Source organism: Myxococcales bacterium (assembly GCA_016703425.1).
Classification (GTDB): Bacteria; Myxococcota_A; Polyangia; order Polyangiales; family Polyangiaceae; genus JADJCA01.
In genome coordinates this window covers 173,015-230,437 of sequence record JADJCA010000012.1, presented here as the reverse complement: position 1 = coordinate 230,437, position 57,423 = coordinate 173,015, and the positions used below count along the sequence as shown (strand labels likewise).

The following is a 57,423-nucleotide window of genomic DNA, read 5'->3' as shown; positions in this document are numbered from 1 at the left end:
CGGGGTCGACGACGCCCCTCGGCGACTCGAGCACAACACGCGTGGCGTCACGCATCGACGCCATCTGCAAGTTGCCGCTCTTTCAACATCTCTCGTACCGCGAGCAGGTTGCTGTGCTCGCGCTCGCCAAGTCGCGCGTCTACGAGCCAGCGGCGACCGTCATCGCGCAGGGTGAGGCGGGCAGCGAGATGTTCGTCATCATCGAGGGATCCGTTATGGTCGAACGCGACGGTGCGAAGCTCGCCGAGCTGGGCGCCGGCGGACACTTCGGCGAAATGGCGCTTGTCGACGACGCCCGTCGCTCGGCAACGGTGACAGCGCTAACGCGCACAGACGTTCTTTCCATCGGGGAGGCCGAGCTCTCGGCGCTGATGCGCGTCGAGCCCGTGGTGGGCGTGAAGATCTTGTGGAACTTCGCCCAAGTTCTTTCGCGACGTTTGCGAACCGCGAGCGCGGAGATCGCGGAGCTGCAAATGAACCAGGTGCCGGGGCCGACAACGCTCGCTGTGCCATTCGGCGACTGAGCAGGCGGCGCGCCGCCCTCCCCCGCGCTACCTTTGCTGCGTGGACGGCGCCGCGCTCCTCGTGTCGATGCTCGTAGGCCTCGTGGGCTTCGCGATCTTCGTCTATGGCAAGCGCCAGTCGCGGCTCCCGCACCTCTTGGCCGGGGTCGTCATGATGCTCTACCCCTACTTCGTCGACAGCGCGGCCTTCTCCGCAGGCATCGCCGTGGCCGTCGGTGGCGCGCTTTTCGCGGCCGTGCGCTTGGGTGCGTAGACGGCGCCGGCCCTAAGGGGCGACGACGGAAGCTCCGGCTGCGCCCCCTCGTGGACACCCGCACGCCGCACGGCTAAAGGCTGGGACGCCGCCATGCCTACCGAGACGCCTACCGAGACGCCTACCGAGATGTCACCCGAGCCTCGCAAAGAGCACTCCGCCGAAGGCGCCCTCATCGACGCCCGCCGCGCAAAAGCGACCCGCACCCGCGAGCGGGGCGAAAACCCGTTTGCCAACGACGTCGTCGCCAAGGGCAGCGCCAAGACCCTCGACATCGAGGGGGTGCGCAAGGCCGCCGTGAGCGCGATGACCGACGGTCGCTACGCCGAGGAGCTCGTCAAGAAGGCCACCGCGGGCACGCTCTTTCACGTGCGAGGCCGCATCGTGGCGCTCCGCTCGACGGGCGGCCTCTCGTTTTTAAGGTTGCGCGACCGCACCGGCGAGCTGCAGCTGCTCATCAGCGAGTCGAAGCTTGGCGCCGACTACGCTCGCCTTGCGGATCTGGACGTCGGCGACATCGTCGAAGCCGAAGGCGAGCTGACGGCATCCAAGCGCGGCGAGCTCTCCATCGAGCCGTCGCGCGTGCGCCTCCTCACCAAGGCCTACCGGCCGCTCCCCGAGAAGTGGCACGGCCTGACGGACGTCGAGACGCGCTACCGCCAGCGGTACGTCGACCTCATCGCCAACCCCGATGTGGCGGCCGTGTTCCGCGCGCGCAGCCTCATCGTTCGCGCAACGCGCCGCGTCCTCGACGACGCCGGGTTCCTCGAAGTCGAAACGCCGACGATGCACACGCTCATCGGCGGCGCCGCGGCGCGACCGTTTCTCACGCACCACAACGCCCTCGACATGCGCCTCTTCATGCGCATCGCGCCGGAGCTCTACCTGAAGCGCCTCGTGGTCGGCGGACTCGAGCGCGTCTACGAGATCGGCCGCTGCTACCGCAACGAGGGCCTCTCGACGCGTCACAACCCAGAGTTCACGATGCTCGAGTTCTACCAGGCGTACGCCACGTACGAAGACCTGATGAACTTCACCGAGGTGCTCATTCGCGCCGTTGACGCTGACCTCGCGGGAGCGATGCCCGAGGCGCACGCGCGTTGGCTTGAGGCTCGCCCCTTCACGTTTGCCGAGCCCTTCGCGCGCGTTCCCATGAGCGTCGCCGTCAAGGATGGCGCGCACAAGACCGAGATCCCCGCCTGGCGCGACGCAACGGCGGGCAACGATGCAGGCATGGGTCTCGTCGCGCTCCTGACGACGGCCGGCGACTTCGGCGCCAGCATGAAGGAGTGGTCGAAGGCGAGCGCGCGCGCGAAGGCCATCGACTGGGGCAACTTCCGCAAGGGCTTCATGAAGTGCGAAAACGACGGCGAGCGGCTCTTCGCTTGTTACGAGTACCTCGTGGAGCCGTTCTTGGGCGACGACTACCGCAGCAAGGACGGGACCAAGTCGCTGCCGGTCTTCGTCAAGGACTACCCCTTCGAGACCTCTCCCCTCGCCCGGCGCAACGACGCCCGTCCCGATCTCGTCGATCGCTTCGAGCTCTTCGTCCACGGCCGAGAGCTCTGCAACGCCTTCAGTGAGCTGAACGACCCCGACGACCAGGCCGAGCGCTTCCGCGAGCAGGTGCGGAAAAAGGAAGGCGGCCACGAAGAGACGATGGACTACGACGAGGACTACGTCCGCGCGCTCGAACACGGCATGGCGCCGGCCGCCGGCTTCGGCATGGGCATGGACCGCTTGACGATGATGCTGACGGGCGCGGCCTCGATCCGTGACGTCATCTTGTTCCCGCTCCTTCGGCCCGAGCAAGCCGCGGAGCCGGCGCGGTGAAAGGCCAAGAGACACGCGACGCCGCCACCGTCGACGAGGGTCCCTGGCAAAAGGGCGAGCCGCAACCGTGGAACATGGGCGAGGCCATCGGCGTGGCGTGGCTCGCCTTCCGCGAGCGGCCCTGGTTCTTCCTCTTCCTCACCTTCGCGGCGCTCCTGCCCTTCATGGCCGGCTTGACCATGGCGACGGTGGCCGCGGTGCGCACCACGCTATCCATCCGCGGCGAGTTTGCGCGCCTCACGACGACGACGCCGATGGCTCGCTCCGTGTCCGCGGTACTCGCCGACTCGACCTTCCGCATCAGCGCGGCCGTCGTGCTCCTCGCTATCCTCACGTTTCCCGTCGTCCGCGGCGGGTACCTGGCCATCTTCTCGGCAGCCGTCCGCGGTGAACCGATCCGCGGGGCGGACTTCCAGCGCGCTCTCGCGCCGCGCGTCGCCTTCTCGCTGCTCGCGCTGGCGCTCCTCCAGCTCCTGACCTTCGTCGTCACGCTGCCGATGCTCGCGGTACCGGCGGCCGGCTTTGCCCTCGCGCCGTTCTACGTCGTCGACGCAAGCATGACCCCCTTCCAGGCCATGGGCGCCAGCTGGCGCGCGACGCGCGGACAGCGCTTCGCCGTTTGGCTGTACCTTGCAGGCTTTGTCGTTGCCCTCGTGATCGGCCTCTTGCTCGGCGGCGTGGGGCTCTTCGTCACGTTGCCGCTCTACGGCATGGGCCTCGCCTACGCGTCGACGCGTCTCTCGGCGCGGACGCGGCGCCCTCTCTTCAGCCCCGATTGGGGTTCGCGCTACCTCCGGAGCTTCCTGCGCTTGGCCTTCGTGGCGCTACCGTGCTCCTCGGCGTTGGCCTCGTGGTCTCGGCCTTGGCGGCCGTCTTGCCAGGCATCTTGGATCTCCTGGAGCGACGCGGCTTCTCGGCCTTCGTCGGCGCGCGCCACGTCCGGTCGCAGAAGAGCGGCTTTCTCACGATCATCAGCGTGCTGTCGATCTTCGGCGTCGCCCTCAGCTCCTGCTCTTTGTCGAGCGTGTCGAGCATCATGGGCGGCTTCAGCGCCGACCTGAAACGCAAGATCTTGGGCAACAACGCTCACATCGTCATCGACACCGAGAGCCGCGCCGCCTTCGAGGGCTGGGAGGCGGTCGTGCAGGGCGCACGCGCAGTGCCGGGCGTCAGCGGTGCAACGCCGGTCGTTCAGGGCGAGGTTATGGTGCAGAGCGCATCGAACCTCGCCGGCGTCATCGTGCGCGGCGTCGACCCCGAGAGCATCGGCAACGTCATCGATCTCAAAGCCAACATCGAGGTCGGCCGCTTCGAGTACCTCTCAGACCCCGACAAGCTTCGGCGCCTGCCCGCCGACGAGGTGGTCGGCGTCGGCAAGAACGGCGAGCGCTTCTTGAAGGGCAAAGACATCCTTCCACTGCCCGACGACCTCGATCCAAGCGTGCGCGAGGCGATGTCCCTCAAGCCGCTCTTCCCAAGCGTCGTCATCGGCCGCGAGCTCGCCAAGACGCTCCACGTGTACGTCGGCGACGAGGTCACGCTGGTCTCCCCGCTCGGCGACCTAGGCCCGATGGGCGTCTTGCCGCGCATGAAGAAGTTCCGCGTCGCGGCGATCTTCTACAGCGGGATGTACGAATACGACGCCTCGCATGTCTACGTGACGCTCGACGTCGCGCAGCAGTACTTTGACCTACCGGGGAAGGTTCACTTCGTGGACCTCCGCTCGAAGGACGTTCAAGCGACCGATCAAGTGACCCCGCTGGTTCGCGCGCAAGTCGCGCGGGGGGACCTTCGCGTCCGCGATTGGCGCGAGATCAACCGCAACCTCTTCTCCGCGCTCAAGCTGGAGCGCTTCGCGATGTTCTTGATCTTGTCGATCGCCATCATGGTGGCGAGCTTCTGCATCGTGTGCACGCTCCTCTTGATGGTCACCGAGAAGGGCAAGGAGATCGCGATTCTCAAAGCCATGGGCGCGAGCGACACAGCCATTTTGCGCACCTTCATGGGCGAAGGCATGATCATCGGCGCCATCGGCACGGCCTTCGGCGTGACCATGGCCATGGCGCTGTGCCTGGGCCTCAGCTGGTTCGGGCTCCCCTTGAACCCCGAGGTCTACTACATCGACAAGCTGCCGGTGAACGTGGAGCTGCAGGACTTCCTGCTTGTCGCGCTCGCGGCCCTGACCATCTGCACGCTCTCCACGATCTACCCGGCGAAGGCCGCTTCACGCATCCGGCCCGTCGACGGCCTACGCTACGAGTAGCGCCAGTTCACGCACCGCCGCCACTTCGTGCTAGAGGTCTTCTGCCTTGGCCGAGCCCCTCGTCGTCGCCGCGAACGTAAAGAAGTCGTTCCACCACATGGGACGGACGCTCGACGTGCTTCGGGGCATCGACATCACCATCGGCGCCGGCGAGATGGTCGGTGTCGTGGGGCAGTCGGGTGCGGGGAAGTCTACGTTCCTCCATTGCATGGGCACACGACATCCCCTCGAGCGGTTCCATTCGCATCGACGGTGAAGAGATCACCTCGCTCTCGAGTACGCGGCTCGCAGACCTCAGGAACCGGACCATCGGCTTCGTCTTCCAGTTTCACCACCTCCTGCCCGAGTTCAACGCCCTCGAGAACGTCATGATGCCGGGCCTGATCCAAGGGCGGCCGCGCAAGGACCTCGAGGTGCGCGCATCGGCGCTCCTCGAAGAGGTGGGGCTCCGCGAACGAGCCTTGCACCGCCCCGGTGAGCTTTCCGGCGGCGAGCAGCAACGCGTCGCGTTGGCGCGAGCCCTCGTCCTCGAGCCAAAGCTCATCCTAGCCGACGAACCGACCGGCAACCTCGACTCAGGGACGAGCCAACAGATTCACGAGCTCTTCTTCCGCATCAACGAGCAGCGCGGCACGACGATCATCGTCGTTACCCACAACATGTCGCTCGCCGAGTCGATGCCTCGGGTCGTCACCCTCAAAGACGGCCGCGTCGAGAAGGACGAAGGCCGCGGCGAAGGCTCGCGCGCGCGCAAGTCCGAGTCGCCGGCGGCTTAGCTCGCCGCGACACCGCACCGTTCTACTTCGCCGCTTCGCCGGAGCCGAGCCGCGCGAGGCTCGACAGCGCCTCGCCCCGCGCTTGGTCGCGCGCGGCTGCTTCGCCAAGCGGCGTGAAGGACGCGTCGGCCTCGAGCCGGTACGAAGCCACGTACGCTTGCGGATAGGCGCGCGTCCATTCGTCCGGTGCCATCAACGAGAAGTAGTGCTCGCCCGAATCCCTTCGGTAGAGGTGGTAGACGCCGCCGGGCTTCTTCTCGAAGTTGCACTTCACGCGGTGAAGCTCGGCGTCGCGCTTCGCGGCCGCCAGCACCGCCTCGGCTTCGTCGCGGAGCGCACGCATTTGTCGGGCGATGAGCTCAAGCTTGCCAGTGGCCATGGTGGCAATCGTCTGGTCGGCGCGCTCGATCTCCTCGGCCACGTTGACGAGCGAGAAGGAGGGCGCCATGCGACTCACGGCATAGGGCGCGGCGTGCGACGGGCCAGTCCACGTGCCTAGCGGGGCGACGTTGTCGCGGGGAGGCGGCTCGCTCATTGGGAGCTTTTTGCCACGGGTCGTCGCCTTGGTCGACCCCCATTCCTTTTCGAAGACGCTCGATTCGCGCTAGAAGGTCGCGTGCGGCTTGCCCTCGGCTTGGTGCTCTTGATTGGCTGCGCGAAGACCAGCGGCGGCGCGCCGGACGCGCCCGCGGCACCGCCGGCCCCCGCGAGCGCCCCCGTCGCCCCCGTCGCCCGCGTTGCCCCGGAAGGCGCCCCCGCGAGCCGCACGCCCTCCCCCCTTCGAGGAGGCGACGCGGCGGCCGACGCCGATGATGCAGACACGGGGCCACCTCGCGCCCCCGTTGGGATGCTCTTGGTCCCCGCCGGCTCCTTCGCCATGGGCGCCGACGCGGGCGGCGAAGCCGACGAGCGCCCAAAGCACCGCGTCACGCTCGAGGCCTTCTACTTGGACGAGACCGAGGTCACGAACGCGGCCTACGCGGAGTGCGTCCACGCCAAGGCCTGCGCGCCGCCCGACCCGCGAGCCGCCGCGAAGAACCACGCGGGCCCCGAGGCCTCGTTTCGTCGCCCTGCGCAGCCCGTCGTCGGCGTGAGCTGGGATGACGCTTCAGCGTATTGCCGATTCCGAGACAAGCGCCTGCCGCGGGAAGCCGAGTGGGAGCGCGCCGCGCGCGGCGACGACGAACGACGCTTTCCTTGGGGCGACGACGCGCCGACGCGGGCCCACGCGACGTTCGGACGCGCGCTCGGGAGCGGCGCCACGGACGATGTTGGCGCTCATCCTTTGGGGCGAGGACCGTTCGGCCACCAGGATCTCGCCGGCAACGTCTGGGAGTGGACAGAGGACGAATACGATCCCGTCGCCTACACACGAAGCGGCAAAGACCGCGGCGAGCCGGGCGACTGCAAGGCGATCCTGGCCAGCCAGGACGAGCTCCGCAGAGGTGGCAAACAGGGCTTCACCGGGTCGAACCCGATCCCGACGACGTGCGAGCGCGTCTTGCGCGGCGGAGCGTTCAACTACGACGGACCGGGCCTGCGCGTCACCAACCGCGTGCATCACCCGGGCGGCTTCCGGCTCGTGATGGCAGGCTTTCGTTGCGCGCGGTCGCCGTAGGTGGAGTCGCGAGTCACTCCTTGTCGAAGAGGCCCGCCACCATGTCGACGAGCATCCACGCAGCCGCGTCGGCGGCTTCGACGTTGGCCTCGATGACCGGGAGCGCGGTCTCGAGCCCGACATCCGCGAGATCGATCGACGAAGCGGCGCGCGCGCGCGTCGGGGACGTGTCGGTCGATGCGGCCGCGGCGGCGGCGAGGCCCGCGCCGACGCCGCCGAGGCCCTTGAGGGTACCCGGCCGCTCGCCCTTCATCACGTGGAGGATCTCATCGCGGTCGAACCAGATGCCGTGGGCGCTGCAGCGGTCGACGTCAATCCCGCGAAAGGTCTCGCGCGTCGTGGGGCGGCGACACGTCGGGCACGCCACGGGCGCAGCCGTCGCGACGCGTGTCGCTGCGGACTCACTGGCCGCCGTCGCCGCCGCCACCACTCCCTGACCGAGCGGCCCTACGATTCGAGCCGCGAAGATGCCGCCGCAGCGACCGCACGAGAAGACCCAATCGATGCCGGTCTTTCGAAGCGGCTGACTGCAACGGGGGGCAAGGCTTTCCATCAGGAGAGCCAAGTTACGCGACGGCTGGTGCGGCGCGCAAATGTGGCTCGTGCGGCCCCCGAGCGATTCGGGCCTTAGCCGTCGCTGTCGACGCACGCCTTGCGGCCGCTGGGAAACGTGGTGCAACAAGTCCAGTACGAGCCCGCCTCGAAGCACGCCCAGCCGTGCTCGAAGAAGAAGCGCATCTTGGGGTCGACGTGCCCGCTTTCGGCGCTGTCCACGAGCGCCGGGTCGACGGCGGAGTCCTGGCTCTCTTCGGTTGATGCCGCGCCATCGGAGGCGCTGCATCCGATGCTGACGCTGGCGATGGAGACGAGGGCGGCGAATGCGACGCAAGCGGGTTTGCTGATCATGGGGTCCCCTTGCGCAACGCCCGTGCCCTCGCGCCGGCGGCGTCCGACGGCGCTTTGTACCAAGTCGATTCGCGGGCGTGCGCGGGCGGGGCGTGCGCGCGCGCACCGGGAGGGACCTCGTGTGCTCCGCCACGGGAGCGGCCCGTGCGGCGGCGGAGGCCTCTGACCCCCACCCCCTCCCGAAACGGCGGTGCTTCGTGTGCAAATCCGTTCGTCGAAGTCCCCGGGAGCCTTGCACCCCGTGTGCGTTCGAGACCGCGGCGACGAGAACTTTCACGCATTTACGCTCCGGCCCGGCGCTTGCTGAAGGGATGGTCATGTTCCTCCTACCCGCCGCCCCGAGTTTCGCCGACTCTCTCTCGACCCTCGAAGGCTCAGAATTCAGCGAGCGCGCGCCGCTGCGGGCTGTGCCCGCCGTGAAGGTCCAGCTTGACGGTCGACGCCTCCGCGTTGACCTGCTCGGGCCCGTGACGGAGGACGACCTCTTCGGCGAGGCGGCCCACGCCCTTCGCCTCGACGCGCTCGCCAGCGGCTCCACGAGGGACCGGCTCGCGGCGCGGCTCGCGGAGCTCTCGCTCTCGAGCGTGGTGGTCACGCAAGCCTCGCTCTCGCCTCACGAAGCCGGCGCCCTCATGGCCTTGGTGCTCGCGGCCACGCCCCACGCGACGGTGCTCTTGTCCGGCGGCGGCCAGACGGAGCGCGCTCCCGAGTCGCGGCCGCGCGACTCGGCGGTGGTTCCCGCCGGCAGCCACTTCGACCTTGCCCAGTGCGACGCAGGTCCGCTACGCGTCGGCCGCGCGGGCGCCTGGTTCGAGAGCGGCGGCCGCCGCATCGACCTCACGAACCGGCCCACTCTCGGTCGAATTCTCGAAGCGCTCGCGCTGCGAGCTGGCACCACGGTGACGTCGACCGAGCTCATGGACGCCGGATGGCCAGGCGAGCGGATCCTGCGCGCTGCGGGCCTCGCGCGGGTTCGCGTAGCGATGTCGACCTTGCGTGCCCTCGGTCTTCGTCCGCACCTTCGGTCGAATCGCTCAGGTCACGCCCTCGCGGGCTCCGTCGCTCTCGAGAGCTGAAGTCGCTACTGCGCGACGCACCGATCAACGCACGCGAAGGACCCGGCGCCCGCTTCGGCGGAGTAGCCGGGTCCGCCGCTTTTGCACCCCGACACATCACGGCAAACGAAGCACTCGCCTCCCGCGGCATCGACGCGAATGCCCTTGCAGTCCCCGTCGACCTTGCAAGCACGGCTGCAGACCGGCTCGATGCACTGACCCGACACGCCGTTCTTGGAGGCCAAGCACGTGTAGCCTTCACGGCACTGGATCGCGTTGTCGCAAGGGAGGCCCGGCTCCTTGGAAGCCTCCGGCGAACACCCGGTGACGAGCTTGGTCGCCAACGCCATCAGCGACAGAAGGGTGAAGGCCTTCACCAGCGCACGACGACGGTCCGCGGCGTGATGTGCGGCTCGCACTTGTCGACGGACACCTCAATGGGAAGAGACTCGCTGCCGTTCGGGGTCGTGGGGCGGAGCGTGACGTGTGGGACGATCTGCTCGGGCCGAAGGGCGCGCACGATGTCCGTCGGGCAAACGAGGCGAACGTCGACCTCGGCCGGCTGAACCTTCGCCTTGGGATTGCCAACGACCGCGACTGGGAGCTTCACGAACGAGCGCTCGACGACCTCGCGGGCGATCTCCGTCGTGACCTGAACGCTCTGCGAGGACGTATCCATCAAGACGCGCCCGCGCGGCCGATCAAGCGCGAGCTGCCGCGTGTACGTTCCCTCGACGAGACCGGCGACCTCGAAGGGATCGGCGCGCACGTGTTGCAGGACCATGATCTCGCTCTTGGGACCCCGCACGCGGACCCGAACCGGCTCGGCGACGGGCACGTTCTTGACCACGAACCCCTGAGCCGGCGAGCCGACGACGCTGACTTGCACGGGCAAGTCGCGAACGACCACGTCCTCCCAGTTGAGGTCGATGGTCGGTGGGTCAATCTGCTCGACGCGCACGTTGGGCGGCACGTGAACCATCGCTGGTTCGAGGCGGACGCGACGCTCCGAGCTCGAACGGAGCACGACCTGGATGTTGCCAACGTCGTCGGCACGAAGCTCATCGAGCGCGGAGCGAGGTCCCCGCAGCGTAAGACGCAAGGTCTCCGGCACGGGGCTGACGAGGACACGGTTGCCACTGTCCTGCGGCATGACGAGGAGCAAATTGACGGAGATCGATCGCTGCGCGTCTTGCGTACCGTGGAACGACGAATAGAGCAGCAGCGCGAGCGCGAACGACAAGAACTTCAAATAGAGGTTCTCCGTCAGGGCCGAGCGAACGTCGAGTCCAATGGCCATCGGCTTACTCGTCACCCTCGTGGGCTACTGGCGTCGGCTCGGCCTTGGCGGGCGTCGCCAACTTGACCGCCGCTTCCGGGATGGCTCTGCGCGGCTCTGGTTCGGGGGTCACGAGCTTCGCCTGCTCGATGGGCTTGGCGGGCGCGAGCGGCTTCGACATGGGGGGCGCGTCGGGGCGATCGGAGCGCTCGTCGTCACGGCGGCTCGGCGCCGGCGGCACCGAGCTCAACCGCGGCAGCGCCGATGGGCGAGGAATGAAGTCGGCGGCCGGCGTCTCCATTCGGGGCGTGGGCGGCGGGATCGAGATGCGGTAGCTGCCCGTCTTGTCGCCTTTTCGCGACGCGGGGCTCTTGTCCTTCTTCTTCTTGCGCTGACCGAAGAGCCCGAGGAGTGCTTGCCGCAGCGACGCGCCGTCGAGGTTGGACACGATGTTGCCACTGAAGCAGAGGCCGATCGTGCCGCGCTCTTCCGATACGATGACAACGACGGCGTCGGTCTCTTCCGTGATCCCGAGCGCAGCGCGGTGCCGCGAGCCGAGCGACTTGTCGACGATCTTGGTGTCGGGCATCGGAAAGAACACGCCCGCCTTGGCGATGCGGAGGTTGCGGATAACGACCGCACCGTCGTGGAGCTTGTTGACGCTCTCCGGAACGAAGATGCCCACCAGGAGCTCACGGCGCACCTGCGCGTCGACGTCGGTGCCCTGACTCACGACGAACTCGTCGAGGTTCGCCTCCTGCTCGAAGCAGATGAGCGCCCCCATGCGATGGCGCGCGAGCTCGGTGGCGGCCGCCACGATCTCGTCGATGACGCGAGACTCCTGCTGCCGAGACATGCCGGCGAAAAACGCGCGCGCGCCGACGCGCATGAGGCCGCGACGAATGTCGTTCTGGAAAACAACGACGATGATCAGAATGGCCGACGAGAGCAGCGACGAAAGGACGTTGTAGAGCGTGAGCAAGCCGGCCCACTTGGCGCCCACGTAGATGAGGAAGATGACGCCAAGGCCCGTCCCCATCTGCATGGCCCGTGTGCCCCGGAGGACGAGCAGCGCGCGGTAGATGACGTAGGTGACCACCAAGAGGTCCAGCACGTCGATGCCGAGCTGCGTCCATGGTCGCGGCGCAAAGAGGTGACGGAGGCCCTCGGGGATCACGAGAGCTCCCTTCCGGTAAGAGAGCGCGCCGTCGCTGTCGAATCGTTCGGCACCTGCAGCGTCGCGAGTCGGCGCCCGAGATCGAGCGCTTGACGCGTCGCGCGGACGTCGTGGACACGAAGGAGCGTGGCGCCCTTCGCGACGGCGGCGAGCGCTGCTGCGACCGACGCGCCGACGCGCTCGAGCGGAGCGGCACCCTTGTCGGCGAGCGTTAGAAAAGACTTGCGACTCGCCCCTACGAGGACGGGGTGCCCAGCGCCGCGGACCAGCTCGTCCACGCGAGCCAAGAGCGTCGCCGAGTGCACGGCGTTCTTGGCGAAGCCGAGGCCCGGGTCGAAGACGATGCCGCGCGCGTCGACGCCGAGGCTCGTGGCTACGGAAGCGGCGGCTCGCCACTCGGTCAGCACATCGGCGACGACGTCCCCGTAGGCGTCGTTGGGCACGCCCCCGAAGCCACGCATGTCTTCTTGTTTGCCGCGCGCGTGCATGAGCACGTAGGCCGCGCCGGTGCGGGCGACCACGCTGGCGAGGTCGTGATCGCGAAGGCAGGAGACGTCGTTGACCACGTGGGCGCCGGCGGCGAGACAAGCCTCGGCCACGGCGGGGCTCTGCGTGTCGATGGAGACAACGGCCGACCGCGCGCACGCGTAGCGAACGGCAGGAAGAACGCGCCGCAGCTGCTCGTCGTCGGAAACGGTAGCCGCGCCAGGACGAGTCGACTCGCCGCCGATGTCGATCACGTCGGCGCCCTCCGCCACGAGGCGATCGATGACGGCGCAAGCGTCAGCCTCGGCGAAAGCCGCGCCGCCGTCGCTGAAGGAGTCAGGCGTGACGTTGCACACGCCCATCAGGAGCGCACCTCGCGTGGAGGTGGCGCCGCGCAGCGCTGCAAGAAACACGTCCCGTTTCGACAAGAAAAGGACCCCCAAGAGCGACAAAACCGTCCGCGGGCCTCAACCGAGCGAGCCCGGCGCGTCACCCAACCGCGTGCTCCCGACGTGATGCGACGGGAGGTCTTGGAGCAGGGCCACGTGCCGAAAGAGGCACCATTAGTTTGGGTAGCAACCAACATGCCGCCGGGCAAGATGGAACTGGGGAAAAACGTGCGCCGTGGGGCGGTTTCGCTGCGTCGGCGACTTCGCGCTTCGCGTCCTGTGACGGTCCGGTAGAAAGCTCGATCCGCGGCGGTGACGAGCGGTATAACGTCCGTCCCCCTCGAGTCATGCCCGAGTCGCTCCTCAAAGCGTTCTTCCTCGGCGAGGTGCCGGACGCGCTGCTGTTTCCCTACCCGGAGCTCGCGCCGCAAGAGGCCGCGCGGGTGCATTCGCTCATCGAGAGCACCCGGAAGTACTTCAAAAGCCAGGTCGACTCGGCCGCCATCGACCGGCAAGCCCACATCCCTCCGGAGGTCTTGAGGGGCCTCGGTGACCTCGGCCTCTTTGGGTTGTTGGTGCCCAAGGCCTACGGGGGCTCGGGGCTCACGCTCAGCGGGTTCGCCCGCGTCATTGAGGAGCTCTCCGGATTGGACGCCTCGGTGGCCGTCGTGGTGGGGGCGCACCAATCGATCGGTCTGATGGGCCTTCTGACCTCCGGCACGGAGGCGCAAAAGGCAGCCTTCCTACCGGCCCTGGCGCGCGGCGAGAAAATCGCCGCGTTTGCGCTGAGCGAGCTCGGCGCCGGAAGTGACGCCGCGAGCATTCGCACGCGCGCCGAGCGCGTCCCCGGCGGTTACCGCATCACCGGCACCAAGGCGTGGACCACGAACGGCAGCGTCGCCGACGTGCTCGTCGTTTTTGCACGCACCGGCCCCGAGCACGACGGCAAGCGGCCGCGCATCATCGCGCTGATCGTCGAGCGCGGGGCCGGCGGTGTCACCGTCGGGGAAGACGCCCCTAAGCTCGGGATCCGCGGCGTCTCGACGCCGGCGCTTGCCTTCGACGGCACCTTCGTTCCCGACGCCAACGTCCTCGGCGACCCCACGCGCGGCTTCAAAGTCGCGATGGAGGTGCTCAACGTCGGGCGCATCACGCTCGCCGCCGGCTGCGTGGGCGCCGCCAAACACGCCATCAAGCTTGCCGTCGCGCGAGCCGGCGAGCGGCGCGCCTTCGGGCGATCCATCGGCGAGTTTGGGCTCATCAAAGACAAAATCGCCACGATGATGGCCGACACGTTCGCGCTCGAGAGCGCGACCTACCTGACGGCGCACCTCGTCGATGCGGGCGTCAAGGACGTGGGCATCGAGGCCGCCGCGTGCAAGATCATGGGCTCCGAGACGCTCTGGCGCGTCGTCGGCGAGACGCTCCAGGTCGCCGCAGGCATCGGCTACATGCAGGAGCACGCCTACGAGCGCATGCTGCGCGACTCGCGCATCCAACTCGTCTTGCAGGGCACCAGTGAGATCCTTCGCTCGTACATCGCTCTTTCGGGCCTTGAAGGGCCACGAGACCAGCTTCAAGGTATGAAGCGCGCGCTCAAGGCGCCGGTGCGCGGCATCGGCGCCCTCAGCGACTTCGCCTTCAAGCGAGCTCGTGACGCCCTCGGCCGGGAGCGCTTGGGCAAGGCGCACCCCGTCTTGGCACGGGAGGCGGCCCTCATCGACGGCTACGTCCTCGAGCTGTCGCGGGCCGCGGAGCGAGCGCTGCTCAAGCATGGCAAACACATCGCTGAGATGCAGTTCACGCAGCGGCGCCTCTCGGAGATGGCCATGGACCTCTACGCGCTCACCGCCGTCGTGGCTCGCACCTCGCGCGTCATCGAGCGGCGCGGCGTAGAGGGCTCGCGCCGGGAGCGTGATCTCACGAGCATCTTCGCGACGACCGTCGAGCGACGTCTGGCCCTCAACGTCGCGGCCTTCGCCATGAACGACGACGAGCTCCGCAAGTCCGTGGCGAGTCGCGCCTACGACGACGGCGGCTACGCCTTGGACATTCTGTAGAGCGTCAAAGCTGAGCCGCTGGCGTCGTCACGCCGAACTCGACTCGAAGCGGCGCGAGGCATCCATCGAGCTTATGCCGACGCCCAGCGCGGCCATCGACGAGACGCCAACGCCAGCGGCGAGGCCATCGGCGCCGCGACCGGGCGCCGGCAAGCCAGCGGCGCGCAGCGCGAAGGCCTCGGCGCTCTCGCGGCGGAGGCGCGCCGTCGCGGCAGCCATCGCGCGCTGCACGAGAGGGAGCTCGCCATGGCCCTCACCGAGCGGCTCTACGCCCTCGGGCGTCCAACGCACGAGCTCTTGCGCGACGAGCGGCGACGGGTCTTTCACCAAGGTCTCGAGGGCCGGCGAATGGGCGCTGGGAACGAAGGCGCCGCCAAGCTGCCAGCCGACGGCCGCGCGAACCACGGCGCCGCGCGGCAACTCGCGGATGAACCAGTCGCCGAGCGGGGCGTTGACGGGAAAATCCCGCACCTCGACGCGGGGGCCGTCCCACGTGGCCACGACGACCAGCGCACGCAGCGTGATGTGGCCGCCGGGGCGCGTCTTTTGGAGGTGCGCGCGGGTGGACTCGCGCATCTCCCAGTAGACAAACATGGTGGTCGGGTCGACGGGAATGGCTACGCACTCGTCGACGTCATAACGATGCGGGAGCGGCTCGTCGTCGAGCAAGAACGGCTTGTTCGGGTCGCTTTCGGCGACGTCGACGCGAAGGCCCTGCGACGCACCCTCCGATGTGCCCTCCGACGCACCGAGAGCCGGCTCATCTTGCTCTGGCGGCAAGATCGGCGGAGGAAGGTCCTTTCCCTCGAGCGAGGTGAGCAGCGAGCGCGCGGCGGCGTGCTCCGGCTCGCCTTCGAGCACGCGACGGAGCGTATCCATCGCGCGGTCCTTGTGCCCCTGCGCCGCATAGATTTCAGCGAGCGTCACCGTGGGAACGGCCGCCGTGGACGCAGGCGGAGGCGCGTAGGCCTTCGGCGTCGCGCGAACCATCTCCGCCGCGTCGGGCAAGTGGAGCCCGCGCTCGATGACACGCGCCAAAAGATCGCGGGCGCGCCCGAACAGCCCCCTCGCGGCTCGCGTGCGCGGGTCCGTCGGATTTCCCTGACGCAGGAGCAACTCGTCGACGAGCTCGGGCCTGGTGAGGACGCGCGCTCGGGGCACGCCGGAAGCCTCCGCGTGCCGTATCAGGGTGTCCCGGTCCAGCGCCTCGAGCTCGTCTCGATTCATGGCGGCATCTTCGCGGTCCGCTTGTCCGGCCGCAAGCGGAAGGGCACTTTGCACGCGAGCGGCCGTGGGACGGCCCCCCCGGCTGCACTTCGTGTACGCGTGGGCCGCCCCCGCGGATCCGGTAAAGCGCCATTGCGGCAAAATGTCCCGTCCGGGGGGCCGGAACGGGGCCTGCTCTCGACGGGCCATGCACGAAGCGTCGCTCTCGCCCCGGCCGCTCCGCTGGGCTGCGCCGATCTCCGCCTGGGCCGCCTTGGTCACGTTGGTGGCCTCGCTGACCGGCTGCGGTTCGATGCTCGGATACGACGACGTGGCGTTTGCGAATGGCAGCGGCGAAGGGGGCGACGCCGGCGCGACGCTCCCCGAGAGCGTCCCCCAAGCGGCGACCGTCACGGCCACCGGGGCGCCGGACGGCGGGCCTGCGGCTTGCGCGCCCTCATGCGTGGACCGCACCTGCGGCGGCTCCGACGGATGCGGGGGCAAGTGCACCGGCTGCCCTGCCAGCGGCCTCACCTGCGATCCGGCTTCGTGGACCTGCAAGAACCCCGCGTGCACCGGCAGCTGCACCGGCAAGAGCTGCGGCGACTCCGATGGCTGCGGCGGCGTCTGCACCGCGTGCTCCGGCGGCAAGGTGTGCAACACGGCGTCGAAGCAGTGCGTGGCGTCCTGCAGCGCGAGCTGCGTCGGCAAGGGTTGCGGCGACTCCGACGGATGCGGCGGCACCTGCGCCCAGTGTCCCGCGGGGCAAACGTGCAACGTCTCTGCGAAGGCGTGCCAGTCGGTTTGCGTGCCGAACTGCAGCGGCAAGAGCTGCGGCGAGGCCGACGGCTGCGGCGGCAAATGCACCGCGTGCCCCGCCGCGGGACAGGGCTGCGATACGACGACGGGAACGTGCGCCGCTTGCACCAAGAGCTGCGGCGCTCATGGGAGTTGCGTCTTTGCATGGGAGGGCGGCCAGCACTGCCAGTGCGAGCCCGGCTACTACGAGACCTACGGGGGCTGCGTGCCCGTGACCGGCAGCGCCTGCGACGGGGTCACCTGCGGCGGCCACGGCACGTGCTTCTCCGGGCAGCCATTCTTCGGCGCCGAATGCCACTGCGAAGGCAACTACGTTCAGTACGGCAGAGACTGCGCGCCGCTCGACAAGATCCGCTGCATCGACCGGGACCGCTCGCTGAAGGACAAGGGCGCGGTCCGCTGCAGCGCCGACGACACGGGCTACGAAGTGTGCCGTGATGGCGACGGCAACGGCACCGTCGAGTGGGTCGCGAGCGGCGCCGCGAGCTGCACCGCCGGCGCAAGCTGCTCGGCGTGCCTCGGCAAGAAGTGCGACAACGGCGATGGCACCGGCGGACAAGCGTGCCCGACGGGCACGGTCTGCATGGGCAAGGTGCACGAGCTCGACGTTTACCAATGCATCGCCGGCTGCGATTGCACCAACTGCGGCACCTGCGACCCGGGCCAGTTCAACGGCTACCAGCGCTCTTGCGGCTCGAGCGCCAACGACTTCAACAGCGCCACGGTCGCTTGCAAGTCACCCTGCCCCCACGCCAACGAAGGCTGCCTGCCCTACGGCCAGTTCAGCTTCTGCTTTCCCAGTGAGGGGTGCGCGAGCGCGAGCCCTCACTGAGGTGAGGGCGCCAGCGCCTAGCTCGCGTCTGCTCGCTCACTCGCCTGCGGCATGAGGCCGCGCAAGACCTCCAGGAGGCCCGTGCGGCCCGCGAGCGTCCGATGCGCGGTGTCGAAGCGGATGCGCCCCTGGGCCATGCCCTGGGTCATCTCCTGGTACAGGGTCGCGATCTCCTTGGGCATGCCGTAGCCGGCGAGGGTGTCGGCCATGGCGGCGAGAGGCGCTTCGGCGACCTGGATCGTTCGCCCTGTCAGTGTAGAGAGCGCCGCGGCCGCGTCGTTCATGGAGAACGGGGAGCCGAGGTTGGTGACCCCCCTCGCGCGTTCAACGAGGAGCGTGGCCGCCAGCTCTCCGATGTCCTTGGTGGCGACCATCGCAATCGGGAAGGACGCAGGGAGAAAGCTCGGCAGGACATCTTGCGCGAGCGCGCCGAGCGAAGCGCCGAGGTTCTCCATGAAGTAGGCCGCCCTGAGCGACGCGAGCGAGAGGCCTGGCACCCGACCGAGCTCTTCCTCCGCCTCGTGCAAGCCGACGATGGGTCCCGTGCCGCCCTCGAGCTCGGCGCCCACAGACGACAAGAGCACGGCGTGCGGGAGGTTGGCGTCCGCCACGGCCGCCGCCATGGCCTTCACGGTATCGCGCTGGTAGCCGCGAAAAGAGGCCGCCGCGAGGTTCGGCGGCAAGAGCAGATACGCCGAGTCGGCGCCGCGGAGCGCCGCCGCAAGGGCCGCGCGATCACCAAGGTCAGCGACCGCCACCTCCGCGCCGCGCGCGGCGAAGCTCGCCCCCTTCTTCGCGTCGCGCACCACGACGCGAACCTTTTCGCCCCGCGCGAGGAGGCGGTCAGCGGTGACGTTGCCTGTGTTTCCCGTAACGCCTGTAACGACGATCATGACGTTCCCTTTCACGAATGAGCGCCCGCCGAGCGAACCCGCCTGGGCTGCGGCGTCGAGCACGGGGACTCTGAGGCCGTTCTATTCATCCATCCAATGCATTATTGTCATGACAAACATGCACCAGCCGCATCTCTCGGGCGTCGACCTAAATCTCCTGCTGGTGCTGGGCGCGCTCCTCGACGACGCTCACGTTACGCGCGCCGGCCGCCGGCTCGGTCTATCCCAGTCCGCGACGAGCCACGCGCTGGCTCGGCTGCGCGATCGACTCGCCGATCCTCTCTTCGTACGGTCCGGTCGCCGACTCCTGCCGACGCCCCGTGCCGAGGCACTTCGTGAGCCGCTACGCGACGCGCTAGAGCGGCTCGGTCAGGTGCTCGCGCCACCGGCGACCATCGACGCGAAGACGTTGCGACGAACGTTCACCATAAGCGCCGCCGACTACACGCAGCTCGTCCTGCTCCCAGGGCTCACGCGCCTGTTGGCCGAAGAAGCGCCGGCGGTAGACCTTTGGGTCCGTGAGGGTGGCCAGGACGCGATTCGGGGCCGGCTCCTTGGCGGCGAGACCGACGTCGCCATCACCCCGGACGCGACGCCGCCGCCGGGCATTCGTTCCGAGCGCCTCTTTCGTGAGCGCTTCGTGGTCATCGTTCGCAAAGGTCACCCGCTGGTGAAGAAGACGTTGCCCCTCGCGCTCTACGCGTCGTTACCCCACGCGTTTATCGCTCCCGGCGGTACGCGGGGCGGCGTCGTCGACGAAGCGCTCGCCGAAAGAGGCCTCACGCGTCGCGTGGCCGTGGCGGTGCCGAACTTCCTCGTCGTGCCGCACCTCGTCGCATCGTCAGACCTCATCGCGACGGTCGGCGCGCGCGTGGCGGAGCGAGCCGCGACGCACTTGCCACTTCGGGTCCTTGCGCCGCCGCTCAAGGTTCGCGACTTCGAGATGCGCCTCTTGTGGCATCAGCGCTACGACCGAGACGGCGCCCACGAGCTCTTGCGTTCGCTCGTCCGACGCGCCGCAGCGGACCTCTAGTGTGGTGAATCAGAAGTTCATCGGCAGAATTGCGTGGCCCATGCGCTGCGAGGGACGTGCAATTCTGCGGTCTTGCCACTGCTCTGCTCGCTCCACTGTCCATCTCGACGCGATGGCGAATCTTCGATTCGCCACACTCGTTCGCCACACTCGGAGGCGCGAGCTAGCCGGGCCGAGGCCGCTCGAAGAGCGTCCGCGCCAGAGCGACGTCGCGTGCAATCTGCGCCTTGAGCGCGTCGAGGCCGTCGAAGCGCATCTCGTCTCGTAGCCGCTCCAGGATCTCGATGCGCAGGCGCCGGCCGTAGAGGTCGCCTTCGAAATCGAGGACGTGCACCTCGAGGCTCTCGCGGAGGCCGTCGGCGACGGTCGGTCTCACGCCGCGATTGAACACGCCGAAGCCGAGCACGCTCGCCTCTTCCGCGAGGGAGCCTTCTTGGCTCTCGATGCCGAGGACGCGCACGGCGTACACGCCCCGCGGCGGCACGATCTCGACGGCTCCCGCGATGTTGGCCGTCGGAAAGCCGAGCGAGCGTCCGCGCTGCGCGCCCGTGACGACGAGGCCCGCGAAGGAGTGAGGGCGCCCGAGCAGCTCGTGAATCGTGCGCGTGTCTCCGCCGATGGCCGCTTGCCGCGCGCGGGAGCTCGAGAAGCGGCCGAGCGCGTCTTCTGCGAGGGGGTGCGCCACCGCTTCGAAGCCCATCGCTTCGCCGAACCTGCGCAACATGTCGAGGTCGCCGGCGCGCGCGTGACCGAAACGAAAGTTCTGACCCACGACGACGACTCTCGCGCCGAGCGTTTGGACCAAGAGGCCTTCGGCGAACTCGCGCGGGCTCGTCTGCGCAAACGCGTGATCGAACTCACGCACGGCCACGCGGTCAGCCTCCGCGAGCAGGAGGGCACCGCGGCGCGGCATGGCCGTGAGGCAGGGAGGCGGCTCGCGTCCGAGCGCGACGGCGGGATGCGGATCGAAGGTGAGGACCACCGTCGCAAGGCCCTGCGCGGAAGCGAGCCGGCGAGCTTCTGCCAAGACCGATTGATGACCGCGATGGACGCCGTCGAAGTTGCCGATGACCACGACGGATCGCTCAGGCCATGGGTCGGGCTGGGCCGCCGGCGCGGGCGGGCCGACGATGCGGCGCGCTCGAAGGGCAAAACGTCCGTCCGTGGGGGCTGCGGGAGCCATCGCTGGCACTCTTACCATTTATGCCGGCGACCTCGATCTCGACGCGAGATCGGTCTATCTTCCGCGGCCATGTTCGCCCTCGTGAAAAGGCTCTCCATCACCGCGCTGATGACCCTCCTGGCCACGCTCTTGTTCGCGGGCTCGGCCCGCGCGGCCGGCAGCGCCCGCCTCAAGAACAACGAGGTCACCGAGAACGGTGGCGCGTGGCGCATCCACGTGACCGTCGAGCTCCCCAAGGCGCCGTCCTTGGCTCACGTGCCTATGAAGTTCATCTTCTCGAAGACCATGGTCTACGAGCGCGCGCAGATCGACGGCAGCAAGGACCCGGTCATCAACCGCGTGGCGCTCAAGAACCAGCCGCCGCAGATCGAGAGCATGGAGGTGAGCTTCACCAACGCCATGGGCAAGATCTGGAAGGGCACGAGCTTCGATTTCTCGCTGCCGCGCGATCGCGGCTACGAAGCCGGCGAATACGAGCTCCAGCTGCGCACATCCGACGGCACCGAGATCGGCGGCAAGATGCGGGTCATCCTGAAGGGCGACAACCCCGTCGTCGATCGTCGAAGCATCACCTTCGACGCCAAGAAGAAGGGCATCGAGAAGGTCAACGACGGCGAGACCGGCAAACCGAAGAAGGAAGAGAACGACTCGAAGTTCGAGATGCAGTCGCAAGAGGTCACGCCGGTTGGAACGGCGGCGCCCTTCGTCTCGAAGGACGCGTATGAGAAGACGCCGGAGGAGACCATCAAGGAGCGCCCGAAGGGATGCGGCTGCGATGTGCCCGGCGGCGCCTCGGTGCCCGGCCTCTTGCAAAGCGCGGGCGCCGTCATGGCGTTGTTCGCCTTCGCGCGACGTCGTCGAGGCCGCGCCGAGTGACCCCGGCGCAGGCCCTCGAGGAAGCGAAGCGAGGGGACCTAAGGCCGGTCTACCTCGTGTTCGGTGACGAGCGGTTTCTGCGGGACCAGGTCATCAAGGAGCTGCGTGCAGCGGCCCTGGGCTCCGGCATCGCAGCGTTCAACGAGGACCGCTTCACCGCCGGGGAGGCCGACGTTTCCAAGGTGATCGCCGCGGCGCGAACGGTGCCGATGATGGCACCACGGCGGTTCGTGATGGTCAGCAGCCTCGAGCGATGGGAGGCGTCGGAAGGCGACGCTGCGCCGTTCGATCGGCTCGCGGAATACGTGCAGGCTCCGATTGCGGAGACCTGCCTAGTGCTCTCCGCGGGCAAGCTCGACGGGCGTCGTCGCCTCGCCGCCATCGCCAAGAAGCAGGGCTTTGCCGTCGACTGCACGCCGCTCGATCGTCGCGAGCTTCCGCATTGGATCAGCGAGCGCGCGCGTGGCCTCGGGCATCCCATCGAGCACGAGGTGGCTGACCTTCTGGCGGAGCTCGTCGGTCCCGAGCTCGGCCCGGTGGCCGACGCCCTCGAGCGCCTCTCGCTCTACGTGGGCCCCGGCGAACCGCTCTCGGAGGCCGCCGTGGGCCACACCATCACGCGCATCCGAGCGCAGGACACCTGGGCGGTCGTTGAGGCGGTTCGAAATCGCAACCTCGCAGCGGGCCTCAAGGCCCTCGCCGACGCCTTCGATCCACGCGATCGAGGCCTGCCGCTCTTGGGCGCGCTCGCGTGGTCGCTGCGCCAGCTGGCCCGTTTCCAGGCGGAGCTCGCCGGCGGCGCCTCGACCGAGGAGGCGGCCAAGCGCGCAGGCGTCTTCCAGCCCTTTCGCGCGCGGGAACTCGGCAAGCTCGCCTCAGCCGTCCCGTCACGCGAGGTGGAGCGGTGGCTCCTCGTACTCTCGGAAGCGGATCTCGCGCTGAAGGGCTCGCGGCGACCGCCGGACGCCGTCCTCGAGGAGATGCTTACGCGGCTCTGCCGTCCGGCGGGTCCCGCGGCCAGCAAGGCCGCGAGCCGCTGAGGAAAGCGCACAGCCGCGCAAACCGCTCATTCGCCCTTGCCAAAACGCCCAAAACGACCATGATCGAAGGCATGGACATCCTGTCCACCAATCGGGTCGCGGCACTCCTCGGCGTAAGCGAGGCGACGGTCAAGCGTTGGTCCGACGCCGGGACCCTCAAGTGCTTCAAGACCGCCGGCGGCCACCGCAAGTTCCGGCTGCGCGACGTTCGCGCGTTCCTCTCCGATCAACGTGACGACGCCCCGATGGACGTCGGCTCGGTCACGACGCTGTCGACGGAGCAAACGGAGGTGCGCTCTCTGGCCCTCAACGCCGACGTCGACGGGCTCGTCTCGTTCGTCGCGAGCCAGCGCCTGCGAGGAGCCTCCATGGCCGAGACGTTCGACCGGGTCTTCGCGCCGGCCCTCGCGGACATCGGGGAAAGCTGGGCTCGGGGGCGGCTCAGCGCGGCGCAGGAGCACATCGCGTCGGGGGCCGTGGGGGACATGTTGGCGCGCCTTCGGCCCGTGGTCGAGCGCGGCTCGCGCGTAGACCGCGGACGAGCGTTGTGCGCTTGCCTCGGTGAAGAGCGCCACGAGCTTGGCGTACGCATGGCCGCCATCGTGCTGGCGGGAGAGGGATTTCGCGTCGCGACCGCCGGCGCAACCGTGCCCGCATCGGACATCGCCATGATGGTGGCGGGCCATGCGCCAGCGCTGCTCGTCTTGAGCGCTTCCGAATGCGCGGATGCCGCCGGCCTCGCGGCGGACCTCGCGATCGTCGCCGACGCCGCGCCCCCGGGCCGCACCCGCATCGTGACCGGGGGCGCCGGCTTCCAGAAGCTCGTCGCGCTGCCCGCGTCGGTGGAGTGTTTCAGCTCGCTGGAGCGACTGGTTTTGGCCCTCCGAAACGGCCGCGACGAAGCGCGCGCCTAGCTCGTGGCCCCGGCTGCGCCCTTTGACGGGGGGCCTCGCTGGCCCTACTTTCCGAGGGGCCTCGAAGCGACTTTCTGCTAAACGACCTGACCCCTGCTCGGCAACCAGAAGGACCTCACGAACGTCTGCGCCAAACCGGCGGAATCGAAGGAGAACGAAGAGATGCACGTCCCCCCTCGGGTGATCCGGCCTCGCCTTGAATGGCTTGCCTCGAGCCCGCTACCCACGCGCCACGGAACCTTCACGACGCACGTTTTCGAAGAAACGACGGACGACGGCCTCACCAAGGAGCACGTCGTGCTCGCGATGGGAGACATCTCCGGCGAGGCGGCGCTCGTTCGCGTCCACTCTGAGTGCATGACGAGCGAGGTCTTCGGGTCGCTCAAATGCGACTGCAAAGAGCAACTCGAGCACGCCTTGGCCGAGATCGGACGGCGCGGGCGCGGCGCCGTGATCTACCTACGGCAGGAGGGCCGCGGCATCGGCCTGGCCAACAAGATCCGCGCCTACGAGCTCCAGGCTCGCGGCCACGACACCGTCGACGCAAACCGCATGTTGGGCCTCCCCGACGATGCGCGCCGCTACGATGTCGCCGCCGATCTGCTGCGGCACTTCAACGTCGCCAGCATCCTCCTGGTCACGAACAACCCGGAGAAGGTCGCGGGCCTTCGTGCCCTGGGCGTGCGCGTCGACGGGCGCGTCGGTGTGGTCATCGCGCCAACGCCGTTCTCGCAGGGCTACCTGGAAGCGAAGCGGGTTCGCATGAAGCACGATCTGCCGCACGACGCGCCGACGGCCTTCGCGCATCCGCCCTTGAAGCTAGCTTCCGGCGACGCCGAATAGTGGCACCCCTGCGACCCTAGCGCTCGAGGAGGCGCTGGCGCCGCAGGCGGGGAGATCGGCTACTTCGGCGCCGTGGTGGGGGCGCATGTAGAGACGCCGGCCCCCACGATGCGTTGCGGCACGCTCGCCACGAGCTTCGTCGTGCTGTCGGCGGGGTCGTACTTGAAGACGTCGGTGCTCGTGCCCGGCCCGACGAACAAATAGAAGACGCCCCCCCAAAACGCGAAGGCGAAATTCGAGCTGCCAGGGTCGTAGTTGATGCTCGACTGAGGCGCCTGCGAGATGAGCTTCGCCGACGCCTTGTCGATCTGCGCGACCGAGTAGGGCGAGCCCTCAAAGGCGCCGAAGAGCCTGGCGTCCCCCGTTCCCGTAAGCTCGGCCCGAGCCTTGAGCTTGTCGTACGGGCCGACCTTCGTGAGCGTGAGCGTGCTCGTATCGATGGTGGCCAGGCTCGGAAAAATCGCGTCGGACACAAAGAGCTTCTCGTCGGTGCCGCCGATGGCGTCGGTCGAGAAGCCCATGCCGAAGTTCACCGAGAAGCCCTGCTGGTTCGGCAAGAACGCCGTGGGCTTGCAGCTGGCGTCACGGGTGTCGACCTTGACGAGGGCCCCAGTGACCTGAAGCACCCAGGCGAACGCGTTGCGGTCGATGGCCATCGAGTAGACGGCGCCCGAGCACTTGATCGGACCCACGCTCGTAAAGGACGCGCTCGGCGGATCGAAGCGATAGAGCACGCCGTCGGCGTCGATCACAAAGACGTATTGCGTCTCCTTCGGGCACCGCGGATCGCCCCCGCTCGTGGCCCCATCCGCCGCCATGATGCCGGCGTCCGCGAACGTACCCGGCAAGACGCCGCCGTCGCGCGACGCGAGTTCCTGTCGTGGCGAGGTCCCGCAGGAGAGGGCTGCCAAGGCGAACGTCGCGGCGGTCGCCATCGCGATGCCGTTGAATCTCGCGCGCCTCGCGTGTCTCGCCCTTCGCATCGCCGCTCTTTACCACTTGGCCAAGAACCTTCCAGTGCGGCGGCGCCGAGGGCACGTCGATTCCCGGCGTCGGCGAAGGCGAAGCCGTCGCCGGAGAGAGACACGTTTCGAGTAGCCGTCGCGGCAAAACGGCGCTCCACTGGTCGTCGATGCGGATCGCGCTCACCTACAATCTCAAGCTCTCCAACGCCGAAGAAGAAGCCGAGTTCGATGCGCCAGAGACCATCGAAGCGCTGTCGGCGGCGATGGCGCGAGCGGGTCACCAGGTCGAACGCGTGGAGGTCTCGGGCCCCGCTTCGCATCTCGTCGCGCGACTCGAGGCCTTCGCGCCCGATCTCATCTTCAACACCGCCGAAGGGCGCCGCGGCCGCATGCGACGCGGCTTCTACGCGGCCCTCTTTGAAGAGCTCGGCATGGTCGCCACGGGCGCCGACGCCTACACGCTCTGCATCACGCTCGACAAGACGCTGACCAAGAAGACACTCGCAGGCTTCGGGATTCCGAGCCCCCGGGGCCGACTCCTGACGCGTGCGTCGCTGCGCGATGGCGGCCTCGACGACCTCCCCTTCCCGGTCATCGTGAAACCGAACTTCGAAGGCTCATCCAAGGGCATCTTCCAAAGCAACGTCGCCGAGGACGCGATTCAGCTCGGGCGCGTCGTGGATCAGCTTCTGGCCAAATACCCGGAAGGAGTCGCCGTCGAACGCTACATCGCCGGCGTCGACGTACGCGTAAGCCGCATTGATGGCATCGCCACCCTTGCGCCCGTCGAGATCGACATCGCCGGCGAGTACAAGCGACGCTTCAACATTCTCGACTTCGAGCTCAAGCACAAACACCCAGAGGCGGTGCAGTTCCGGACGCTCGATGCCAAGGGCGCGACTCCGCCGGCCATCGGGCAGCAGGTCGCTGACCGCGTGAGCGCGCTCGCCGATCGAGCGTTCGACGCGCTCGGCATCCGCGATGTGGGCTCGATCGACTTCCGCGTAGGCCTCGACGGCGAGGTCTACTTCCTGAGCGCGACGGCCATCCCGAGCTTCGATCCCGACTCGGCGCTCTTCGTCGCGACCAAGAACCTGGGCATCGACTACACGGGCACCGTGATGGCCGTCGTACGCGCCGCCGCGGCGCGCTCGGGCCTCTTGCCGCTCCTCGACGCGACGAAGCCGCGCTCGCGGTCGCGCCGGACTGCGCTCCGCGTCGGCTTTGCCTTCAACATGAAGCGCATCGAGTCGTCGAACGGCGACGACCGCGAAGCTGAGTACGACAGCCCCGAGACCATCGACGCGATCTCCAAGGCCATCGAGAGCCACGGGCACACGGTCGTGCCGCTGGAAGCGACGGTGGACTTCCCTCGGGTGCTGACCAGCGCCAACGTCGACGTGGTCTTCAACATCGCTGAGGGCATCAGCGGCCGCAACCGCGAGGCTCAGGTGCCGAACCTCTGCGAGCTCTTGGGAGTTCCCTTCTCGGGCAGCGACTCGGCGACCTTATCGATCTGCCTCGACAAGACCTTGTGCAAGCGGATGCTCCGCGACGTCGACACGCCGGGCTTCCAGCTGCTCGTGACAGGTCGCGAGAAGCTTCGCCCCCTTCGCTACCCGGTCATCGTAAAACCAAACGCCGAGGGAACGAGCAAGGGCATCTCGCTCAAGAGCGTCGCCGACGACGAGACGCGCGTTCGTGAACTGGCGCGCGAAATAATCGAACGTTACGGTCAGCCCGCCATCGTCGAGGAGTACATCAAGGGGCGCGAGTTCACCGTCGGCCTCCTCGGTGAGCGCCGGCCCCGCGTGCTCCCGCCGATGGAGGTCATCTTCCTCGGAGGCCACCAGCGACCCGTCTACGACTACGAGTGCAAGCAGGAGTGGGAGAAGCACGTTCGCTACGAGTGCCCTGCGCAGCTCACCAAGGAAGAACTGCGCGCCATCGAGCGCGTCTGCCGCACCACGTTCATGCAACTCGGTTGCCGCGACGTCGCGCGCATCGACCTTCGCATGACGCCTGAGGGCAAGATCTATGTGCTGGAGGTCAACCCGCTGCCGGGGCTCACGCCCGACTACAGCGATCTGTGCCTCATCGCCAACGCCATCGGTATCGACTACCACACGCTCATCGGCGAAATCATGAGCGGAGCCATCAAGCGTTGGCGCGAGCGAACCTTTGGCGAGCGTGACCGCGACGTGGAGTCGGAGCGACGCCCCTCCGGCGAGCCTCAAGGCGCGACCGCCGCGGCGCCGCCACCCGCCGCCAGCGCCGCCCTTGCCGAGACCCCGGCGACACCGCCCACCGCCGCCAACTAAGCGCTATGCGGCTACCGACCGTCTTCGCCGCCCTTGTGTCGACCCTCTGCCTCGCGCCGTCGGCGAGGGCTCAGGCACCGTCGATCGACGCGCGAACCTTTCAGCCGTCGACCGATCCCGCCGCGAGCCTGTCGCTCGAGCCCGTCGCCGTCGCCGCCAAGGGAACATTTTCCCTCGGCGCCTTCACGCACTACTCTCACCGGCCCGTGACGGTGCGACGCTCCGATACGGGCGACGTCGTCAGCCGCCCCGTCGAGCACCTCCTCGGTGGTGACTTCGTCGGCGGTCTTGGGCTCGGGACGTCCTCGCTGGGTATTGCCGTTCCGTACGTGGCCGCGCAATCCGGCGACACCGGCCTCGATCGGCGCATCTCAGAGAGCGGGCGGGCGCCGCTAGCGGCCATCGGCGATGTCGCCGTCGAGGCGAAGGCCCCGTTTGTGAGCTACGACACCGCTGGCTTTGCGCTCGGCATGAAGACACGCTTCACCTTGCCAACGGGCGATCGCGCGAGCTTCGCGGGGGCCGGCACAACGAAGGTCGAGCTGAGGTTGCTTGCTGAATACAACCTCGTCGTCGCGTCGGCGCACGGGAGCCTCGGCTACGCCGGGCGCCTCGACGAGGTGCGCTTCCCCGCCGGCACGGGCCCCACCATCGGCGACGAGCTCCCCTTCGCCGCGGGCCTTCGCGTGCGGCCGAAGCTCATCGGCCTCGACCCCGACGACCGTCAACTGCTCGAGGTGGCGGTTCGTGGGGCGGTGCCGCTCCACCCCGTCGGTCCCTTCGGGGCCGGCGAAGCGGGGAGCGCGTCGTTGACGCCGGTGCTCTTGGGGCTCTCCGACCGCATCGGGTTCGCGGAAACGAAGGACGTCTTCGTGCTGGCTGGCCTCGACGTCGGCCTCACGAGCGCGCTGGGTGTGCCCGCCGTGCGCGGCATCATCGCGCTCGGCTGGTCTCCGCGCGAAAACGACATGGACCACGACGGCGTTCGCGACGATCGGGATCAATGTCCCGAGATTGCCGAAGATCGCGACGGCTTCGAAGACGACGACGGTTGTCCCGAGATCGACGACGACAACGACGGCGTGCTTGACACCGTCGACGCCTGCCCCCGCGTGGAGGGCGTCGAGCAGCCCGGCCCACGGAACGGCTGCCCCGCCCCCGACGCCGACAAGGACGGCGTCGCCGACGCGCAAGACGCTTGCCCACGCGAGGCAGGCTCCGACAACGCCGACGCACGCCTCCGCGGATGCCCTGCACGTGACCGCGACAGGGACGGCATCGACGACCTTGTCGACAAGTGCCCCGACGTCGCGGAAGACAAGGATGGTCACGCCGACGAGGACGGCTGCCCCGACAACGATGACGACGCCGACGGCGTGCCCGATGGAGCCGATGCGTGCCCCAAGGAGCGGGGTGAGCCGTCGGCCGACCCGACGCGTAGCGGGTGTCCGATTCGCGACCGCGATGGCGACACCTTTCCCGATGAAGCGGATCGGTGTCCTTCCGAGGCGGAGACCTTCAACGGAGTTGAAGACGACGACGGGTGCCCGGAAGCGGGACCGGCGCGCGGCGCGCCGCTGGTGCGCGTCGACGGGACGCCGGCGAAGTCCACGGTGCGTCTCGCGAGGCCGCTCAAGTTCGTCGGCGCCTCTCCGTCAGAGCTCGCGCTCGATGCATCGTCGCGAACGACCCTGCGTGCACTGGCCGTGCTGCTCAACGGGCGGCGCGACGCCATCATGACCGTGGGGGCCCGCCCGGCATCGCCGAAGGACGAAGAGGCCGCGGCGGCCCGCGCCGCGCTCGTCGTGAAAGAGGTCCGCGGCTTCGCGCTCCGGCACGATGTGGCTGAGACCGTGGCGTGGGACTCCGTCAAGGGCGAGCCTGGGGCGGCCGCGAGCGGCATCGGCCTTGGACTCATCAAGTTGCCGAAGCCATGAGGCGTGTCCTTCGGGCCTCGTTGGCCGCGGGTCTCGTGATGACTCCGCTCCTGTGTGGCCTCCTGTTCGCGACGGAGGACGCAGAAGCACAGGTTCGCAGACGGCCTTCGCCGCGCCCCCCGTCGGCGGCGCCGGCTCCCTTCGATGCGGGCAACGCCCTTCGTACGCACGTGGGCATCGACCGCGCACTCATCTTGCTCCGCTCGACGGACGCCGACGAACGCCTCCGTGGCCTCGAGCGCGCCGCCGCGATCGGTGGCGCCGAGGCTCGCATCGTGCTGGCCCAGGCGGTGGCCAACGTCGACGCGTCGGACCCCATCACCGGCGTGGCACGACGCGATGGGCGCGCCCTCCTGGCGGCGACGCGGGGCCTCGCGAGCGAGCTCATGCGCGAGGCGGCGCGAGAGCGTGCCGAGGGCGTGGCACCATCGCTTGAAGGCGACGGCGGCCTTTCCGTGGCCGGCGGGCGCACGCTCGCGCTCATGAGCGCGCTCCTACCCGTGCTCGATCCGGGTCCGACGCGGAGCCGCACAGACGCGGTTCGCGTGGAGCTCTTCGAAATGGCGCGCGGCGTAGCCGCTCGCGCGCTGGCGTTGTCGGGCGACGTACGTGCCGTCGAAGCGCTCAGCAAGTTCGCGGAGGAGCGCTCGCCGGCGGGAGAGGCGGCGCGAAGCGCGCTCCTTGCGCTCGCCGAGGGTGCCGGCGTGGCGACGTGGCTCACGGCAACCAACGCCTCGCCGTGGCTGATCTACCTCGCGGGCCGCTGCGCCGACTATCGCGCGCTGCCCATCCTTCGGCCGTTCGTCCTCTCGACGGCGAAGCCCGCGATGCGGGCCGCTGCGATTGTCGCCCTCGCCGAGCTGAACGCGGCGGGCGTCGCGGACGTGGCGCGGAGCCTCCTCAAGGACGCAGACCCAGCGGTTCGCACCGCCGCGACGCGCGCTCTCGTTCGCGTCGGGGCTCGGGATGCAGCCGCGGTCTTGGCCATCCTGCTCACCGACGACGTCACCGCGGAAGAGGCCGTCGAACTCTCGGCGCGCGCCGACGACGTCGCCGTGGCCAACGCGCTCGCGGAGCGCGTGAAACGCTCCAGCGCCGTCGCAACTCGGCGGCGCGCCCTTGCTGCCCTGGTGCATCAGAGCTCCGACGCCGCGGCGGCACACCTGGCAACGTTCGTTTCTGACGTCACGCTCCGCAACGACGCCATAGGGGCGCTTGGGCGCTCACGCGCGGCAGCAGCGACCGGCGCCCTCGAGGCCCTGCTCCGCGAACCGGCGATGAGGCGCCTCGCGATCCGAGGGCTCTTGCTCCGGAGCCTTGTTCACGGCACGGGCCGTGAGCGTACCCTTGCTGCCGCGGCGTCCATCGCTTCCACCGGCCGCGCGACCGACCGCGCGCTGACTATCCAGACGTACGTGGCGCTCGGGGCCATGCGCCTCGAGGAGGCTCTTACCGAGACCTCGGCGATCGTGCGCACCGGCGCCATCATGGGGGCGCTGCGCCACGACGATGCGCGAACCTGCCGCACACTGGCCGAGCAGCTGCCCCGCGAGACGGACCCAACGGCCCGGACCTTGCTCGCCGCGGCGTTCCCATGCGGCCCTCGCGGCGTGACAGTGCCTTCGAGCGAATTGTGGGCGCGGGCGCGCGATGGCGGCGCCGACGCTCCGCTCGCGTGGCTCATGCTCGCGAGCAGGGCCAGCGATCGCGATGCCGTGGAGCTCGAGGGCGCCCTCGCCTCGGGGGACTCCGTCATTCGTTCCCACGTGGCCCGGGGCCTCTCGCTTGGAACGCGCGAAGACACGCCCGGCCGACTCGCGCGGGCCCTCACCTACGAAAGCGATGCGACGACGCGGCTCGCGTTGGTGAGCGCGCTCGCCACCTTTGGTTGGGACACGCCGAGCGGCAGGGAGGCGCTCGGAACAGCCCTCGCGTGGGATCCAGCACCCGACGTGCGGGAGCGAGCCGAGCGCGCCATGAGCGGTCGCCCGCCGCTCACGCCGAAGGAGCCGAGAGACGTGGCCTGGCTGAGTCTCGCCACGGCGACCGGCGGCAGCGGCGGCGCGGGGCTGGCGACGGTCCTGCGCTCGGATGGGCTCGCGCTTCCTATTGCCTTTGACGAAGACGGCTTGGCCTTGGTGCCCGGTCTGCCCCCGGGCGCCATTACGCTTCGCCTTGCGCCGCGCGTGCCCCTTGAGTAGGCCCGGAGGATGACGAGTCGGCCTCCCGTTCCCGCGCCTTCACCCTCCACGTCGCCGGACGCGCCCGGGTCGTTCGAGGCGTCCATGAAGCGGCTCTCGGAGATCGTGACGACGCTCGAGCGCGGCGAGCTCCCCCTTGAGGACACGATCGGCCTCTTCGAAGAGGGCGTGAAGCTGTCCGTCGCCGCGCAGACACGCCTCGATTCGGCGCAAAAGCGCGTCGAAGAGCTTTTGAGCGTCGACGACTCGGGCAAGCCGCGCACGGCCCCGTTTGCGCTTCGCGACGAGTGAGTCGCTGCGTTTTTCACCAGACGCGCAGCGCGTGGTAGAACTCACGAGCTGTCCGCCGTGAAGAAAACCGACACTCCGCTCACCGTCGTCGTCCCCTCCCCGAGCGCCGATCAGCCTTCGTGGGTGCGCGTTGGGATCGTGGCGGTCATCGGCTTCGCCGTCGGCGTCGCTTGGCCAAAGCTCGCGGGGGTGAGGCTCGGTCCTAACGCGCCGGCGAGCGCCGAAGGCCAGGCGAGCGCTACCCCGGCACCGTCGGGCGGCGCGAGCGCGAGCCCGCAAGGCGCCTTTGGGAAGCCGGCGTCCAAGGTCGAACCGGCGCCATCGGCCAGCCTCGTCGCGGCGACGCCGCCGAGCGCGGCCCCAACGGGGAGTGCGGCGGCCGCGGCCACCACGCTGACCGTCAAGCCCGGCGTCATCGTCGGCTGCAAGAACGAGGCGGGCGAGAAGCTCTCCGGCAAGGCCTGCGGCGCCCTCGGCCTCGATGCGCTCTTCGTGCCTCGCCTCAAGCGCCTCGCTGCGTGCCCCGCGGCCATCGGCGCCGAGGGCAAGCTCTCGCCGAGCTTCCACCTGGATTTCGAGCGAAGCAAGTTCATCATCCAGATGGGCACGAAGAACACCGTCGACAACGTCGACAGCTTCAGCGCCTGCATTGGCGGGGCTTTCGAGAAGGTCTCCATCAATGCGGTGACCCATGAGCACCCGCGCTACTCGGTGCAGTACCAGCTCATCTTTGCCAAGCAGGAAGAGGGCGCGAAGGAGAAGGACCACGCCAAGGTCGCCGTTGGGAGCAAGGACATCCCGACGGGCTCCGGAGCCGCCGCCGAGACCGGCGAAGCGAAGATCGCCTGGGACAGCTCCATTGTTCGTGACACGCCACGCACCGGCCAGATCGTCGGCCGTCTCCCTCGCGGAACGGCCGTCAAGGTGCTCGCGTCCGAGAACAATTGGTACAAGGTCCGCGGCGGAACGACCGAAGGCTGGGTGTACCGGGGCGCGATCGGCCGCTAGCCGGGCCTAGCCCGTGCGCTAGCCGCGCGGCGTCACGGCGACGATGATGATGCCGCCCTTGTAGCTTTGACCGGCGATGAAGAACGGCTCGTCGACCTTGGGAGCGACGGGTGGCAATTCGGAGCCCGACAGCGACGGCACGATCGTCTGGGCGCCAGCGCCGTCGATCTTGAGAAGCAACGTCAAGGCGGCGTTGTTCGGCAACGTGACTTTCGGCGCCGCCTTCGGGTCGAGGGCCAGACTGTGCTTCTCACCGACCTGGGTGAACTTGTTGTAGGCGTTGAAGGGAGGGTTCTTGAGCTGCTTCAGGCCAAGCGGCGCATCGGGCGCTGCGGCTCCCGGCACGGTCTCCGCATGAATCACGAGCACTTCAGCCTTCGCGACCGACTTCTTCTGCGCCAGCGCGCCCTGCGCGGCGAAGGCGAAGATTCCGGCGATGGCGACCATGAACACGCGGCGACCGATTGCACGTCGTGTCATTTGGTACCTCCCGCCTTGTCGTCTCCAAGCCAAATCACCACGCTCGGCGCAACCTCGCCCATCCCCGGCACAACGATGACGCTGACGTTCGAAGAGCTTGGCGCCGCCGGCACCACGGCCGCCACGGTCTCGGCCGGCGTCGGCACCGCCGGAGCAACGACCGCTGGCGTGGGGGCCTTTTGAGCCACTGGCGCCTTCGCTCCGTCTGAAGGTTCGCGCGTCATGAAGAAGACGCCGGCGGCGGCGGCCACGAGCGCAGCCACGACGCTGAAGGTCTTTCGGCGTCGCGACGCCAAGTCGACGACGTTCGATTCGTCGTGGGACTTTTCGAGAGGGGCCGCGGCAATGCGCGCCATGATGGCGTCGGTCATGATGGGAATGTGCCGCGCCGCTTCGACAACGCGCACGCACTGTCCGAGAACATCAAGTTCTGCAAGGACCCGTGCGGCGTCGGGGTTCGCCTGAACGAGCCGCAGAACCTCCGCGCGCTCGGTGTCATCGAGCTCGCCATCGGCGAACGCCATGAGCTTCTGAAGAGTCGTTTCATCGAGTGTCACGACTCGTCTCCCTCGCCCGCATTCGGCCCGTCAACCGTCGCGGCGGTCTCTGCGCCTTCGCCCGGCAACGCCCCGACGTGCTCTTGATAGCAGTCGGCGAGCGCTCGCTGGAGCTTCTGACGTGCGTGAAACAGGCGGCTCATGATGGTTCCCTTGGACACTCCCATGGCCTGAGCCATTTCCTCGTAGCTCAGACCTTCGATCTCTCTCATGACGATGACGCCGCGGTGGTAGGTCGGGAGAGCGTCGAGCGCCTTTTGTAGACGCTCACCGATCTCCTTGCGCTTGACGACCTCGACGGGGTCAGCGCCTTCCACACGGCTAAGGAAGGGAAATAAGGCTTCCTGGTCTTCTTCGAGCTCCAGGCGACCTTCGTCGAGCTCCGTGACGCGATGGCCCGGCCGCCGGAGAAGGTCGATGCTGAGGTTCGTGATGATCCGATACAGCCAAGTAAAGAAGCTAGAGGTGCCCTGAAAGCTGCCTAAGGATTTGTAGACGCGCAAAAAGGCGTCTTGAACGAGCTCTCGAGCGTCGTTCTCGTCTTTGACGAGCGAAAGGGCGATGCCGTAGGCCCTCCGCTGATGCCGCTCCACGAGCTTCCGAAAGGCCGCCGTGTCGCCTGCCTGAGCCTTCGCGATGAGGCCCCGGTCTTCTTCCGCCTCCTTCTGCCTTTGTTCCTTTTGTTTCGACGCCGAAAACTCGACGCTATTCACAGGACTTGAGGGCGGCGGTGCGGTCGCTGGGCGGTCCTTCTGGGAAGGCGCGTCCTCCACCGGCAGCTGGTCGGGAGGCGCACCTCGCGCTGCGTTGGGAGAACGACCGTTCATGTCGTACTACGGCCTCGAGCCCGTTGAACCGACAGGAAGTTCAAGCGCCACAGCCAACTGGGGACGCTGGAGTTCCGGCGCGGTTCGTGAGCTGACTCAAGGCGGTCCCTTTCTCGGCGGAGCAGGTTCAGCGACGGGAAGCCGTAGCCAACCCCGTCGCGGAGCAGCGTAGTTCACCAGGAAGGCCCGGCACAAGGAAGCATCCGGCGGACGCGGTCGCGTCGGTCAGCGCTTGAGCTGCTCCTGGTAACGCTCGCGGAGGTCATTGTGGACCTGGGCCAAGAGCCGTTCTTCGTCGCCACTAAGGTTGCCCTTGGTCTTTTCTTCCAAAAGACCAATAAGTTCAATTGTTTGCCTAGCAAGTGGCAGGTTCCGTTCGGTGGCGTGCGTCTCCGGATGCGGCGCGTCGCCGAGGTGGAGGAGCGCCGAATGACTGAGCGACAACACGAAGGTCGCAAAGTCGATGGTCGGCAGCTCCTCTTGCTCCTTGCCGGTCATGCGCCGTGTCCACCGAGCGCCGGCTGGGGGGTCACGACGGTGTCGGATTGGGCCTCGAGATCGGGCAGCTGGTGGGCAGCCTTTTCGACGTCCTTTTCGTTCAGCGTCCCGTTCTTGAGGTTGCGCTCTCGGACGCGAATGTCCCAGTCCCACGCGTTGATGGCTTTCGTCTGGCTCATGGTGATTCCTCGTTTTGATGCGGATTTCCGCCGAAAATGGTCAATTAAGCAGCTTGGGATCGTTCTTCTTGCCGAGCTGGAGGAGCGGGATGGGCTCTTCCTCGGCGCCAATTTCGCTCAGCACCTCGTCGAGGTCTGACGCGGCTTGCGTGATTTCGGCTTCCGTCGCCTGGCGAACTTCCTGGATTTCCACGCTGTAGTGGAGCGCCACGCCGGCCAACGGATGGTTGGCGTCCACACGGACGCTCTCGGCTTGGACGTCCACCACGCGCAAAACAACCTCGTCACCATCGGCATCTTCGGCCACCAGCTCGTCGCCAACCTCGACGCTCGCCGGGTCGGGCAGCTCGCTGCGGTCGATGTCGACGACCAGCTCCTCGTCGCGGAGCCCAAAGCCGTCTTCGGCGGCAACGTGGATTTCCTTGCGGTCCCCTGCCGAGAGGCCCACCAAGGCCGCCTCCAGGCCGGCCACGATCATCCCGTAGCCGTGGACGTAACAGATGGGCTCGCCCCCCTCCGCGTCGCTGGCGTCGAGGACCTCACCGGTATCGCTCCGGAGGGTGTAAGCGAGGGTCACGTGGGAGTTGGGCTGGATGGCTAACCGCGTCATGCCGTACCATAGGGCGCCCTGGTCAGGTCGGCGCCAGGCGGTGGTAGCGCGAAGCGCTCCGGAGCTCAACCCGAGCCTTCCCACACCGAGACAAGAGCGAACTTTCATGGGCGAGCGGGAGTGGAGGCGCGGCAGACGGAAGCCACCAGGCCCACCGCCCGGATTGGATCCGAACGACACGGGAAAGGCCCTTGAGCCGCCCGCGGCGGAGGTCCTGGCACGCCTCGACGAGCAGCTCGATGGGGCAACCCCGCCCGACGGCGCGCCCGTTGAACCCGAACGGCGTACCGGAGAAGGCCTCGAGGGGCGATGGCGTGCCCGGTCGACGCAGACAGCCACGGCGCGCGGCGGTCGCACGGCGCCAACGCCGGCCTTTCACGACACGAAGCCGCGCTTCGTGCCTCCCGACGAATCGACCGACCCAGGCTACGCGGAGGAGCTTGCGCCGGCTCTTCAGGACTTCGCGGCGGATCCGCGCTTTGCTCCACCCGCGCCGACCGCCGGTCCGCCCGCCGGTCCGCCCGCCGCAAGAGCGCGCTCCTCCGCGAGCGCGCAGGATGCGTCCGCCACCGCCAACGATGCGTTGAAGGCGAAGCACCCTCGTCCGGCGTCGCCCACGTTGCCGACAGGCCAGCCGCTGCCCACCGATCCGCCGACGCTCGCTCGCGTGACCGTGGGCCGTGAGCTCGCCGTCGACGCGCTCGACGCGTTCGGAACCTTCGTTCGACCCGAGCTCGCCTCGATACCGCACGTGGAGGAAGCCGAGGACGAGGGAGCTCGCGACGTCACGACGTTCGAGGCTCTCCTCCGACGCTACGGCGAAGACTTCGACGACGACGACAACCGCATCGCGCTCGAAATGATGGCGGAGAAGCTCGACCGATGGAGCGAAATCGTCGTGGCTGCGAAGCGCCACTTGGCGCGCCTCACGGGCACGAGCGGCGAGGATCGCATTTGGGCGCACCTGTCGATCTGGAACGAACGCGCGCGCGGCGAGCGTTCCGGGGCGCCTCACTCGGCGCCGCTGGCGGCGACCCCGGCCCCGGGCGGCGAACCGGATCTGTTCGGCATCTTTGCGGGACGAACGTTCGAACCTCCCCCTATCGGAAGCGAGGGCCTCTTTCATTGGACTCCGCCGGCCGACGAAGAGTCCGCTGAAGAGCTCTCCGCCGACGACCTCGAGGGTGCCGACAGCGAGCGCGAGCCCGAGTCCATCGAGATCATCGACGACGAACCCGTGTCGTCCGATGAGGCCGAGCTCATCGCCGACGGCGACGAGCTTGAGGACGTGGCGGGACCGACCACCGAGGCCGAGCCGTCGGGGCCTCGTGACCTTGAGCCGCAAAGCGCGGCCGCGCCGGCGGCGAGCGAGCGAATGTTCGCTCGCTCCGATGTCGCGCGAGATTCGCGGACACTGTTTTCGCCCGTGGCGCCGGTGCCGACGGCGACGGAACGCGAGCTGCCGCTCGACGCCGACGACCTCTTGGACGACGACGGTTCCGCCGTGGCGCCCCGCGCCGGCTCGGACGCCGACATCGGCGCCCGGGGCGACGCCCGCCGCGCCGCCGAGAACGCCATCGCACGGGACCTTCGCCTCGGACGACAAACCGCCACGAAGACGGCGATGAACCCGCGGCCAGCGCCAGCGATGCGCGAAGCGCCTCCGGCGAAACCTCAAGCCATCGATCCCTCGGTGCTGAGGTCTGGGGAGTTTGAGGCGGCGCTTGGTCGCGCCTCGTCCGACGAAGAGCGGGCGCGTATCCTCCTGGAGCGCGGCCGCCGCGAGCTCAAGCAAGGGCAACAAGCGCGCGCCATCGACACCTACCGCGACGCGCTCACCTTCGACACGCAATGCCGCGAGGCGCTCGAGGCCTTGGAGGCGCTCTATCGCGAGACCCGCAACGCGACGCGCCTCATCGAGATCCTCGAGCAGAAGCTCGACCTCGCGAAGACCGACCCGCAACGCGTGGATGTCCTCGTGAGCCTCGCGGAGATCTACGAAAAGGATCGCGGCGACACGGTAGGCGCTCTCGAACGGCTCGAAGCGGCCCACGCGCTACAGCCCCGCAACGCGGCGCCGATCGTGGCCATGGCGCGCGTCCACGAGGCCGTTGGAGACTTCGCGCTGGTCGTCGCCGATCTGCGCAAGCTGCTGCGCGGCGAGGCGTCGCGCAGCGAGAAGCTCGACCTGCTCCTCAAGATCGCGGCCCTGGAGGAACAGAAGCTCGACGATCCGGTGGCGGCCGTCGAAACTTTCGAACAGATCGTGGACGCGCATCCTCAATACAAGGGCGCCTTCGACGATCTCGCTCGGCTCGCGGAGAAGAGCGGAAGTTGGAAGGCGCGCGCAAAGCTCCTCGAACATCAGGTGGAGCTGTCGAAGGAGCCCCGAAAACAGGCGCAACTCCTCGTTGAGCTGGGCGACCTCTTGGCGCAGGCGGAGCGCGATCCCAAAGCCGCCAAGAAGCACTACGAGCGCGCGGCGAAGGTTTTCCCGTCGCTGTCGTCGTCGTGGCGCGGGCTCGAGCAGCTCGCCATCTGGGCCAACGAACCGGAGCGTGCCGAGTTCTTCCTCGAACAGCGCGTGCGTCACACCAGTGACCTCGCGGAGCGAGCCTGCGTCCTCATCGAGCTGGCGCAATACCGAGCGGTGGCCCTCAACAAGCACGACGAGTCGCTGACGGCTTTCGAGCTGGCGCACAAGGCGGACCCCACGAACGCCGTCGCTGCCTCGGCGCTCCTCAGCCACTTCGTCGCGGGCAAGCGCTTCGCTGACGCAGCGGTCCTTTGCGACGTCCTCTATCGGGCCGCGACCAAGGCGGACGATAGGCCCCGCATGCTCGAAATCTTGGACACCTCATGGGACGTGGCCACAGCGATGGGGAACCGGGGGCAACTGCTCGCGGTCGCCGCGGCACGCTTCCGCCTAGCCTCCGACGACACCGAGGTGCGAAGGCTCTTCCTTGAGACGGCTTCGGCGGCTCGTGACAACGATGAGGCGCTACGGCGCGTGCGACCGGCGCTTGAGCTTGCGCTCGACCGCACGGGCAACGACCTCGCGGCGCTCTCGGTCCTCGGCGAGCTCTTCCGCGCCGCCGGCGACGTCGCCCTCGCGGAGAACTGCTTCGAGCGCGTTCTCTTGGGTAACCCCGTCGACGCGGCGGCGCTCACGTTCCTCTCGCAGCGGGCGGAGGTACGAAACGACTTCCGACGCGCCGCATCGCTGAAGGAGCGCCTCGCGCACGAGCTCCCCGACGACGGCGAGCGCTTCGACCTCTTGTTGTCGGCTGGTGATCTCTGGCTTCGCGCGAAAGGGCAGGTTGCCACGGCGCTCCGAGCCTACGAAGAAGCGCTCGATCTACGGCCGCGCGACCAGCTCCTCCTGCGAACGCTGGCGGGCCTCTACACAGACCAAGAGGCTTGGGAGCGCGTCGCGCCCATCCAACGAGCGTTGTGTGAGATCGAGGTCGAGCCCGATCGCAAGGCGAAGATGCTGACGTCGCTGGCGCAGCTCCTCGAGGATCGCATCGGCGATGCGACGGCGGCGACCGACGCCCTCGAAGAGGCGCTCGAGCTTGACGCCACGCGACTCGACGCCTTCGAGCGGCTCGTGCGGCTCTACACGCGGCAAAAGGACTGGATCGGTTTGTCGACAGCCTACCGGCAGATGCTCGGGCGCCTCGACGAGGCGAAAGATCCGAAGCTCGCCTACGCGCTCAACCACCAACTCGGTCTCGTCTATCGCGATCGAATCGGGGATGCGGAACGCGCGCTCAAGTGCTTCACGCAGGCGGCCACGCTGCGCCCCGACGACCTGGAGGCGCGCAAGATCGTCACCGAGCTTCTCGTCGTCACCGAGCGGCTCGACGCCGCCGTCGAGGTCGCGCGCGCGACGCTGAAGAAGGACCCGACGGACCAGCAGCTCTACCGAGACCTGTACGAGCTCTTCTTGCGAGCGCACGCCTACGACAAGGCGTGGTGCGTGGCCGAAGCCATGAGCGTGCTGGGACCGCTGACGGACACGGAGCGGCAGTTCGTCGAGGACTACCCACCGGTCGACCCGAGCGAGATTCCTGCCTCGCTGCTCGCGACCGCGTGGCCGACGCACGTGCATCACGCCGATCTCGATCGAACCATTTCAAGCGCGCTGCAGATCGCCGTCTCGGTGTACTTGCGGGCGCGGCTCCAACAAGCTGCCCCGCCGCCGCTCGGCACGCCCCTCGACCAGGATCCCTCGCCGGAAGCCGCGCGTGTGCTGCAGGCGTTCAAGAACGCCGCCGAAGTTCTCGCCTGCCAGATGCCCGCGCTTCATGGGAGTCCGGTGCCGGGGCCGCTCTTCTCCACCGTTCTCGCGATTCATCCGACGCTCACCATCTCGCTCGCGACATCCCAAACGGTCTCCAACGACACGTTGAACTTCTTGGCCACGAAGCGACTCGCGGAGCAGCAGCCAGCCTTGCGCGCCCGCTCGCTCTTTCCGTCGGTGCAGGAGCTCAAGCAGCTCTTCTTCACGACCACGCAGCTTGCGACCACGGGCCCAACCTCGATGATGCGGCCCGGTTGGGACGGAGGCCTCGGCGCCGTCATGACGCCGGACGAGCGGGCCGCACTGCGTGGCCTTGTGGCCGGCGTGGCCACAACGGGCCAGAAGCTAGACGTGAAGCGATGGCTGCAATTGGCTGAGGTCACGGCGATGCGCGCCGGCCTCCTCATTTGCGGCAGCGTGCTTACAGCGCAACGAGCCATGGGCCTCGAGCCGCGCATGCCCGACGACCTGCCGGCGACGCAGTGGCTCTCGGAGCTGGGCATGTACGCTGCCAGCGAACAGTACTTCGAGCTCCGCGAAACCATTCACGTCGCCATCTGACGCGAACGAGCTCGGTGAGAAGCCGCGCCGTCAGGCGATCGGAGGAAGCGTCGTCGACGCCGGCGCGCCCGAGCCGAGCCCGACCCGCGCCTCGAGTCCGCGCACACCCGTGACGTGCTCGCGCCACTCGCTCGGGGCGACGACGGGTGCATCGCCGGGCCGTTGAGTCGTGGCGCGCCCGCTTGCGACCAGCTCAAGGCTGCGCAGCGCACGTAAGGAGGCCGGGGGCCTCTCGGTCGGGCGATCTTGGTCGGACATGGTTCCTCCTAACGCTCCCCCTTCGTGGAAGAACGGAGGGTTCGCCGAGGGCTTAAGGGCGCGTCGCGCTTCGACAACGCTCGCGCGCAAGCGCACACTGTGCGGAGAAGGTGCGGAGAAGGCGCGGAGATGGCGCGGAGATGGCGCGCTCGTTCAGATCTCGTCGGGACTGCCGATGCGACCAAGGATGGCGCTCGCGGCGACCACGAGCGGGCTCGCCAAATAGACCTTGCCGGGGCCGCTTCGACCAGGGAAGTTGCGGTTCTGCGAGCTGATGGTGACTTGGTCGGGCGAGTCGCTCACGCCCGGCCCCGCCTTGATGCAAGCGCCGCACGAAGGGTCGACGAGCTCGGCGCCCACCTTCGCGAAGACATCGAGGTAGCCCTTGGCCTCGGCGTAGCGCCGGATCTCCTGCGAGCCAAACTGCAGGTACAAGTGCACGCCGTTCGCGACCCGCTTGCCCTTCTTGAGGGCCGCCGCGAGGACCTCGGCGTACATGTCCATGTCGGCCTTCTTGCCGCCGGTGCACGAGCCGCCGTAGGCGATGTTCACGGGCGCGCGGCCGGAGGCCATCAGCTCGGTGAGCGCCACGCCATTTCGCGGATCGCCAGGCGTCGCCACCATCGGCACGATGGTCGAGAGCTCAATGTCGAAGGTCGCCACATAGTCAGCGCCCTCGTCGGCGCGGACGATTCGCTTTCGAACCTCGTCGGCCTTCGCCCCGCGCTGCGTGACCAGGTAGTCGACGACGACGTCGTCGGCCTCCACGATGCCCGTGAAGCCGCCCGCTTCGACGGCCATGTTGGTGAGCGTGGCGCGCTCGTCGAGAGACATGGCGAAGACGCCGTCGCCGGCAAACTCAAGCACCTTTCCGATGCCCTGCCCCGACTTGAAGAAGGGCTGGGCGAGGATGTGGAGCATCACGTCCTTGGCACACACGCCAGCCTTCATCCGGCCGCGCAAGACGAAGCGCGCCGTCTCGGGCACCGTGACGCGAACGTCTTTCGTGTACCAGGCGCTGGCCATGTCGGTGGAGCCAACGCCGAAGGCGAAGCATCCGAGCGCGCCAGCCATGCACGTGTGCGAATCGGTCCCGATGACGAGTTGCCCCGGCAGCGCGATCTCCTCGATGACCTTGGTGTGGCAGATGGCTTCCGAGCCCACGAGGCGACCGTCGCGGTAGACCTCGCCGTAGAGCTTGATGCCCTGCCGCTTCGAGAAGTCGTCCTGCACCGTCGCCAGCTGCTTCGCCTGCGGCTCAAGGCCCATGTCGCGATGTTGCTTGGGCATCACGAGGTCGAGGAACGTCAGGTGGTCGCGGAACGCAAAGACGCTCGATGGGTCGGTGACCTTGGCCTCTTCGCCCATCTCGGCGCGGAAGATCGCGTCGGCCATCGGCGTCACGTACTCGTGCGAGAAGCGCACGTCAGTGCGGGCGAAGAAGGCGTCGCCAGGCTTCACAGCGAGGGCGCCTTCGCGACCTGTCTTGGTGTTGACGATGGCGTGAGCCGCCAAGATCTTTTCGCAGAGGGTCATCTTGCGCGCCGGCGTTGCAACAGCTGGCGGTGCGACATGCCCGCGAGGCGCGCGCGGTTGTAGGCGAAGAGACCGCCGTGCTCGACGATGCCGGCGCTGATGGCGTCGAGGCCGCGAGTGAACTCCGCCATCGGGATCGCTTCGCCGCGCTCGATACGCGGTAAGAGCCCGAAGTCGGTGCTCGTGAGCAGCCCGATGTTCTGGGCGTTCTGGCGATAGATCTTCTCGATGCTCTTCGCGATGACGAGCTGCACGCCGGCCTTGAGCTCGCTGTAGGGGGCGGTCTCGCGTGAAGAGCCACAGCCCTTGGAGATGCCGCTCACGACGACTCCGAAGCCGCCGCCTTTGAGCGAGTCCTTCTTGATCAGGCCACCGCGCAAGCCGATGAGCGAATAGCGGGCGAGCGTCTCGTCGTAGTAGTAGCAGACCCAACCGGGCGTGATCTCGTCGGTGGAGATGCTCCCGATGAGAGCGCGCTCCGGATCGAACGCGATCGACGAGCCGCCGAGCTGCGCCTCGAGCAGCGACGCGTCCTCGGTCAGGTAAAGGGTGCGGCCCTTGATCCGAACGCTCTTGGCCTCGCCGCTCGCTTGCTCACTCATCCGGCCGCTCCCTCATCGATGCCCCCGGCTCGTGGTTACCACGGTGCGGAGGCGACGGCAGCGGGCGCGGGCGGCGGGGCTGGGGGCGCGATCTTTGTCGCTTCGCATGATCACCGATCCGCTTCTAGCCCATCCTTTCGGACACTTAGGGGCAAGACGCCGCCCGTCACCGCGGGGCCGGCATGCGCGGCGAATTTTCCCCTGCGAACAATTTTTCCCTTTCGAGTTTAGCTACTTGCGAACATTCGCACATGGCGCACTTGCGCACACATGTGGGATGCGCGAATACCTCGGCGCCGACTGCCCATCGGCCACGAGGTTTCCATGATCCGAGCGCTCTCGTCTGTCTCCCTCTGCGTTCTCGTCGGTACCTTCGCCGCTTGCGCCCCGGAGGGCCGTAGCGAGTCACTAGGCAGCAGCGAGGCGGCGCTCGCGGACGTCACGCAAACCGCGGTGAAGCGCCAATCGATCGGCAACTGCTGGCTCTACGCCACGGCGAGCTGGGCCGAGTCGCTCCACAAGAGCGCCACCGGCACCGAGCTGAACAGCTCCGAGTCGTATTGGAGCTACTGGCACTGGTTCGACCAGATCACCGAAGGCTGGAGCACGAAGATCGAGACCGGCGGCAGCTTCGACGTCGCGGCCGGGCTCATCGATACCTACGGCGTCATGGCGGAAGGCGATTTCATCGAGGAAGAGTCCGACGTAGAGATGTCGGCTCGGCAACACGCGGCCCTCGACGCCATCAACCTCTCGCTCTCAACGGGCGTCCTCAAGACGGAAGACGCCAGGCGCGACCGTGCGCTCGTCCGCGCGGAGCTCGATCGCGCTTGGTCGCTGTCGACGGCGGTCGTAGCTCAGCTCGACGACGCGTTTGGTGCAGACGTCTCGCGCACGCTCAAGCGCGACGCGCGCATCGGCGGTACGAGCATCAAGGCGGCGAGCGCGCTGGCCACGCGACTCCTCGATCCAGAGACCAAGGCCCCCGTCGACAAGACGCTCGCCGACGCGTTGGGAGAATCGAGCGGCAACTCGTGGTGGAGCCGCCGCGAAGGCCCGCTCGCGTGGAAGAAGGTCAACTACCCTACGGGCGACTCGCGTCGGCGCGATCTTTTGGGGCGCGTGCAACGCGCCCTGCACGACAAGCAGCCGGTCATCCTGAGCTTCTTCGTAGACTTCAACGCGCTCGACGGACAAGGCCGGTTCTTCGCGCCGCCGGCCACGCCAGGCCGTCAGGGCGGACACATGGTCGTCATGGACGACTACGAGATCTCCAACGTACCGGGCTTCGGCACCCTGCGTGCCGGCGTCGTGGAGGAACGACCCGAAGCGCTTAGCGCGGCGCTCGCCAGCGAAGCCACCATCGACTTCATCCGCGTCAAGAACTCGTGGGGGGCCAACCGACCGGACCGCCAGTTCGTCGTGCCCGGCTACCACGATCTCTACATGAACTACCTGAACGGCCCCATCAAGCAGTGCAGTCAAACCCCCGAGGGCAACACCGATACCTCGAACTGTTGGGATGACACGCCGCTCAACGACGTGGTGCTTCCGGCCGGCTACTGACATCCTTCGGCGGTGGGTCCCTTTCCTTCGCCAAAGCTCCCGTCGCGGTACCGCGACGGCGCCATGACCTTGTTGCCGCGCCCCGTGGTGCGCGCCGTGCTTCGCGCCCGCGATGCCATGATGCGCGCCGCCGACGCCATCGTTCCGCCGGAAGCGGCGTTGCTCGATGAGGTCGCCGGCGTGGGACGAACCGCGGCTCTTCACCTCGTCGCCAAACATCACGTCGCCAATCACCTCGCCGCCGGACCGAAGACCAAAGACCAGCTCGCTCGCCTCACGGGCCTCCGCCCCGAGCTCTTGGAACGCGTCATGTCGCTGCTCGTGGCGAGGGGCATCTTCCGCGTCGACAAGGCGGGCCGCTACGACAACACTCGGACCTCGTCGGCCCTTGTGAGCGAGAACGAGCGCTCGATGCGCGCCATGGCCGAATATTTCGGCGCGCCCTTCAACCTTGTTGCGTGGGCCAACCTGGAAGGCGGCTTGCGGAGCGGAGCACCGGTCTTCGACGCCACGCACGGGGCAGACATCTGGGAATTTTTCGCGAAGCACGAGGAGCACGGGCGCCTCTTCGCCGCGGCCATGAGCGAGCTGACCAACATCGACGCGCCGATGATCGCCGCCGGGTACCCCTTCGAGCGCTTCGAGCGGATCTGCGACGTCGCCGGCGGACGCGGCACCTTGCTGGCGGCGATCCTCGCCCGCCATGCGCGACCGCGTGGTGTGCTGGTGGAGGCTGATTATGTGCTCGACGAGGCGAAGCAATACCTCGCCGAGCGACGTCTGGCGGAGCGCGTCGACCGAGTCGTCGGCAACTTCTTCGAGGCGCTGCCGAGAGGCCACGACGCGTACCTCCTCAAGGACATTCTCCACGATTGGGACGACACGCGCGCCATTGCGATCTTGAAGAACGTCCGCGCCGCCATGAAGCCGAGCGCCAAGGTCTTGGTTTGCGAGCTGCCCATCGACCACCTTCGCCCCGAATACCCCGCGCCCATCTCCGATCTTCAGATGCTCGTCGTCACGGGCGGCGGCAAGCAGCGAAGCGAAGCGCAGTTTCGTGCCCTCTTCGAGGCCGCCAACCTCTCGCTCTCAGACGTGCGGCACCTGGCCGTCCCGATGAGCATCTTCGAAGCGTCGCCTCGCTGAGGACGGCCCGGAGCTCGCGCAAATGGTGGCCCCCGTTCGCAAGAAGATCGCCGTCGTCACGACGAGCTTTCCTGAAGACGCGGGCGATCCATCGGGTCACTTCGTCGCCGCCGAGGTTCACGCTCTCGCGGCGGATCACGACGTCCGCGTCTTCGTTCCGCGCGGCCGCCCCTTTGGGTGGCCGGGGCTGTTGCCGCAGCTCTCCGGGTCTCCGTTGACGACCGGGCCACGGCTCGCCGCAAAGCTCTTCGCGCTAAGGAGAGCGCTCACGCGAGCGGCCCCGTTCGATCACGCGATTGCGCACTTCTTGCCGTGTGCGGCGCTCTGCCGCGGCATCGCGCCCACGCTCGAGATCGTGATCCATGGGACCGATCTTCGCGTCGTCGCGGCGCTTCCCGCTCCGCTGGCCCAGCAGGCGCTCACTCGTCTCCTCGCGCCGGCGACGCGCATCCGCACCGTGTCGACGGAGCTCGCGGACCTGCTGCTCGCCCGCCTGCCGCCTGCCGAGCGGCACGGCGTCGAAGCGCGCCTCGCCGTCGCGCCATCCCTCATCACGATGCCCGACGTGGCTGCCGCGGCGACGTCGCTAAGGGCGCGCTACGCCGGGAGGCGCTTGGCGGTGTGCGTCGGCCGCCTCATCCCCGCCAAGGGCGTCGACCGAGTGATCGAGCACGTCGCTCGGAACGAACCCCATACGACGTTGGTCGTGGTGGGCGACGGCCCCGAGCGAGAACGGCTCGAAGCGCACGCGCGACGACGCAACCTCGCGACGACGTTCGTCGGCAAGCTCCCGCGTCGCGAAGCGCTCGCGTGGATCGGCGCAGCCGACGTCGTCTTCCATGGCTCGCGCAGCGAAGGCGCCTGCACGGTCATGCGCGAGGCCGACGAACTCGGCACGCCGTTTCTCGCGCTCTAGGGCCACGTCCGGTCGGCGCGCCCGCCGTCAAGGCATCGGGTTCTTCTCGAAGAACGCCGCGATGGCCTCCGTGGCGTCGAGATCGGTGCTCGTCTTGCCCAAGAACACCATGGGGAGCCCACCGGGCCACGTGTGACCGCCACCGTCGACCTTGCAATGGGAGACCTCGGCCGAACAACCGGGGTACGTGACGCAGGTCGTGTCGCCCTTGCTCGAGGTGGTCGACGGCGCCTGTGAGCCGCAGCCGTATTGCTTCCGGAAGACGCCGAGCGACGCCTCGGTGCTCCGGTACGCGCCACCGGTGTAGGACACGATGGTGTCGCTCGTACCGTGGATTTCGAGGATCGGGATCGGCCGAACGGGAACACACGTCGGCTCGAGGAGTTGACCGGCAACGGGCGCAACCGCCGCAAACACGTCGCTCATCTGGCACGCGAGTCGATACGACATGTGGCCGCCGTTGGACATGCCCGTCGCGTAGATGCGCTTCTTGTCGACGCATACCTTGGACTGGAGCTCGCCGAGAAGTGCCTTGACGAAGCCCACATCGTCGACCTTGTTCTGCGCGGCGCCTCCGCAACACATGCCCGTGTTCCAGCTTTGGGAGATCCCTTCCGGGTGGGCGACGACGAAGCCGTGCTTGTCGGACGATGCGATCATCTTGGTGATCGACTCCTGAAGCGCTGCCGTCTCCATGAGCCCGTGGAAGTTCAAGACGAGCATGGCGGGCTTCTTCGGGTCGTAGCTCGGAGGCACGTGGAGCCGGCTCGTGCGCGTGGTGCCGCCGTGGGAGAGCGACACGATGCTGTTGCCCGGGGCCGTGCCCGACATGCCCTCGCAGCCACTCGCCGTCGACGACGGCGCGGCCGACGAAGCGGGCGCAGGCGCAGGCGTCGTGCCCCCGGTTGCAGCGGGAGGTGCGGCGACGCTGCCCGCAGGCGGGCTCGCGCCCGACGACGCGGCGGCGCCGGACTCCGCGCCTTCACTGGAGCAGCCTAGGGCCAGGAGCAACAACACGCACACGCCGCGCGGGGTACGGAGAGCCATCGATTCGGAACTATCACCGGTCGCCAAATGCGCTCGACGCGAAGCGCGCGTGAGCCGTGATGGTGACGAAACGACGCCCGCCGGAGACAATCTGGTGGGGGGCCCCTTCCCACGAACCTGCGCTGGCTCCACGATGTCGACCGATGCTTGCAGCTCCGCGCGTTCCCGGACTCCCGCTCGTCGGCAACCTCCTCGAGATGCGCCGCGATCTCATTGGCTTCCTCGTTGGCGTGGCAAAGCGAGAGGGCGACGCCGCGTGGTCGAAACAAGGCCTCTTCGACCTTCTTGTGGTCTCGAGTCCGGAGCTCATGCATGAGGTGCTCGTCGAAAAGTCCGACGCCTTCGTCAAAAGCTACGCCCTAAGCGTGTTCGCGCGGCCCATGCTCGGTGATGGCCTCCTCACAAGCGAACACGACGCGCACAAGGAGCAGCGACGGCGCCTCGCGCCCGCCTTCGCGCACCGACGCGTCGCGGCCTACGCCGACGTCATGGCGAACTTCGCCGAGAAGGCTGCGGCGCGAATGCTGCTCACCAAGGAGCTCGATGTCGCTGATGAGATGATGCGGATGACACTCGACATCGTGGCCAAGGCGCTCTTCGACGCGAACCTTGAGGGAGATGCGGAGGCCATTGGCGAGGCGTTGACCTTGGCCATGCGCCACATGATCCGCACGCTCATGAGCGTGGTGCCGATCCCGCCGCGGGTTCCGACGCCGCGAAACATCATGGGCCTGAGGCTCGTGGCCAAGCTCGACGAAGTCGTCTATCGCATCATTGAGGCTAGGCGACGTGACCCAGTCGACCGGGGCGACGTGCTCTCCATCCTGCTGGCGCCCTTCGAAGACGGCGGTGCCATGAGCGATCGCGAGATCAGGGACCACGTGATGACCTTGCTCTTGGCGGGGCACGAGACGACGGCCAATGCGCTCTCGTGGTCCCTGGCGGAGTTGGCCCAGGCGCCTCGCGTGCGGAGCCAGATGGAAGCCGAGGTCGACCTCCTCGGCGGCCGCACCCCAACCTTCGACGATCTCAAGGCGCTGCCGTCATGCCTCGCCGTTCTGAAGGAGTCGATGCGACTTCACCCGCCGGTGTTCGTGATGGGCCGCATCGCGGAGCGTTCGGTGACTGTGGGCGGCCACGCCGTCAAGAAGGGACAGATCGTCCTGCTAAACGTCGTGGGCATGCATCGCCGAGAGGACCTCTTCGAGCGCGCTGACGCGTTCGAGCCGGACCGATTTTCCGCGGCGCGCGAAGCAGCGCTGCGGCGCCATGCCTACCTTCCTTTCGGCGCCGGACCGCGCGTGTGCATCGGGAATCAGTTTGCGCTCTTGGAGGGTCAGATCGCGCTCGCGGTCTTCGCATCACGGCTGCGCCTTGACCTCACGGAGCCGTTCCCCTCGAACGAGCCGCTCATTACGCTGCGACCGAAGGGCGGACTGCCGATGCGCGCGACGCCGCGGGTGACGCCCTCGTAGCTCAGAGCCAGATGGCGAGGGCCGACCCGATGGCCGCAGCGACGACCGCGAGGGGAACGCCAATGGAGACGAAACGCAACGTGCGACGGACGCGCCCTCGTCGCTCCGCCGCGCGACGCATGGCCTCAGCGAGCGTCGGCGTCATCATCATCGCTTGGGCGAGGGGACGCGGCGGTCGGCTGGCAACTTGAGGTACCGGGACGGGAGGCGCGGGCGCTGGCGCGACCTTCGCTAGCAGCCGTTCCACCTCGCGCGCTCGCACCGCACCGTACGGCAGCGTCGGAAGGTGTTCGGCGACAGCGCCGCTCATCGAGGCGCTGAAGACCCGGCATTCGCCCAGGTTCGGACGCGGCGCATCAACGACCGTGTCGTGCAAGTTGTCCCGTTCGGTACGGATCGCACCGGTGTTCATACGTCTCCGCGCCTCCGGCCCGAGGGTAAGCAGGTGGCGTGCCCGGCTCGCTCTCTGCGGACGGACCAAATTTCAGCAAGTTGGCCGCACCGCAAATGGCGTTGTCCCGTGACAGCGTGACAGGCCCGCCCCCCTGGCGGCGATCCAGCGTGACAAAGCGCAAAACGGCGCCGACCTGCGTCGACGCCGTCTTTTGCCTGGACGGCCCGGTTTCCGGGTCGCCGGCGTTTACTGGGCCTTACGCTGAAACGCGGGGATGTCCCAATCGGCGTCGAAGGCTGGGAAGCTCGGCGCCCTTTGGCTCCGCGCTTGCGCCGCTTGCTCGGTGCGTGAGACCGGGGCCTCGCGGCCCGAGTCGCGTGCCACGTCACGGCTCGACTCGCGTGCCGCCTCGCGGCTCGCTTCGCTGCCGCGCGCGGCCGGCATGCGGCTCGCGCTCGCCGCAGCCTGCGAGGCGCGGAGATCGGGCGCGAAGGCCGGACGACGCGACAGGTTCGCCGGGTCGCTCGCCGGCTGGGGACCGAACTGCGAGAGCGCATCGCGCGAGAGCGACGGCCGCGCCGACATGGAGCCTGCCATCGAGCCAGACGCCGGCGCCGAGAGGCGCTGCTGCGCGGCCACCATCTCTTCGGCCTGCTGCGTCGCCGTGTCGAAGCCCGTCGCGATGACGGTGACCTTGACGTTCTCGCCGAGCGTCTCGTCGATGCTCGCTCCGAAGATGATGTTCGCGTCCTCGTGCGCCATCTCCTGGACGAGCGAGGCGGCCTCTTGGATCTCCTTCATCTTGAGGTCGGGGCCGCCGACCACGTTGATGAGGATCCCCGTCGCGCCTTCGACGGAGATGTCGTCCAAGAGCGGCGACGAGATGGCCATCTCGGCGGCCTGACGCGCGCGGTTCGCGCCCTTGGCGAGGCCCGTACCCATGAGCGCGCGGCCCATCTGGTTCATGACCGTCTTCACGTCGGCGAAGTCGACGTTGACGATGCCGTTTTGCGTGATGAGATCGCTGATGCCGCGTACGGCCTGGTAGAGCACCTCGTCGGCCTTGCGGAAAGCTTCCACGAACGTGAGCTCGTCGTCACCGAGGAGGAGCAACTTCTGGTTCGGGATCGTGATGAGCGTGTCGACGTGCTCCGAAAGGAGCGCGAGGCCCTGCTCGGCGCGACGGGCGCGTTGACGACCTTCGAAGATGAAGGGCTTGGTCACGACGCCGACGGCGAGCGCGCCTTCTTCCCGCGCCAGCTGCGCGATGACCGGCGCAGCGCCTGTGCCCGTGCCGCCGCCCATGCCGGCTGTGATGAAGACCATGTCGGCGCCGCTGATGAGCTCCTTGATGCGCTGCACGTCCTCGAGGGCCGCCTTGCGGCCGCGCTCCGGATCGGCGCCAGCGCCGAGGCCGCGCGTGACCGCGCCGCCGATGTTGAGCTTCGTCGGCGCAAGGTTCGCATTGAGCGCCTGCGCGTCCGTGTTCACGACGATGAACTCGACCCCTTCAAGGCCGAAGTTGATCATGGTGTTCACGGCGTTGCCGCCGGAGCCTCCGCAGCCGATGACCTTGATCCGCGCCTGGTACTCCTGCTGCTCGTCCGCGAACTCGATCGAGAAACTCATCGTCGTCCTCCCAGACCGGATCGCTTGGTGCGATCCGGAAAAACAAAGATCTGGAGGGCGCCCCAGCGATGTCGCCTGGGTCGTCACACCTTGTGTGCTTCGTGCCGGGTCGCCTCCCCGCTCGAAACACGTTCATTCCAACCGGCCGCTGCCTAGGGGCCCGCGGCGAAACTGCTCACATCTTGCCGATATCGAAGTTCTTCTAGGTGGGCCAAGTTTCCGCGTTCGTTATCGCGAAGCTCGGCCCGGAGGCCTCAAAAGGCCTGACGGATCCACTCCCAGAAGCCGGACTTTTCCGCCTTCTGCGCCGGTGCCGCTTCCTTGTCGGCGACCGAACTACGGCCCTGGACCGAGAGCCGCGTGGTGCTGTGGGTCGGTGCGTTCTCGCGCGCCGTCGCCTCCGCGATCATGTGCGCTCCGTATTTCACGAGGCCGACGCCCGTCGCGTATTGCGGCCCTTGCACGAGCTGCGTGAGGCCTTTGACGCCCGAGGGGTAGCCGATGCGGACCGGCATCCCGAGGATCTCCTCGGCGAACTCCGGCATGCCTTCGAGCAGGACCGCTCCGCCCGTGAGGACGACGCCCGCCGAGAGCTGCTCCAGGAGCCCCGTGTCTTCGATGCGCTTGCGGACGACGGCGAAGATCTCTTCGACGCGCGGCTCGATGATGTCCGAGAGAACACGGCGTGCGGCCCTGCGCGGCGGATGACCGCCGACGCCGGGGACCTCGATCTCGTCCTCGTCGGAGACCATGCGGCCCAGGGCGCAGCCCGAGAGGCGCTTCAACCGGTCCGCCTCCGCCATCGGCGTGCGGAGGCCCGCGGCGATGTCGTTGGTGATGTTGTTGCCGCCGACGGGGATCACGCTCGCGTGGGCGACGCCGCCGTCGACGAAGATGAGGATGTCGGTGGTGCCGCCGCCGATGTCCACGACGGCGACGCCGATCTCCTTCTCGTCGTCGGAGAGGATCGCCTCGGCGCTCGCGACGGGCTCCAAGACTACGTCGGCGACGGCCAGGTTGCAGCGCTCGGCGCAGCGGATCACGTTTTGAACGCAAGTCGTCGCAGCGGTCACGAGGTTCACCTTTACGCCGAGGCGGACGCCGCTCATCCCGATGGGATCGCGAATGCCGTCTTGGGTGTCGACGATGAACTCGCGGGGCAGGACGTGGAGAATCTGGCGATCCGCGTCGACGGGGATGGCTCGGGCGCCCTCGAGGACACGCTCGACGTCGGCGCGGGTGACCTCACCGCCGCCGATGGCCGCGACACCGTCCGACGACTGCGAGCGGATGTGGCTCCCGGCGACGCCGGCGTACACGGTGCGAATCTCGACGCCGGCCATCGTCTGGACGCTCTCGATGGCGTCCTTGATCGAGCGGACGGTCCAGTCGATGTTCAAGACGATGCCCTTGCGGAGGCCACGACAGGGAACGGACCCGACCCCGAGGATCGTGATGCCGTCTTCCCCCACTTCGCCGACGACGGCGCAAACCTTGGTGGTTCCAATGTCGAGACCGACGACGATTTCACCGTGCGCGTTGCTCATGGCGTAGCGAGATTGAGCACGGCCTCGAAAGTGGGGCCAACTTTCGATCGCGCGAGCGAGCGCCCTACACGGCCGCTCGGCACACGGCGCCGGGCAAAACGCTGGCGCAAACGGCCTGAACCGACGACACCGAGCTCGTACCCCTAAGGGCAGCGGTTTCCGTCCACCAAGGGCGATTGGGTCGCGCCCCAGAATTCGACGGACTTTTGGGCGAGGACCGTCCCGGCGCCGGTCGCCGGATCGATGTTGAGGATCTTGCCCTCGGTGGTGAAGCCAATCACGTGAGCGTTGGCGTACGCGAGGCCCCAGACGTTCATGTGACCAATGGGGCCGACGACGGACGCAGCGCCGGTCGCCACATTGACGCGAAGGAGAAGGTTGTTCGACGAGGCGTCGCCGCCGCCGGCCGAGGTGGACGAAACGCCGTACATCGAGCCGTCGGCCACCGCGACGAGATCACCGGCCGCCTTGAGGTCATTTCCAAACGCGCCGTTGCTCGTCGTCGCGCCGTTGGCCGGGTTGATGGACCACACCGAGCCGCCGGCTTCGGCCGCCAGCAGCTTGCCGTTCGCGAGGAACGTCAGGCTATTGCCGCCGCCAGCGGACGCGATGGCCGTGGCAGCGCCGGTGGACTTGTTGATTTGGTAGAGGGCCGATTGCGAGATGCCGTGCAAGACGCCGCCCGGAGTGAGGGCGATATCGGTCATGGGATCGCCGACGTTGAAGCTCCCGACGGTCGTCACCGCGAAGGTCGAGGGGTCGATGCGATAGAGGACCGTGGGCGAGTTCGCCCACAACGTGCCGTCGGCCGGCGACGCGTTGACCACGCAGCAGGCCGGCAGCACGGTGCACTCCGAGTCCTGGCAGTCGATGTACCCGTCGCAGTCGTTGTCGGCGGTGTCGGCGCATTGGCCTGCCTCGGTGCCGGGCAACACCTGACCGGTGCACGGGCCAAAACCGCTGCCGTCGGGCTTGCAGGTCTGCGAGCCGCCGTGGCACGAGGCCACGCCGTTGGTGCCCGCGGGCCCTTCGTAGCAGTCGCGGGTCGTGCCAGCGGTGCAGCCGAGGAGGCACGCGATATCGAAGAAGCACGCGCCGTCCTTGCAATCCGCCACGCCGTTGCAATCGTTGTCGACGCCGTCTTTGCAGTGGCCCGCTTCACCGGTCGGTTGCACCTCGCCGACGCACCCCTTGGTCCAGTGCCCGGCTATGCAGGTTTGGCGACCGGCCTTGCAAGCCCCCACGTTGTCGGTGCCCGGCGCACCTCCGTAACAAGCGCGCGTCTCGCCATCGGTGCACGGCGTGTCGCAGATGGGGTCGTTGGCGCAGAGCGGATCGGCGCAGCCGACCTTCCCGTTGCAGTTGAGATCGACGCCCGCGGCGCAGGGCTCTTTCGTCGGCGCAAAGGCGCCCACGCAGGCGCTCCACCGCGAGAACTCGCCGCCGCCCTCGCAGCTTTGGCTCCCGTCTTTGCAGGTGCCCACGGCGCGCGTCGCTGCGGCTGATGTGTAACATGCACGGGTCTCACCGAGGGTGCACGGGCATCCGGCCTGATCGAGCGCGTCAGGCTCGCAGCGGCGTCCTGCGTCGGCGCCGCCGCCGTCGACGAAGGTCCCGACGGACGCGTCACCGACTCCGCCATCGCTGGGGGTGATGCCCGAACGCCCCTCCGAGCCACAAGCTCCGACGAGCGCGACGACCGCCACAGCCACGGAACCGGTGGAGCGCATAGGGGAGCGGACGTAGCACGGATCGGCTCACGATGGCCTCCGGACGGCCCTCGGGCGCCCCGCGTACTTCCCGCTGCCGCCACGCGCCATCGAGGTCCGTGCGCCAAGCACCTACAGCAGCGTCACGACCGCGCCGTGCCCATCACGCGCCGGCGCGCGTGCGGTCCTTTTGAGCCGTCGCGCCAGCGCGGTCCTGATACTTTCAAGCTCCTGGGGGCCTCGTGGATCGTCAGAAGCTGAGGGTCGTCGTCATCGACGACTCGCGCACGTATCGCGAAGTTCTGAAGCTCTTGCTGCAGGCCGACGGTGACATCGAGGTCGTCGGCGAAGCTTCCGACGGCGATGAAGGCATCGAGGTGGTGCTCGCGCGCAAGCCGGATCTCGTCACGATGGACATCGAGATGCCCGGCCTCGACGGACTCAGCGCCATCAAGCGCATCATGGCGGAGCTGCCGGTCCCGATCCTCGTGGTAACGGGGCGCCCGTCGAATCGCTCGACGATGCTCTTTCAAGCGCTGGAGATCGGCGCACTCGACTTGGTGGTTAAGCCTTCCATCGTGGAGCGTGAGAGCGCCGTCGCGTTCCGCAACGTGGTGCGCCGCCTCGCCGGTACAGCCGTCGGGCCCCGGTCGATGTCGCTCGCGCCGCCCGATGCCGAGGCCGAAGCGACCGAAGCGTCGACGCGACGTGAAGCGAAGATGGTGGGCATCGTCGGGTCGACGGGCGGCCCGCAGGCAACGCTGCACATTCTCCGGCAGCTGAGCGCGAGCTTCCCGTTGCCCATCGCCATCGTTCAACACCTGCCCCCGGGCTTTGAGGACGCGTACGCGCGCTTCCTCGCGCAGTCCACGACGTTGGCCGTCGAGGTCGTGCGCGACTCGGTCGTGCCCACGGCGGGCACGGTATGGCTCGCGAACTCCTCGCACCACTTGATCTGCGAGGCGGGCGGCAAGCTGGCGACGACGAGCGAGCCGCCCGAGGGGCCGCGCCCGAGCGCCGACGTGCTCTTTCGCTCCATGGCCGACATCTTTGGCGATGGGGCCGTCGGGATCATCCTGAGCGGCGCAGGCACCGACGGCGTCGAGGGCCTCCGTGAGCTCCGCGCGCGGGGCGCCCTCACCATCGCCGAGCACGAGCGCTCCGCGCTCGCCAACGAGGGGCCGCGACGCGCCGTCGCCGAGGGCGTCATCGAGCGCACGATGTCGCCGCAGCTCATCGGGAGCGCCCTCGTCGCGCTCGCATACCCGCAAGAGCGTCTGCCCACGTTGCCCCCTCCCGACGGTTGACCCGGCCGACTAACGAGCCGGCGCGGCGCAGGTCCGCGGCGCGAGCGGCCTCAGCGCATGCGCACGACGACTCGGTCGGGCCTCGCGTCGCTGTCGAGCATGATGCTGTCGGCCTTCTCCGTGAGCGCGCGCGGCCCCATGCGGCGCTCGAGCTCCGCGACCACGCGCACCGCTTGCTCCAGGCGACGCCGGTAGGGCGGCTTGCCGAGCGAGAGCGACAAGCCCGACTTGCCGACCACGAGCGTCATGGCGCCGTCATCGCCCACGTGGGCCTGCTGGAGCGGCGCCTTCGCCGACAGCGACGTCTCGCCGTACTCCGCGACCAGGTCGAGGGCCCGCTTGATCTCGAGCACCACGCCGTCGCGGTCCTCAAGCACCGCGTCGGCGCGCAGGCCCGTCACGATCGGCATGTCGACGGGGTCGCTCGCTTCGAGGCGCTTCCAGATCTCGCCGTCGCGCGCGGCGAGGTACACCGTGTCGCCGATGCCCACGAGAGCCGCGGGCTCGCGCTCAATGACGTGCACGAGGACCGTGCCCGGTAGACGACGCGACAGCGTCACTTCACGGAGCCACGGGTCGCTCGAGAGCTTCTCCTTCACGTCGGCCAAATCGAGCGCGAAGACGTTCTGCCCGAGGGCGAGGCCGGCGCGCTCGAGGATCTCGGCCTCGCTCCGGTGGTGGTTCCCCGACACCGCAACGTTGGTGAGGGCGAAGCGCGGGCTCTCGCGGACGTAGCGGCGCGTCGACCAAGCCAGGCCACCGGCCACCGATACGACGAGGAGCACGCTTAGCACGACGCGGATGACCGCCATGAAGCCGACGAGGAATCGGCTCGGTGGCGCCGCCGCCGGCGGGGGCGCAACGGACGGCGGTTCGCTCACGGTGAGCGGCTCCGATTCTTCGAACTCGTCGCCGAGCACGTCCGGCGGCAGCTGCGGCTTTGCGACGCGACGGTTCGACGGAATCACGGCGCCTTGCCCTCGGCTTCGAGGACGCTCAGGAGCTCACGCGCGCTCTGATTGATGTCACCGGCGCCGAGCGCGATGACCAAGTCGCCGGGGCGCACGATCTCACGGAGCTTCGCCGAGACCTGCTTCTTGTCGCGCACGAAGGTGACGGCGTGGTGGCCGTGCGCGCGAATCGCGTTCGAGAGCGATTCGCCTGACGCGCCCTCGATGGGCGCTTCGCCGGCCGGGTAAACGTCGGTCACGACGAGGACGTCGGCGCCGTTGAAGGAGCGCGTGAAGTCTTCGAAGAGCGCCGCCGTGCGCGTGTAGCGGTGCGGCTGAAAG

47 protein-coding genes and 3 pseudogenes (2 of these 50 only partly in view) are annotated in these 57,423 nt (G+C 68.2%); 25 read left to right on the top strand and 25 right to left on the bottom strand.

The annotated features are described in order from the left end of the window. The 5 genes and pseudogenes from IPG50_23890 to IPG50_23870 form a co-directional block, all read left to right on the top strand. Window positions 1–524, top strand: the final stretch of a protein-coding gene (locus tag IPG50_23890) for a cyclic nucleotide-binding domain-containing protein (protein MBK6695225.1). The gene continues 787 nt to the left of window position 1, outside the view; 524 of the gene's 1,311 nt are visible here — the last part of the coding sequence; the start codon falls outside the window, past its left edge; the stop codon is at window positions 522–524. 40 nt (window positions 525–564) lie between these two features. Further along, on the top strand, window positions 565–777 hold the full coding sequence (locus tag IPG50_23885; GenBank protein ID MBK6695224.1) for an amino acid transport protein: 213 nt from the start codon (window positions 565–567) through the stop codon (window positions 775–777). Window positions 778–906: 129 nt separating this feature from the next. Then, a complete protein-coding gene (locus IPG50_23880) occupies window positions 907–2,610 on the top strand; it encodes a lysine--tRNA ligase (protein MBK6695223.1) in 1,704 nt (567 codons plus the stop codon). A 586-nt stretch (window positions 2,611–3,196) separates the two neighbouring features. Continuing rightward, window positions 3,197–4,873 (top strand): ABC transporter permease, encoded by a 1,677-nt coding sequence (locus IPG50_23875; GenBank protein MBK6695222.1) that lies wholly within the window; start codon window positions 3,197–3,199, stop codon window positions 4,871–4,873. A gap of 97 nt (window positions 4,874–4,970) precedes the next feature. After that, window positions 4,971–5,649, top strand: a pseudogene (locus IPG50_23870) (ABC transporter ATP-binding protein). Window positions 5,650–5,671: 22 nt separating this feature from the next. On the opposite strand, the gene IPG50_23865 reads toward IPG50_23870, so the two are convergent. Further along, the gene (locus IPG50_23865) at window positions 5,672–6,184 is read right to left on the bottom strand and encodes a DUF2452 domain-containing protein (protein MBK6695221.1); all 513 of its coding nucleotides are present in this window, start codon (window positions 6,182–6,184) and stop codon (window positions 5,672–5,674) included. Window positions 6,185–6,265: 81 nt separating this feature from the next. Between IPG50_23865 and IPG50_23860 the strand changes: the two genes are divergently transcribed. Further along, window positions 6,266–7,267, top strand: a complete 1,002-nt coding sequence (locus IPG50_23860) for a formylglycine-generating enzyme family protein (protein MBK6695220.1) — start codon at window positions 6,266–6,268, stop codon at window positions 7,265–7,267. 13 nt (window positions 7,268–7,280) lie between these two features. On the opposite strand, the gene IPG50_23855 is transcribed toward IPG50_23860, so the two are convergent. Together IPG50_23855 and IPG50_23850 are read right to left on the bottom strand one after the other, a co-directional pair. Then, window positions 7,281–7,820, bottom strand: a complete 540-nt coding sequence (locus tag IPG50_23855; GenBank protein ID MBK6695219.1) for a zf-TFIIB domain-containing protein — start codon at window positions 7,818–7,820, stop codon at window positions 7,281–7,283. A gap of 74 nt (window positions 7,821–7,894) precedes the next feature. Next, window positions 7,895–8,173, bottom strand: a complete 279-nt coding sequence (locus IPG50_23850; GenBank protein ID MBK6695218.1) for a hypothetical protein — start codon at window positions 8,171–8,173, stop codon at window positions 7,895–7,897. A 317-nt stretch (window positions 8,174–8,490) separates the two neighbouring features. On the opposite strand from IPG50_23850, the gene IPG50_23845 reads away from it, so the two are divergent. Then, window positions 8,491–9,249, top strand: coding sequence for a helix-turn-helix domain-containing protein (locus IPG50_23845; GenBank protein ID MBK6695217.1), 759 nt, complete (start codon window positions 8,491–8,493; stop codon window positions 9,247–9,249). A 5-nt stretch (window positions 9,250–9,254) separates the two neighbouring features. Here IPG50_23845 and IPG50_23840 read toward each other — a convergent pair whose 3' ends face one another. Genes IPG50_23840 through folP form a run of 4 tightly spaced genes read right to left on the bottom strand, consistent with a single transcriptional unit; the run spans window position 9,255 to window position 12,532 of the window. After that, window positions 9,255–9,605 carry a hypothetical protein gene (locus IPG50_23840; GenBank protein ID MBK6695216.1) on the bottom strand — a complete coding sequence of 117 codons (351 nt, stop codon included), beginning with the start codon at window positions 9,603–9,605 and terminating at the stop codon, window positions 9,255–9,257. Continuing rightward, window positions 9,602–10,528 (bottom strand): YbbR-like domain-containing protein, encoded by a 927-nt coding sequence (locus IPG50_23835; GenBank protein ID MBK6695215.1) that lies wholly within the window; start codon window positions 10,526–10,528, stop codon window positions 9,602–9,604. Before IPG50_23835 ends, IPG50_23840 begins: the two co-directional genes overlap by 4 nt. Before the next feature lie 4 nt (window positions 10,529–10,532). Next, window positions 10,533–11,684: a TIGR00159 family protein gene (locus IPG50_23830; protein MBK6695214.1), complete on the bottom strand. Its 1,152-nt coding sequence runs from the start codon at window positions 11,682–11,684 to the stop codon at window positions 10,533–10,535. After that, on the bottom strand, window positions 11,681–12,532 hold the full coding sequence (gene folP, locus IPG50_23825) for a dihydropteroate synthase (GenBank protein ID MBK6695213.1): 852 nt from the start codon (window positions 12,530–12,532) through the stop codon (window positions 11,681–11,683). The genes IPG50_23830 and folP overlap by 4 nt, the downstream gene beginning before the upstream one ends. A 374-nt stretch (window positions 12,533–12,906) precedes the next feature. Here folP and IPG50_23820 point away from each other — a divergent pair, with 374 nt between their 5' ends. Beyond that, window positions 12,907–14,619 (top strand): acyl-CoA dehydrogenase family protein, encoded by a 1,713-nt coding sequence (locus IPG50_23820; protein MBK6695212.1) that lies wholly within the window; start codon window positions 12,907–12,909, stop codon window positions 14,617–14,619. Window positions 14,620–14,646: 27 nt separating this feature from the next. Here IPG50_23820 and IPG50_23815 read toward each other — a convergent pair whose 3' ends face one another. After that, window positions 14,647–15,846 carry a DUF4912 domain-containing protein gene (locus IPG50_23815; GenBank protein ID MBK6695211.1) on the bottom strand — a complete coding sequence of 400 codons (1,200 nt, stop codon included), beginning with the start codon at window positions 15,844–15,846 and terminating at the stop codon, window positions 14,647–14,649. 187 nt (window positions 15,847–16,033) lie between these two features. Between IPG50_23815 and IPG50_23810 the strand changes: the two genes are divergently transcribed. Then, a complete protein-coding gene (locus tag IPG50_23810; GenBank protein MBK6695210.1) occupies window positions 16,034–17,476 on the top strand; it encodes a hypothetical protein in 1,443 nt (480 codons plus the stop codon). Window positions 17,477–17,493: 17 nt separating this feature from the next. Here IPG50_23810 and IPG50_23805 read toward each other — a convergent pair whose 3' ends face one another. After that, entirely contained in the window at window positions 17,494–18,369 is an 876-nt protein-coding gene (locus IPG50_23805; protein ID MBK6695209.1) for an NmrA family NAD(P)-binding protein, read from the bottom strand. A gap of 118 nt (window positions 18,370–18,487) precedes the next feature. Between IPG50_23805 and IPG50_23800 the strand changes: the two genes are divergently transcribed. Beyond that, on the top strand, window positions 18,488–19,402 hold the full coding sequence (locus IPG50_23800; GenBank protein ID MBK6695208.1) for a LysR family transcriptional regulator: 915 nt from the start codon (window positions 18,488–18,490) through the stop codon (window positions 19,400–19,402). Between the two features lie 163 nt (window positions 19,403–19,565). On the opposite strand, the gene IPG50_23795 is transcribed toward IPG50_23800, so the two are convergent. Beyond that, on the bottom strand, window positions 19,566–20,585 hold the full coding sequence (locus tag IPG50_23795; GenBank protein ID MBK6695207.1) for a bifunctional riboflavin kinase/FAD synthetase: 1,020 nt from the start codon (window positions 20,583–20,585) through the stop codon (window positions 19,566–19,568). A gap of 69 nt (window positions 20,586–20,654) precedes the next feature. On the opposite strand from IPG50_23795, the gene IPG50_23790 reads away from it, so the two are divergent. The 4 genes from IPG50_23790 to ribA all read left to right on the top strand — a co-directional run bounded on the left by IPG50_23790 (window position 20,655) and on the right by ribA (window position 24,258). Next, complete coding sequence (locus IPG50_23790; protein MBK6695206.1) at window positions 20,655–21,461, top strand: hypothetical protein; 807 nt, start codon at window positions 20,655–20,657, stop codon at window positions 21,459–21,461. Next, entirely contained in the window at window positions 21,458–22,501 is a 1,044-nt protein-coding gene (holA, locus tag IPG50_23785; GenBank protein ID MBK6695205.1) for a DNA polymerase III subunit delta, read from the top strand. Before IPG50_23790 ends, holA begins: the two co-directional genes overlap by 4 nt. A gap of 59 nt (window positions 22,502–22,560) precedes the next feature. Continuing rightward, on the top strand, window positions 22,561–23,415 hold the full coding sequence (locus IPG50_23780; GenBank protein ID MBK6695204.1) for a helix-turn-helix domain-containing protein: 855 nt from the start codon (window positions 22,561–22,563) through the stop codon (window positions 23,413–23,415). A 162-nt stretch (window positions 23,416–23,577) separates the two neighbouring features. Next, a complete protein-coding gene (ribA, locus tag IPG50_23775) occupies window positions 23,578–24,258 on the top strand; it encodes a GTP cyclohydrolase II (protein ID MBK6695203.1) in 681 nt (226 codons plus the stop codon). A gap of 59 nt (window positions 24,259–24,317) precedes the next feature. Here ribA and IPG50_23770 read toward each other — a convergent pair whose 3' ends face one another. Then, a complete protein-coding gene (locus IPG50_23770; protein MBK6695202.1) occupies window positions 24,318–25,241 on the bottom strand; it encodes a hypothetical protein in 924 nt (307 codons plus the stop codon). Window positions 25,242–25,390: 149 nt separating this feature from the next. Between IPG50_23770 and IPG50_23765 the strand changes: the two genes are divergently transcribed. The 5 genes from IPG50_23765 to IPG50_23745 are packed head-to-tail and all read left to right on the top strand — an operon-like array spanning window position 25,391 to window position 32,981. Beyond that, the gene (locus IPG50_23765; protein MBK6695201.1) at window positions 25,391–27,544 is read left to right on the top strand and encodes an ATP-grasp domain-containing protein; all 2,154 of its coding nucleotides are present in this window, start codon (window positions 25,391–25,393) and stop codon (window positions 27,542–27,544) included. Window positions 27,545–27,549: 5 nt separating this feature from the next. After that, window positions 27,550–29,481 carry a thrombospondin type 3 repeat-containing protein gene (locus tag IPG50_23760; GenBank protein ID MBK6695200.1) on the top strand — a complete coding sequence of 644 codons (1,932 nt, stop codon included), beginning with the start codon at window positions 27,550–27,552 and terminating at the stop codon, window positions 29,479–29,481. After that, window positions 29,478–31,682, top strand: a complete 2,205-nt coding sequence (locus IPG50_23755; protein ID MBK6695199.1) for a HEAT repeat domain-containing protein — start codon at window positions 29,478–29,480, stop codon at window positions 31,680–31,682. The genes IPG50_23760 and IPG50_23755 overlap by 4 nt, the downstream gene beginning before the upstream one ends. A 9-nt stretch (window positions 31,683–31,691) precedes the next feature. Next, window positions 31,692–31,973 carry an exodeoxyribonuclease VII small subunit gene (xseB, locus tag IPG50_23750; protein MBK6695198.1) on the top strand — a complete coding sequence of 94 codons (282 nt, stop codon included), beginning with the start codon at window positions 31,692–31,694 and terminating at the stop codon, window positions 31,971–31,973. Between the two features lie 57 nt (window positions 31,974–32,030). Then, window positions 32,031–32,981, top strand: a complete 951-nt coding sequence (locus tag IPG50_23745) for an SH3 domain-containing protein (protein MBK6695197.1) — start codon at window positions 32,031–32,033, stop codon at window positions 32,979–32,981. An 18-nt stretch (window positions 32,982–32,999) separates the two neighbouring features. Here the strand turns inward: IPG50_23745 and IPG50_23740 are convergent, their stop codons facing one another. The 6 genes from IPG50_23740 to IPG50_23715 all read right to left on the bottom strand — a co-directional run bounded on the left by IPG50_23740 (window position 33,000) and on the right by IPG50_23715 (window position 36,132). Then, window positions 33,000–33,461, bottom strand: a complete 462-nt coding sequence (locus tag IPG50_23740; protein ID MBK6695196.1) for a hypothetical protein — start codon at window positions 33,459–33,461, stop codon at window positions 33,000–33,002. Beyond that, on the bottom strand, window positions 33,458–34,018 hold the full coding sequence (locus IPG50_23735) for a hypothetical protein (protein MBK6695195.1): 561 nt from the start codon (window positions 34,016–34,018) through the stop codon (window positions 33,458–33,460). The genes IPG50_23740 and IPG50_23735 overlap by 4 nt, the downstream gene beginning before the upstream one ends. Further along, window positions 34,015–34,845, bottom strand: a complete 831-nt coding sequence (locus tag IPG50_23730; protein ID MBK6695194.1) for a sigma-70 family RNA polymerase sigma factor — start codon at window positions 34,843–34,845, stop codon at window positions 34,015–34,017. The genes IPG50_23735 and IPG50_23730 overlap by 4 nt, the downstream gene beginning before the upstream one ends. Before the next feature lie 225 nt (window positions 34,846–35,070). Beyond that, window positions 35,071–35,343, bottom strand: coding sequence for a DUF1844 domain-containing protein (locus IPG50_23725; GenBank protein ID MBK6695193.1), 273 nt, complete (start codon window positions 35,341–35,343; stop codon window positions 35,071–35,073). Further along, window positions 35,340–35,522 carry a hypothetical protein gene (locus IPG50_23720; GenBank protein ID MBK6695192.1) on the bottom strand — a complete coding sequence of 61 codons (183 nt, stop codon included), beginning with the start codon at window positions 35,520–35,522 and terminating at the stop codon, window positions 35,340–35,342. Before IPG50_23720 ends, IPG50_23725 begins: the two co-directional genes overlap by 4 nt. A 40-nt stretch (window positions 35,523–35,562) precedes the next feature. After that, the gene (locus tag IPG50_23715; GenBank protein ID MBK6695191.1) at window positions 35,563–36,132 is read right to left on the bottom strand and encodes a peptidylprolyl isomerase; all 570 of its coding nucleotides are present in this window, start codon (window positions 36,130–36,132) and stop codon (window positions 35,563–35,565) included. A 163-nt stretch (window positions 36,133–36,295) separates the two neighbouring features. Between IPG50_23715 and IPG50_23710 the strand changes: the two genes are divergently transcribed. Beyond that, window positions 36,296–40,999, top strand: a complete 4,704-nt coding sequence (locus IPG50_23710; protein ID MBK6695190.1) for a hypothetical protein — start codon at window positions 36,296–36,298, stop codon at window positions 40,997–40,999. 411 nt (window positions 41,000–41,410) lie between these two features. On the opposite strand, the pseudogene IPG50_23705 reads toward IPG50_23710, so the two are convergent. Further along, window positions 41,411–43,395 (bottom strand): annotated as a pseudogene (locus IPG50_23705) (3-isopropylmalate dehydratase). Window positions 43,396–43,719: 324 nt separating this feature from the next. Between IPG50_23705 and IPG50_23700 the strand changes: the two are divergent. Genes IPG50_23700 through IPG50_23690 form a run of 3 tightly spaced genes read left to right on the top strand, consistent with a single transcriptional unit; the run spans window position 43,720 to window position 47,023 of the window. Then, window positions 43,720–44,961 carry a hypothetical protein gene (locus tag IPG50_23700; protein ID MBK6695189.1) on the top strand — a complete coding sequence of 414 codons (1,242 nt, stop codon included), beginning with the start codon at window positions 43,720–43,722 and terminating at the stop codon, window positions 44,959–44,961. Window positions 44,962–44,973: 12 nt separating this feature from the next. Continuing rightward, a complete protein-coding gene (locus IPG50_23695; protein MBK6695188.1) occupies window positions 44,974–46,107 on the top strand; it encodes a hydroxyneurosporene methyltransferase in 1,134 nt (377 codons plus the stop codon). A gap of 22 nt (window positions 46,108–46,129) precedes the next feature. Further along, the gene (locus tag IPG50_23690; GenBank protein ID MBK6695187.1) at window positions 46,130–47,023 is read left to right on the top strand and encodes a glycosyltransferase family 4 protein; all 894 of its coding nucleotides are present in this window, start codon (window positions 46,130–46,132) and stop codon (window positions 47,021–47,023) included. Window positions 47,024–47,050: 27 nt separating this feature from the next. On the opposite strand, the gene IPG50_23685 is transcribed toward IPG50_23690, so the two are convergent. Beyond that, on the bottom strand, window positions 47,051–48,070 hold the full coding sequence (locus tag IPG50_23685; GenBank protein ID MBK6695186.1) for a prolyl oligopeptidase family serine peptidase: 1,020 nt from the start codon (window positions 48,068–48,070) through the stop codon (window positions 47,051–47,053). 143 nt (window positions 48,071–48,213) lie between these two features. Here IPG50_23685 and IPG50_23680 point away from each other — a divergent pair, with 143 nt between their 5' ends. After that, window positions 48,214–49,545 (top strand): cytochrome P450, encoded by a 1,332-nt coding sequence (locus IPG50_23680; protein MBK6695185.1) that lies wholly within the window; start codon window positions 48,214–48,216, stop codon window positions 49,543–49,545. Window position 49,546: 1 nt separating this feature from the next. Here the strand turns inward: IPG50_23680 and IPG50_23675 are convergent, their stop codons facing one another. From IPG50_23675 to IPG50_23660, 4 genes and pseudogenes are all read right to left on the bottom strand, one after another. Further along, window positions 49,547–49,957, bottom strand: coding sequence for a hypothetical protein (locus IPG50_23675; protein ID MBK6695184.1), 411 nt, complete (start codon window positions 49,955–49,957; stop codon window positions 49,547–49,549). 525 nt (window positions 49,958–50,482) lie between these two features. Beyond that, window positions 50,483–51,568, bottom strand: a pseudogene (ftsZ, locus tag IPG50_23670) (cell division protein FtsZ). Window positions 51,569–51,822: 254 nt separating this feature from the next. Beyond that, complete coding sequence (ftsA, locus tag IPG50_23665) at window positions 51,823–53,115, bottom strand: cell division protein FtsA (protein MBK6695183.1); 1,293 nt, start codon at window positions 53,113–53,115, stop codon at window positions 51,823–51,825. Between the two features lie 143 nt (window positions 53,116–53,258). Then, window positions 53,259–54,845, bottom strand: a complete 1,587-nt coding sequence (locus tag IPG50_23660) for a hypothetical protein (GenBank protein ID MBK6695182.1) — start codon at window positions 54,843–54,845, stop codon at window positions 53,259–53,261. A gap of 221 nt (window positions 54,846–55,066) precedes the next feature. On the opposite strand from IPG50_23660, the gene IPG50_23655 reads away from it, so the two are divergent. Then, a complete protein-coding gene (locus IPG50_23655; protein MBK6695181.1) occupies window positions 55,067–56,131 on the top strand; it encodes a chemotaxis protein CheB in 1,065 nt (354 codons plus the stop codon). Window positions 56,132–56,181: 50 nt separating this feature from the next. Here IPG50_23655 and IPG50_23650 read toward each other — a convergent pair whose 3' ends face one another. Next, the gene (locus tag IPG50_23650; GenBank protein MBK6695180.1) at window positions 56,182–57,099 is read right to left on the bottom strand and encodes an FtsQ-type POTRA domain-containing protein; all 918 of its coding nucleotides are present in this window, start codon (window positions 57,097–57,099) and stop codon (window positions 56,182–56,184) included. Further along, on the bottom strand, window positions 57,096–57,423 hold the final stretch of the coding sequence (locus tag IPG50_23645) for a UDP-N-acetylmuramate--L-alanine ligase (GenBank protein ID MBK6695179.1). It continues 1,085 nt past the right edge of the window; only the last 328 of its 1,413 coding nucleotides appear in the window; the start codon falls outside the window, past its right edge — the gene reads right to left on this strand; its stop codon occupies window positions 57,096–57,098. Before IPG50_23645 ends, IPG50_23650 begins: the two co-directional genes overlap by 4 nt.

What these genes read in the sequence shown, in the direction of transcription:
- IPG50_23880 (MBK6695223.1), top strand. Translation starts at nt 907, where the DNA reads ATGTCACCCGAGCCTCGCAAAGAGCACTCCGCCGAAGGCGCCCTCATC.
- IPG50_23865 (MBK6695221.1), bottom strand. Translation starts at nt 6,184, where the DNA reads ATGAGCGAGCCGCCTCCCCGCGACAACGTCGCCCCGCTAGGCACGTGG.
- IPG50_23855 (MBK6695219.1), bottom strand. Translation starts at nt 7,820, where the DNA reads ATGGAAAGCCTTGCCCCCCGTTGCAGTCAGCCGCTTCGAAAGACCGGC.
- IPG50_23850 (MBK6695218.1), bottom strand. Translation starts at nt 8,173, where the DNA reads ATGATCAGCAAACCCGCTTGCGTCGCATTCGCCGCCCTCGTCTCCATC.
- IPG50_23845 (MBK6695217.1), top strand. Translation starts at nt 8,491, where the DNA reads ATGTTCCTCCTACCCGCCGCCCCGAGTTTCGCCGACTCTCTCTCGACC.
- IPG50_23835 (MBK6695215.1), bottom strand. Translation starts at nt 10,528, where the DNA reads ATGGCCATTGGACTCGACGTTCGCTCGGCCCTGACGGAGAACCTCTAT.
- folP (MBK6695213.1), bottom strand. Translation starts at nt 12,532, where the DNA reads ATGGGCGTGTGCAACGTCACGCCTGACTCCTTCAGCGACGGCGGCGCG.
- IPG50_23820 (MBK6695212.1), top strand. Translation starts at nt 12,907, where the DNA reads ATGCCCGAGTCGCTCCTCAAAGCGTTCTTCCTCGGCGAGGTGCCGGAC.
- IPG50_23815 (MBK6695211.1), bottom strand. Translation starts at nt 15,846, where the DNA reads ATGAATCGAGACGAGCTCGAGGCGCTGGACCGGGACACCCTGATACGG.
- IPG50_23810 (MBK6695210.1), top strand. Translation starts at nt 16,034, where the DNA reads ATGCACGAAGCGTCGCTCTCGCCCCGGCCGCTCCGCTGGGCTGCGCCG.
- IPG50_23805 (MBK6695209.1), bottom strand. Translation starts at nt 18,369, where the DNA reads ATGATCGTCGTTACAGGCGTTACGGGAAACACAGGCAACGTCACCGCT.
- IPG50_23800 (MBK6695208.1), top strand. Translation starts at nt 18,488, where the DNA reads ATGCACCAGCCGCATCTCTCGGGCGTCGACCTAAATCTCCTGCTGGTG.
- IPG50_23795 (MBK6695207.1), bottom strand. Translation starts at nt 20,585, where the DNA reads ATGGCTCCCGCAGCCCCCACGGACGGACGTTTTGCCCTTCGAGCGCGC.
- IPG50_23790 (MBK6695206.1), top strand. Translation starts at nt 20,655, where the DNA reads ATGTTCGCCCTCGTGAAAAGGCTCTCCATCACCGCGCTGATGACCCTC.
- IPG50_23780 (MBK6695204.1), top strand. Translation starts at nt 22,561, where the DNA reads ATGATCGAAGGCATGGACATCCTGTCCACCAATCGGGTCGCGGCACTC.
- ribA (MBK6695203.1), top strand. Translation starts at nt 23,578, where the DNA reads ATGCACGTCCCCCCTCGGGTGATCCGGCCTCGCCTTGAATGGCTTGCC.
- IPG50_23770 (MBK6695202.1), bottom strand. Translation starts at nt 25,241, where the DNA reads ATGCGAAGGGCGAGACACGCGAGGCGCGCGAGATTCAACGGCATCGCG.
- IPG50_23765 (MBK6695201.1), top strand. Translation starts at nt 25,391, where the DNA reads ATGCGGATCGCGCTCACCTACAATCTCAAGCTCTCCAACGCCGAAGAA.
- IPG50_23760 (MBK6695200.1), top strand. Translation starts at nt 27,550, where the DNA reads ATGCGGCTACCGACCGTCTTCGCCGCCCTTGTGTCGACCCTCTGCCTC.
- IPG50_23755 (MBK6695199.1), top strand. Translation starts at nt 29,478, where the DNA reads ATGAGGCGTGTCCTTCGGGCCTCGTTGGCCGCGGGTCTCGTGATGACT.
- xseB (MBK6695198.1), top strand. Translation starts at nt 31,692, where the DNA reads ATGACGAGTCGGCCTCCCGTTCCCGCGCCTTCACCCTCCACGTCGCCG.
- IPG50_23740 (MBK6695196.1), bottom strand. Translation starts at nt 33,461, where the DNA reads ATGACACGACGTGCAATCGGTCGCCGCGTGTTCATGGTCGCCATCGCC.
- IPG50_23730 (MBK6695194.1), bottom strand. Translation starts at nt 34,845, where the DNA reads ATGAACGGTCGTTCTCCCAACGCAGCGCGAGGTGCGCCTCCCGACCAG.
- IPG50_23725 (MBK6695193.1), bottom strand. Translation starts at nt 35,343, where the DNA reads ATGACCGGCAAGGAGCAAGAGGAGCTGCCGACCATCGACTTTGCGACC.
- IPG50_23720 (MBK6695192.1), bottom strand. Translation starts at nt 35,522, where the DNA reads ATGAGCCAGACGAAAGCCATCAACGCGTGGGACTGGGACATTCGCGTC.
- IPG50_23715 (MBK6695191.1), bottom strand. Translation starts at nt 36,132, where the DNA reads ATGACGCGGTTAGCCATCCAGCCCAACTCCCACGTGACCCTCGCTTAC.
- IPG50_23700 (MBK6695189.1), top strand. Translation starts at nt 43,720, where the DNA reads ATGATCCGAGCGCTCTCGTCTGTCTCCCTCTGCGTTCTCGTCGGTACC.
- IPG50_23690 (MBK6695187.1), top strand. Translation starts at nt 46,130, where the DNA reads ATGGTGGCCCCCGTTCGCAAGAAGATCGCCGTCGTCACGACGAGCTTT.
- IPG50_23685 (MBK6695186.1), bottom strand. Translation starts at nt 48,070, where the DNA reads ATGGCTCTCCGTACCCCGCGCGGCGTGTGCGTGTTGTTGCTCCTGGCC.
- IPG50_23680 (MBK6695185.1), top strand. Translation starts at nt 48,214, where the DNA reads ATGCTTGCAGCTCCGCGCGTTCCCGGACTCCCGCTCGTCGGCAACCTC.
- IPG50_23675 (MBK6695184.1), bottom strand. Translation starts at nt 49,957, where the DNA reads ATGAACACCGGTGCGATCCGTACCGAACGGGACAACTTGCACGACACG.
- ftsA (MBK6695183.1), bottom strand. Translation starts at nt 53,115, where the DNA reads ATGAGCAACGCGCACGGTGAAATCGTCGTCGGTCTCGACATTGGAACC.
- IPG50_23660 (MBK6695182.1), bottom strand. Translation starts at nt 54,845, where the DNA reads ATGCGCTCCACCGGTTCCGTGGCTGTGGCGGTCGTCGCGCTCGTCGGA.